Here is a 53,814-nt window from a genome sequence, read left to right as displayed (position 1 = left end):
CGGACAGGACGCACCGGGCGGCCACCTCCGGGTTGACCACGAGGTGGTCCTCGCCGTGCACGAAGTACGTCAGGTCGTTGGGCACCTCGAACAACGACAGGTTCCGAACCAGGTTTCCGCGCATCCCGCCTCCTCTCTGGGCTGGCACAGGCGCGGCCCGACGCGAATGGCCGCCGGACCCCGCCTGTGGAACGGTCAGTTCTCGGCCTGGCCCGATCCCGACCAGAGGCCGCACGCACAGAGCATCGCGGCGTCGAAGCCCTCCTTCGTGGCCTCCGGGGAGGTCCAGTCCTGGGAGTGCGCCACCACGTCGGGCAGGATCGCCGCGAGGCGGGTCTTCGTCGAGATGAGGACCTTGGTCTCCTCGGGAGTCAGGCTGGCGTAGAACTCTTCGAGAGCGGGCGCCATCGTGCCGCCGATGACGCCGGCCGCACGCAGGGACTCCAGGGCGTTGAAGGTCATGCTTCCACCTTTCGCTGTCGCGTTCGCTCGGGGACGCAACCGAGACTGCGCGCGGCGGACCCGTGAAACAACCCCACGAATGTGGGTTGTGCGGGAGCGACGAAGGGGACATACGCAACGCGGGCGGGCGCCTTGCGACTGCGGTCCGGGACGGCCTGAACGCGCCGCGCACGGGTGTTGACGCTCTCCGGACCTTGCCTCAGGCTCATACCACAGCCGTTGTGAAGCCCATGTGAAGCGGACGTGGAAATCGGGATCAATGGAGCGCCCACCCGGCGGCCGGCGGCCCGTCGGACGACCCGAGAGGTGCGATGAACCCCATCGGCTTAGGCACCGTGCACATATCGCTGTTGCCGGGCTTCGTATGCCGCACCGACCAGCGGGTGACCGATCTCAGCGACATCCAGCAACGGCTCGTCGCGGCCCTGGTGCTCGGTGACCGCCCGCTCAGGCGCGGCGACCTGGCGGCCCGGCTCTGGCCCGACGCCCCGGCCGACCGGGCGGGTGCCCGGCTGCGCCAGACCCTGTGGCGGCTGAATCAGGCCACTGCCGGCGGCCTGTTGCGGGCCTCGCACACCACCGTCGCCCTCACCGACCACGTCGAGGTGGACTACCGGTCGGCGGCCAGGCTGATCGCGGCGATGTCCGGTGCGGGCGGGGCCGCGGCCGCAGAGGACCACCTGCCGCAGGCGTGGAACGTACTGCGGCACCCGCTGCTGAACGACTGGGACGACGACTGGCTCGTACCGTTCCAGGAGAAGTGGAAGGTCCAGCGCGTCCAGACACTGGAACGGCTCGCCGAAAGGCTTCTCCAGCGCCGGCAGCACGCAGCCGTCCTCGAACTGGCCGACGCCGCGACCCAGGCCGACCCGCTGCGCGAGGGGCCCCGGCGGATCGCCGTGCAGTCGTGCCTGTTCGTCGGCGAGGTGGCCGACGCCCACCGCCGCTACCGCGGCTATCGGGAGCTGCTCTCCGCGGAGCTGGGCGTGGCGCCGAGCGAGGCCATCCCCCAGCTCCTCAGACAGGACCGCGAGCGGCAGCTCGCCCTCACGCCGGAGTCCTGACGACGGACTCCTGACGGCGGACTCCTGACGGCGGACTCCTGACGGCCGAGCCCTGACCGCCGAATCCTGACCGCCGAATCCTGACCGGGCGCCGCCGCACCGGCTCCGGTACGACGGCTCCCGCACCTCACGACGGTCAGTGCAGGTCCGCCCGGGCCGCGGTGTCGTCGATGAACCCGCCCGACTGGTGCTGCCACAGCTTCGCGTAGGCGCCGTCCGCGGCGAGCAGCTGGTGGTGGGTGCCCTGCTCGACGATCCGCCCGTGGTCCAGGACCACGAGCTGGTCCATGGTGGCGACCGTGCTCAGCCGGTGCGCGACCACGAGCGCCGTCCGCCCGGCCATCAGCCGCCACAGTGCGTCCTGGACCAGGATCTCGCTCTCGGAGTCCAGGGCACTGGTCGCCTCGTCGAGGAGCAGGACCGGCGCGTCGCGCAGGATGGCCCGGGCGAGGGCCACCCGTTGGCGCTGCCCGCCGGACAGCTTCACCCCGCGCTCGCCCACCATGGTGTCGAAGCCCTCCGCCAGCCCGTCGGCGAACTCCGTGACGTGCGCCGCCTCGGCCGCCCGCCGGATCTCCGCCTCGGTGGCCTCCGGGCGGGCGAAGGCGATGTTGTCGCGCAGCGTGCGGTGGAACATCGCCGGGTCCTGGGGGACGTAGGCGATCAGGCTGCGCAGGTCGGCCTGGCTCAGCCGGCTGATGTCCTGCCCGCCGATCAGGATGCGGCCCGCGTCGATGTCCGTCATCCGCAGCAGCAGCCGGGTGAGCGTGGTCTTGCCCCCTCCGGAGCGGCCGACGAGACCCAGCTTCGACCCCGCGGGCACGGCCAGCTCCAGGCCCTCGAAGAGCGGCTTCCCACCCTCGTGGCCGAAGAACACCCGGTCGAAGCGGACGTCGGCGACCGGCGGGCTGCGCAGCGGTTCCGGGTCCACCGGGTCGAGCACGGTCGGCGGTGTCAGCAGCAGTTCGGTGAACTGCGCCGCCTCCGTCATCGAGCTCTCCAGGCGGCGGTAGATCTGGTTGAACTCGAACATGATCCGCGTCGCCCCGGCGTAGTAGGTGAAGGCGACGATGACCGCCTCCACCCCGTGCGCTCCCCCGCCGAGCACGATGGCGAGCAGCAGCCCCAGCACGTTGGTCGCCACCGACAGGGGGGCGACCAACGTGTCGATGCGCAGGTTGCCGTAGTCCCACGAGCGCAAGGTGAGCCGCCTCGACTCCGCGACGCGGGTGCGGTGTTCGGCGGCCTCGCGCGATTCGGCGGCGAACGCGCGGACCGTGTCCATGTTCATCAGGCTGTCGGCCACGTGGCCGGACACCCGGGCGATCGCCTCCTCCCGCCGGGCGACGAGCACTTGGCGGCGGCGGATCAGGGGCACCACGCACAGCCCCGTGACCGCGATCATCACCAGCAGCCCGACGACGAGGAGCGGGTCGTACTGCCAGAGCACCACCGAGGCGAACAGCAGGGGCACGAAGCTGCCCATGACCGAGAACGTCAGCGTGTCGACGAACTCCTCGAAGCGGGAGGCGAAGCTCAGGACCCGCTTCGTGAGGGATCCGGCGAAGTTGTCGTGGAAGAACGCGGCGTCCTTGGCGAAGAGTTCGTCCATGCCGGTGACGTACAGCTGCTCGATGCCGCAGGCGTCGACGCGGTTCAGGCAGTGCAGCCCGATGCGCCAGAACGCCTCCGACAGCAGCAGGACTCCGGCGAAGCCGAAGACGTAGGGCATCGCCCAGCCGAGGCCGCCACCGGCCCCCTCGGCGGCTTCTCCTCCGCCCGCGATCCGGCCGACGAGCTTCGCGACGACCAGCGGTGCGACGTAGTGGAGGCCGATGTTGCCCAGTGCCGGGAGCAGCATCGCGGGCGCCGTCAGCCGGCGCAGGCGCAGCAGCTCCCGCCCGTAGTAGCGGAGCGCGAGGAGTACCGGACTCCTGCGCGGCGGACTCTCGTTCGGTGAACTTTCGTGTGATTCGGGCGATCCCATCCCAACCCTGCCTTCTCGGACCGTCAGGTCAGAAAGCGGAGTGTCCCGCACGGGCGCCCGCGCGGTCCACGGCTTTTCTCCCGATGGTCCAGATCCGGCCGAGCGCGCACGGAAACCGGCCGCCGTTCGCCTGGTGTACCCGCCGGCGTCACGCCAGGCTCCCTTACCGGAACCCCGGACGCGCTGTGCTGGGGTACTCAGTCACCCCTCGACGTGGAGGTCGTTCCCGCCATGGCAGAACTCAATCGCCGGCGTTTCCTGCAGCTCGCGGGCGGCACCACGGCCCTGACGATGCTGGGCGAGAGCATCGCCCGCGCCGCCGCCATCCCCGCGCAGGGGACCACCGGCTCCATAGCGGACGTCGAGCACATCGTCGTCCTCATGCAGGAGAACCGTTCCTTCGACCACTACTTCGGCGCCCTGCGCGGTGTCCGCGGCTTCGGCGATCCGCGCCCCGTGACCCTGCCCAGCGGCAAGTCCGTCTGGCACCAGTCCGACGGCACGAAGGAGACGCTGCCCTTCCGGCCGCCGTCCGAGGACCTCGGAATGGAGTTCCTCCAGGGCCTCAACCACGACTGGGCGGGCGGCCAGAGCGCCTTCAACAAGGGCAGGTACGACAACTGGGTGCCCGCCAAGACGGCCACCACGATGGCCCACCTGACCCGCGAGGACATCCCCTTCCACTACGCCCTCGCGGACGCCTTCACCATCTGCGACGCATACCACTGCTCCTTCATCGGCTCCACCGACCCCAACCGCTACTACCTCTGGTCGGGCCACACCGGCAACGACGGACAGGGCGGCGGCCCGGTCCTCAACAACGCCGAGGTCGGCTACGGCTGGACCACCTACCCGGAGCGCCTGGAGGCCGCCGGAGTCTCCTGGAAGGTCTACCAGGACGTCGGTGACGGCCTCGACGCCGAGGGATCCTGGGGCTGGATCGAGGACGCCTACCGCGGCAACTACGGCGACAACTCGCTGCTGTACTTCAACAGTTACCGCAACGCCCAGCCCGGCAGCGCCCTCCACGAGAAGGCCCGTACGGGCACCAACGCCAAGGCGGGCGAAGGCTACTTCGACAAGCTGCGCTCGGACGTGGTGAACGGCGCCCTCCCCCAGATCTCCTGGATCGCCGCCCCCGAGGCCTTCAGCGAGCACTCCAACTGGCCCTCGAATTACGGCGCCTGGTACATCTCCCAGGTCCTGGACGCGCTCACCGCCGACCCCGACGTATGGGCGAAGACCGCCCTGTTCATCACCTACGACGAGAACGACGGGTTCTTCGACCACGTCGTCCCGCCCTACGCCCCCGCGAGTCCCGCGCAGGGCCTGTCGACCACGCCCACCGCCCTGGACGTGTTCCCCGGCAAGGCCGGGTACGTGGCCGGACCCTACGGCCTGGGCCCGCGCGTGCCGATGCTCGTCGTCTCCCCCTGGAGCACCGGCGGCTACGCCTGCTCCGAGACCTTCGACCACACCTCGGTCATCCGCTTCATGGAGCAGCGCTTCGGCGTCCACGAGCCCAACATCTCGCCCTGGCGCCGCGCCGTCTGCGGCGACCTGACCTCCGCCTTCGACTTCACCCGCAGGCACACCGCCCCGGCCCCGCTGCCCGACACCGACGGCTGGTCCCCGCCGGACCGCGAACGCCACCCCGACTTCCGGGCCACCCCGCCGCCCCGCGGTTCCATGCCGCGCCAGGAGAAGGGCCTGCGCCGCACGCGCGCGCTCAAGTACGCCCCGTACGTGGACGGCGCCGCGCTGGTCTCCGAGGGCAGGTTCCGGCTGACGTTCAGCGGCGGCCCGGAGCTGGGCGCGCAGTTCTACGTCACCTCCGGCAACCGCACCGACGCCCCCTGGACCTACACCGCCGAGGCGGGCAAGTCGATCGCGGACACCTGGAACACGGCCTACTCGGCCGGGGCCACCGACCTGACCGTGCACGGCCCCAACGGCTTCCTGCGCGGCTTCCGCAACCCGGGCACCACTCCCGGCCCCGAGGTCACCGCCCGCCACAACGCGGCCACCGGGAACCTGGACCTCACCCTCACGAACGCCGGGCCCTCCACCGCCACGGTGACTCTCACCAACGCCTACGGCGGCGGCCCGAAGCGCGTCAAGGTCCCCAAGGGCGCCACCGTCAGGCACACCGTCTCCCTGAAGAACACCCGCCACTGGTACGACGTGACGGCCACCGCATCCGGCTCCCCGGCCTTCCTGCGCCGCTTCGCCGGCAAGGTGGAGACCGGCGCGGCGGGCCTCTCGGACCCGGCGATCCTGACGCAGCACTCCTCCTGAACGACAAGCGGCGCCGCCGGGTTCACCGGCGGCGCCGCACGTCCTGCTCGAGTCAGGCGGGTCAGAAGAGGTGGGTGACGCTGGTCGCCCAGCCGCTCGCGCCGACCAACTGGGGCTGCTTGAGGCCGGTGGGACCGCCCGGATAGAAGAGCAGGCAGCCGGTGGGGCAGGTGGTGGTGGCCGGCTTGCCCGCGCCGTCGACGTAGTTCACGACGCGCTTGGGGTCGGCCGGAGTGGTGGTCCACAGGTCGCCCTGCTCGTCACCCGCCTTGGGCTGGAACTGCTTGTACGGGATGACCTGGCCCTCGTCGGTGATCGTCTTGTTGACGACGGCGCCCTGGGCGTTGCCGTGGCTGACGATCAGCGGGCGGTCGGCGGGGCGCCAGCCCCCGGTGGCGTAGGTGGTGCGGGGAGCCAGGCCGAACTTGCCGTCCGCGCCGATCTTGCCGGCGTAGAGGTACAGGTTCCCGTCGATCTTGTTCCGGGCGAGGATGTCCTTGACCCCGTCGCCGTTCTGGTCGCCGATGCCGAGGATCTCGTAGTTCTTCCAGGTGGCGCCGCCGGTGTAGGCGGGGGCCTTGAAGTCGAAGGGCGCGGTCTGGTCCGGGCTTCCGTCCGGCTTCGTGCGGCCGGAGTAGATCCGCAGGCGGGCGCCGGTGCAGGCATCGTCCACGCATTCGACGGCGGCCAGGTCGTTGCCCTTCATGAAGCCGTCGGCAGCGCGCTGGTCCAGGTCGCCGGGGGCGATGATCTGCTGGAGGCGCCCCCAGCCCTTGGAACCGAGACCGGGAGGCGGGGACAGCTCCCTGCGGACCTCGGACAAGGGGGTGCCGAGCCCGTTACCGGGGTAGACGTAGAGCTTGTTGTCGCTCAAGCGGGCGATGACGTCTTCGAAGCCATCAGGTACGCCCGTGGGAGTGGTGAACCCCACGAAGTCTCCGCCGTGCGCGATCAGGGCGTCCTTCCAACCCGCGTCTCCGACCAGGCGCATCTGCACGCGGCCGGCTCCGTTGCCGGAGTAGAGGCGCAGGCCGCCGTCCGCTTCGGGTCCCAGCAGGTCGACGAAGCCGTCGCCGTTGAGGTCGCCGAGCAGGTCCTTGCGCGTCGGGTTCAGCGGAGTCTGCCCGGCCGGATAGATGAAGGATGCCGGGTACACACGCAGGACGGTGTCAGTGGTCTGCGTCCTGTTGCCTGCCTTGTCGAAGGCCTCGACTTCCAGGGTGTGCGTCGGCCAGAGCGCGAGGTCGACATCGACCGTGGCCTGCGTGGCGCCGTTGACGAGAGGAATCCAGCGGTTCCCGCCACAAGGAGTACTGGATACGGAGAGGGGGCGGCCTATGTCCCAACAGAACCCGGCGAGGTCGGTGGCCGGGTTCTTGAACGTCAGCCGCACCCGGGTGCGTACCCGCTGAGGGGGGAGGTCGGGCGTGTCCTCCTCGGTGACGGTGACGGGATCCATGGGCGGGTCCGCGTCGACGTTGAAGGCACAGCCGACGGTGAAGGCGCTGTAGGCGCCTTCCTCATCCCTGGCGCGGACCTTCCACTTGTAAGCGCCGGTGGGCAGGTCCGCGGCACGGACCACCGTGGTCGACGTGCCGCCGCTCGACACGGTGGTTGCCTGGGGAACGGGCACGGTCACGCCCGCGGCGGTGGTGACGACGAACTGAGCGGTAACGCTGCCGCCGTCGATGTCGCGCAGGTTCGCGATCAGCGCAAGGCCGCTGTTGCCCATCAAGCCATTGCAAGGGACGGGCCTGTTGCCCTCGCTCGAAGCGCCCCAGGCCCCTTCGAAGGCTCCCGCGCTAAGCACCTCGGGCTTGGTCTGGTCCGCTGCGGCCGCGCCCGGCGCGTTGAGGAGGTTTGCCGCGGTGAGCGGGAGGACGAGTGCGAAAAGGGCGGTGAGCGCGCGGGGCACTCGTCCACCGGCTCTGCGGCGAGTCATGGGATTTCTGCGTCTTTCTGAGAACGTCAAGGACGTGGATCACCGCAGAGTAGGGCACGCAATTCGCATGGGCATAGCAAATTCTGCGCTGATGACACCACGGCAACGGCAAACCCGAACCCAAATGATCCCTTTGAGGACGGTCTGGTCCAAGGGGGTTGGGTCCGGGCTTGCGTGTTCTTCTCGTTCCCGCGGTGCGTTTGCTGCACCAAACAGTCAGCCGCCGGTCTTGGCGGACTCCAGCAGCAGGACGTTGCCCAGGTAGCGCGGACCCGTGGCGTCCGAGGGGCGGTTGACGATGCCCGCGGGCGCGGTGACCATCACGCTCGAACCGCCACCGTCGAGGTTCAGCGCCTCCCGGGCACCCAGGTCCTTCATCAGCTTCGCGGCGTCGGCCACGCCCAGGCCCGAACTCCACTCGGCCCGGCGCCCGTCGACGACGGCCAGCAGCAGCCGCCCCTGCGCGTCGATGCCGAGCATGGTGCGCGGGTTGCCGCGGACCACCCAGTTGTAGGTGAAGGTCTGGTCGGCACCCTGCCGGATGATGCCGTCGGCGAGGGCGTTGACCGCGATCCGGCCGTCGCGGATCAGCGTCGGGCCGGTCTGGACGATCGTGGTGTCGGGGGTGAGCGGGACCTGGTGCCCGGCGCCGTCCAGCACGCGCTGGGCGATGCCCAGCCGGGCGCCGGTACGCGCGTGCGCGAGCAGCCAGTCGGCGCTCTCGCCGATGGCCTGGAGGGTGGAGCCGCCCGCGGGCGGCTTGGCACCGCGGGTGCGGTGCACCGCCGTCACCCGGTCGTCGCGGTCCAGGACCACCTCGGCGCCCGCTCCGGTCGGCGGGGTGCTCCACTCGGGGGTGAAGCGGACGATCTCGCTGTCGTCGGTGCACCTGACGTCGTGCTGCGGGTGCTGGGTGGGCAGGTCGCCGCCGACGCCCCCGCAGTTCCAGATCTCGCCGGGTATCCGGTTGATGCCGTCGACCTCGCGGGTGGAGCCGCCCGCGGCGACCGTGATCCGCGTGGTGTAGGTGTCGACGTCGAACGTCCGCCCGCCGCCCGTGATCCTGACCCCGCTGCGGCCCTGGGTCGCGGCGCTCAGCAGCCGGCCGTCCTTCACGTACAGCCCGAGCGACGCCTTGTCGGCGAACCACTGGGCGTTGACGCCCGCCAGTGCCCCGGCGGCGGCCGCCAGGTCGGGCAGCTTCTCGTGGACGTCGATGTTCGGTCCGAAGTCGCTGGCCAGACGGCCGGTGAACCGCTTGAAGTCCACCCGCAGGACGAAAACCCGCTGGAGGGCGTCGGCGTCCGTGCCGTCCTGCGCCGTGTACCGGGTGTCACCGGCGAACCCGGCCGCCTTGACCCGGGCGAGCACGGCGCTCGCCGCGCCCTGGTCGGCGTACCGCCCGATCCGCACGGTCCAGCCCAGCGTGCCGGCCGGGCGGTCGGCGAAGGCGGGGATGAGGACCCGTTCCACCCGGGGGTCGAACCCCTTGGCCCGCAGGGCACCGGCCACCTGGTCGGCCCGCGCCTTGGCCCCGAGGGCCGCGGTGGCCGAGCCGTACGGCCCGTCGGCGGTCAGGGGCTGGTTCACGTGGACGGTCCAGACGTCGTCGGCGTCGGTCCGGCCGAGGACCAGGGAGGTCTGGGTCACCCCCGGAGCGAGCACGACGGACCGCACCGACGTGGCGGACGGAAGCGTGAGGGGCCCGGCGTTCGTGACGTCCAGCAGACGCGGTGCCGGCGCCGGCTGTTCGGCGGCCCCGGATGCCGGCGCCGTGGCGAGGGCCGTGACCACGCAGAAGGCGAGGACGGCGGCGGACGAAACGGCTGCCGGCGATGTCTTGCGCATACGACGCTCCCTGGAGGTGAGGCGGTACGTCCTCTCAGTGCAGGGGCGTCATGTGGCGTGTGGCGCAACTCCGCTTGCTGCGCACGTGAATTCCGCGCAAGGGGCACGCGAAAAAGACCGAAGGGGCGTTTCGGATTTCTCCGAAACGACCCTTCGGTCTACGACTCTTTCGAGTCGGGACGACAGGATTTGAACCTGCGACCCCTTGACCCCCAGTCAAGTGCGCTACCAAGCTGCGCCACGTCCCGATGTGCTTCTGATCTGGGGTTTCCCCCGTCCCTGCGGCACATGCAGAACATTACCCCACGGCGAGGGGTGTGCATGCACCGGTTATCGGCGCGGGAGAGGATGGGGAGGTGAACGCACGGGATCGGGACGGTGAGGGGCGGGCGCGGAACGCTCGGCCCAGGGACGGGCTGGGGCGGCCGCTGCCCTACGGGACCCCGGGGGTGGAGCGGCAGCCCGAAGGGGTGGTGCGGGCGCCCGGGGAGACCGTGCGCGAGGCGCAGCGGCTGCTGGACGCGGGGATGCCCTTCCACGCGCACGAGGTGTTCGAGGACGCGTGGAAGTCCGGGCCCGCGGAGGCGGCCCCGCTGTGGCGGGCGCTGGCGCAGCTGGCGGTCGGGCTGACGCACGCCGCACGCGGGAACGCGGTCGGCGGGGCGCGGCTGCTGCGCCGCGGAGCCGCTGCCCTGGCCGGGCCGGCCGGAGCCGGGACCGGGGCCGTGACCGTGCCCGGGCCCCCGTACGGGATGGATCTCCCCGGGCTGGTCCGCTGGGCCCGGGAGCTGGCCGTACGGGTGGAGGCCGGTGCGGCCGTCGACGCGGCGGCCGAGGCACCGCACCTCACGGGTGGCCCCGGCCCGGCCTGATCCCGGTCCGACGCCCGGCCGGGGCCTACGCCGGCTGCAGGAGGTCCCAGCGGTTGCCGTAGAGGTCCTGGAAGACGGCGACCGAGCCGTACGCCTCGTGGCGCGGCTCCTCCAGGAAGCGGACGCCCTCGGCGGTCATCCGGGCGTGGTCGGCGGCGAAGTCGTCGGTGTAGAGGAAGAAGCCGACGCGGCCGCCCGTCTGGTCGCCGACGCGGGAGCGCTGGGCGTCGTCCTTGGCGCGGGCCAGCAGGAGGGCCGATTCCTTGGCGCCCGGCGGGCGCACCACGATCCAGCGGGAGCCGTCCGGCCGTGCGGTGTCCTCGACGAGGTCGAAGCCGAGGGCGCGGGTGTAGAAGTCGATGGCCTCGTCGTAGTCGTGGACCACGAGGGCGGTGAGGGCGAGGTGGGAGGGCATGTCCTCATTGTGCGCCGAGCAGGACCACTTCCAGGGTCCGGGGGCCGTGCACGCCCTCCACCCGGTCCAGCTCGATGTCGCTGGTGGCGGAGGGGCCCGAGATCCAGGTCAGGGGGCGGGTGGGGTCCAGCAGGGGAAGGGCCTGCGGAACGGAGTCCACCACCTGGCCGGGGACACGGACCACGCAGATGTGGTGGTCGGGGACGAGGGTGATCCGGCGCCGTCCCTGCTCGGGGCCGCCGTCGAGGACGATCGTGCCGGTCTCGGCGATCGCCAGGGCGCAGCCGGTCACCACGCTGTCCACGGAGTCCAGTTGGTGCGGGGTGGAGTCCGTGCGGTCGTGGACCCTGGTCGCGTCGACGGCCGCCGTCCAGTACGGGGGCAGCCCGGGCGGTACGAGCACCGAGGAGGCTCCGCGCTCGGCGAGGAGGCGGGCCAGCAGCACGGCGATGCCGTCCTCCCCGACCCGGTGCACCTTGGCCCGGTACTCCGTGAGGTTCGCCGCGAGCAGGTCGACGGTCTCGGCCGGGGTGCGGGCGCCGTGGAACGGGAGGTAGTCCCGGGGGATCGCGGTGTCCGGGCGCGGCTCGGGCAGGGCCCGGCGGATGCGGGCCAGGATCTGTTCCCTGCTGCTCACGGGCGTGCCTCCTTCTCGCGCGCCGCCCACCAGTCGCGGAACGAGCGCTCCGGGAGCTCCGGCAGCTCCCTGCTGTCGGTCCAGGCCCGCCCCGGGCCCGGCAGCCGGCGCGGGCGCAGCCGCCGGGCCCGGGCCAGCAGCCGCTCCCCCGCGCGCAGGGCGCCCGGGCGGTCGAGGAGGAGCCGGGCGGCCCGCATGGCGGCCCGTTCGGCGGTGTGGCCGTCGGCGGGGCGGAGGCGGACGCGGATGCCCTCGCGGGTCACCGGGCCGCCCTGGACCACGCGTTCGCGCAGGTGGACCAGGACCTCGGGGATGTCGATGGCGACCGGGCAGACCTCGTAGCAGGCTCCGCACAGGGTGGAGGCGTAGGGCAGGGTGGCGTCGATCTCGCTCCCGGTGCCGCGGAGCTGGGGGCTGAGGATGGCGCCGATCGGGCCGGGGTAGACGGAGCCGTAGGCGTGGCCGCCGGCGCGCTCGTACACGGGGCAGACGTTGAGGCAGGCGGAGCAGCGGATGCAGCGCAGGGCCTGGCGGCCCACCTCGTCGGCGAGGGTGTCGGTGCGGCCGTTGTCGAGGAGGACGAGGTGGAAGGCGGAGGGGCCGTCGCCGTCGGCTCCGTTCGAGGGCCCGAGCCCGGTCCACATGGTCGTGTACGGGTTCATCCGCTCGGCGGTCGAGGAGCGGGGCAGCGTCTGGAGGAAGATCTCCAGGTCGCGGAAGGTCGGGACCACCTTCTCGATGCCGACCACGGAGATCAGGGTCTCGGGCAGGGTCAGGCACATCCGGCCGTTGCCCTCGGACTCGAAGACGACCAGGGTGCCGGTCTCGGCGACCATGAAGTTGGCTCCGGACACGGCGACTTCGGCCCGCAGGAACTTCTCGCGCAGGTGCAGCCGGGCGGCTTCGGCGAGCTCGCGCGGGTCGTCGCCCAGCCCCTCGGGGGCCGGGCGGCCCCAGCGGCCCATCTCCGCGGCGAAGACGTCCCGGATCTCGCCGCGGTTGCGGTGGATGGCCGGGACCAGGATGTGGGAGGGCCGGTCGTGGCCGAGCTGGACGATGAGCTCGGCCAGGTCGGTCTCGTACGCGGCGATCCCGGCCGCCTCCAGGGCCTCGTTGAGGCCGATCTCCTGGGTGGCCATGGACTTGACCTTGACGACTTCCGTCGCCCCGGTGGCCCGGACCAGGTCAGTGACGATGCGGTTGGCCTCGTCGGCGTCGGCCGCCCAGTGGACGGTACCGCCCGCGGCGGTGACGGCGGCCTCCAGCTGGAGCAGGTACCGGTCGAGGTGCGCCAGGGTGTGGTCCTTGACGGCCTTGCCGGCCGCGCGCAGCCGGTCCCAGTCCTCCAGTTCGGCGACGGCGCGGGCCCGCTTGTCGCGGATGGTGTGCGTGGCGTGGCGGAGGTTGGCGCGCAGCACCTCGTCCCGTACGGCCTCGCGGGCCGCGTCGGGGAAGGCCGGCATGCCGAGGTAGGTGCCCGTCATACGAGTGGTTCCTCTTCCGTCGCGGCCAGGATCTCGGCGAGGTGCAGGGCCCGCAGCGGGGCTCCCTGCCGGCGCAGGATGCCGTCCAGGTGGGCGAGGCAGGAGTTGTCGGCGCCGCAGAGCACCTCGGCGCCGGTGGACAGCGCGTGGCCGGTCTTGTCGGTGCCCATCGCGGCCGAGACGTCCGGGTTCTTGACGGCGAAGGTCCCGCCGAAGCCGCAGCACTCCTCGGCGCCGGGCAGTTCGCGCAGCTCCAGGCCGCGTACGGCGGCCAGCAGCCGCCGGGGCCGGTCGCCGAGCCCGAGGCCGCGCAGGCCGTGGCAGGACGGATGGTAGGTGACGGTGTGCGGGAAGTACGCGCCCACGTCGGTCACCCCGAGGACGTCGACGAGGAACTCGGTGAGCTCGTACACGCGTGGTGCGAGGTCCTCGGCCAGCGCGGCCAGGGCGGGGCCCCGGCCCTCGGCCTCGGCCGCGCGCCCGATCCGGGGGTAGTGGGCGCGGACCATGGCGGCGCAGGAACCGGACGGGGTGACCACGTACGCGTAGCCCGCGAAGGCCTCGGCGGTGCGCCGGACCAGCGGTTCGGCCTCGCGCCGGTAGCCGGTGTTGTACTGCGGCTGCCCGCAGCAGCTCTGGGCGGCGGGGAAGTCCACGGTGACCCCGAGCCGCTCCAGGAGGCGGACGACGGCGATGCCCGTGCGCGGGTACAGCGCGTCGTTGACGCAGGTGACGAACAGGGCGACACGCATGACGGGCAGAATAGCCCGGTGAAGAAGTTTTCAGTGATCGGCATAGGCGCGGGCGACCCGGACCACCTGACCCTCCAGGCGGTCCGGGCGATCGGCGCGGCGGACGCATTCCTCATCCTGGAGAAGGGCGAGGAGAAGGCGGATCTGACCGGGCTGCGGCGCGCGATGCTCGACGCGCACGCCCGCCCCGGACACCGGCTGGTGGAGGGCCGCGATCCCGACCGCGACCGGACGCCCTCCGACTACACCCCCACCGTGGACGGCTGGCGCAGCGCGCGGGCCGAGCTCTTCGAGCGGTTCATCGCCGAGGACCTGGCGGAGGGCGAGACGGGCGCGTTCCTGGTGTGGGGCGATCCCTCGCTCTACGACTCCACGCTCGCGATCCTCGACGAGGTGCTGGAGAAGGGCCGGGTCGCCTTCGAGCACGAGGTGGTACCAGGCATCAGCAGCATCTCCTCGCTGCTGGCCCGCCACCGCACCACCCTGAACCGGGTGGGCCGCCCGGTCCAGATCACCACCGGGCGCCGGCTCGCGGAGGGCTGGCCCGAGGGTGTGGACGACGTGGTGGTGATGCTGGACGCCCGGCACGCCTTCACCGCCCACCTCGACCAGGACCTGTACATCTACTGGGGTGCGTACGTCGGCACCCCCGACGAGATCCTGGTCTCGGGAAAGCTGGCGGAGGTCTCCGGCCGGATCGAGGAGCTGCGGACCGAGGCCCGCGCCCGCAAGGGCTGGATCATGGACACGTACCTGCTCCGGCGGGACTAGCTAGCGGAGGTAGGCGGGGAACACCTCGGCGAGCCGCTCGTACTCCTCCGCCCGGTTGTAGATCTGCCCGCTCACCCGGATCCCGCCGCCGCCCGGCCAGGGCCAGATCAGGACCCGGATCCGCTGCTCGGCCGCGAGCCGCTCGCGCAGTTCGCGGGCGGCGTCGGGGGTCTGCGCCACCCCGGGCGGCAGCCGCAGCGTGCGCAGCGCGAGGCCCTCGGTGTACGGGAGGGGGGCAACTCCGGGGATCTCGGCGAGCAGGGCCGCGCCGTAGGCGGCCAGGGCGCTGTTGTGGGCCCGTACCTTGGCGGCGTCGAGCTCCTCCAGCAGGTCCAGCCCCTCCGGGGCGGCGAGCCAGCCGGTGTAGTCGTAGGTGGCGCGGTTCTCCACGGAGCGCGGGAAGCCGTAGTGGTCCTCCCAGGAGGGGACCGGCGGGCGGACCCGGCCGCGGTGCTGCGGGGCGACGGACAGCATCGCGGTGCCGGAGGGGGCGTAGGCCCACTTGTGGAGGTTGCCGAACCAGAAGTCGGCGCCCCCGCCCAGGGGGTCGGGGATCATCCCGGGGGCGTGGGCGCCGTCCACGATGGTGGTGACGCCCCGCTCGGCGAGTTCGGCGAGCAGCCGGGGGGAGGCGATGAGCCGGGCGGTGGGCGAGCTGATGTGGTCGAGCACGGCGACCCGGGTCCGCGGGGTGAGGCCGGCCAGCACGGTTTCCCGTACGGCGTCCTCGTCGGGGAGGTCGGTGCCCAGAGCCACGGTGGTGAGGGGGGCGCGCCGGGCGGCGGCCGCGACGACCGTGCCGTAGCCGTGGTCGGTGACCAGGATCTCGTCGCCGGCGGCGAACTCCACGGCGTCGAGGGCCACGTTGGCGGCCTCGGTGGCGTTGGACACGAAGGCGAGCCCGTCCGGATCGCCGCCGAGCCGGGCGGCGATCCGGGTGCGGGCACCGACGAGCCGGTCGGGGGCGCCGATGAAGAAGGCGTCGGGATCCGCGTGCGCCTGCGCCCGGAGGGCGGCCTGCGCCTCCTGGACGGGGACGGGCACCGCGCCGAACGACCCGTGGTTGAGGTGGGCGATCTCGTCGGACAGCCGGAACAGCTCCCGCCCGCCCGGGAATGCGGCGGGGCGGCGTATGGACCCGCCCGGGGCAGCCCCGGCCCGGCCGTCGGTGTCGGCGTGATCGGCGCGGGCGGTCCGCTCGGTCGGCTCTGCGGGCTGGGTCACGTGGGCTCTCCGTGGATGCGGCGCGGCTGTCGGCCCGATCATGCCTCGCCGCCCACCGGAGCGACAGCCCCTCCCCCGGCCATCGGCGCCGCGAAGGCGCGGCGGCACCGCAGGAGCAGCTCCCGTAGGGCGGGGCTGCGGGTGTCGCGCCAGACCAGGGACAGCAGAGCCGGGATCTCCACGTCCTCGATGGTTCGGGCGGTGAGGCGGTCCCGGTAGGAATCGGCCATCGAGGCGCTGAGGACGGCGACCCCGAGGCCGCGCGCCGCGAGGTCCGCCACGGCATCGGCGGCGCCGGCCTCCAGGGCGATCGCGGGCCGCAGCCCCTGTCCGGCGCAGGCCCGGTCGAGTACCGTGCGCAGCCCCGTGCCCGGGGGCATGCAGATGACGGGGTACCCGCCGAGGTCGCGCAGGGTCACCCGGTCCGCCGCGGCCAGCGGGTGCTCGGCCGGGACCACGACGACCAGCCGCTCGCTGATGAGGGTGAACGCCTCCAGCCCCTCGGGGGTGGTGGCGGCGGTTCCGACGAGGGCCAGGTCGACGGCGCCGGCGCGCACCGCCTGGACGAGGCGGTCGGAGTTGTCCTCCAGCAGGGCGATCTCCACGCCCGGGTGGGCCCGGTGGAAGGCGGCGAGGGCGTCGAAGAGGGGGGTGATGGTGCAGCCGACGACCATGCCGACGGTGAGGCGGCCCCGGATCAGGCCGGTCACCTCGCCCACCGCCTGGGCGAGGGCCCCGGTGGCGGCGAGGGCGGTGCGGGCGTGTTCCAGGGCGGCCTTGCCCGCGACGGTGAGGGTGGCGGTGCGGGAGGACCGGTCGAAGAGTTCGGCGCCCAGTTCCTCTTCGAGGCGGCGGATCTGGGCGCTGACACCGGACTGGCTGATGTGGACGCGTTCGGCCGCACGGGTGAAGTTCTGTTCCTCGGCCACCGCGACGAAGTATTCGAGCTGCCTCAGTTCCATGACTGGAGATTCTAGCTCCGAACAGAACCAGCTGTTGGACTTCTGATGCGACGGGCGTCAGGCTTGGAACACAGAGCACACCCCCGGTTCCAGCACAGGAGGCAGCGATGTCGGACTACGCGTCGTACGAGAAGGCCCTGCACCCCGAGGACATCACCCGGCTGTTCGTCGAGCGGTCCAACGCCGGCGACGCGGCCGGGGTGGCCGCGCTCTACGAGGAGGACGCCGTGATGGCCTTCCCGCCGGGCGAGCTGACGGTGGGCCGGGAGGCCATCCGCACCCTGTGGGAGCAGGTGCTCGTGAACCGGCCGCAGTTCGAGCCGGAGCCCCCGCTGCCGACGCTCGTGAGCGACGGCATCGCCCTCACCTCCACCCCGCCGAGCGACGGCACAGGGGCACGGGCCCAGGTCGTACGCCGCCAGCCCGACGGCAGCTGGCTGCGGCTGCTGGACCAGCCCGAGTTCGCCCCGGCCCCCGGCGGAGCCGCGTAGAGCGGTGCGTCGGGCGGGGTGCGTCAGGCGCGGTGCGTCAGGCGGCCGGCGGTCGCATGGCCTGGCGGAGCGTGGGGCGCGCGCCCAGGTCCGCGAGCCAGCCGTCCAGGTCGGCCATGGCGGGCGGGTCCAGGTGGGCCGGGTCCACCGTGGTGCGGAGCTGGTGGGGAACCCCCGAGGCGAGCAGGAGGCGCAGGCTGCGCTCCGCCGAGGCGGCCGCGTGGCCGATGCCGGTGACCCGCTCGTAGCGGCCGGGCGGGGCCTTCACGTCGAAGCCGACCCAGTCCAGCAGGCCCGCGTCGAGCAGCCGGGCCAGCCGCCGGGGGAAGGCGCCGCCGGTGTGGAGGCCGACCTCCAGGCCCAGCGCGCGGGCCTCCCGTACGGCCCGCGGCAGACCGCGCTGGAGCAGCGGTTCCCCGCCGGAGAAGACGATCCCGTCGAGCAGCCCCGTCCGGCGGGCGAGGTGGCCGAGCACCTCGTCCCAGGAGACGGCGGCGGGGGCCCGGGCGGGCAGCAGGCCGGGGTTGTGGCAGTAGCCGCACCGCCAGGGGCAGCCCTGACAGAAGACGGTGGTGACCAGCCGGCCGGGCCAGTCGCAGGTGGACAGCCGGGACCAGCCGCCGATGCGGATGACCTCGTCCGGCTGCGCGGCGGGTACCGGGGGCACGGCGGGCGCGGCGGGGCTCACACCGCCGCCTTGAAGTGGACGCGTTCGGCGTGTTCGCCCTTCTTGCCGATGTTGAAGGAGGACACGGGGCGGTGGTAGCCCATGACCCGTGTCCACACCTCGCACGCCGCCCCGCACGTGGGGCAGTGGGGCTGCTCGCCCGCCAGGTAGCCGTGGTCCGCGCAGATGGAGAAGGTCGGGGTCACCGTGAGGTACGGGAGCCGGAAGGTCTCCAGCGAGCGCCGGACCAGCTTGGCGCAGGCCTCGGCCGTCGGGATCCGCTCGGGGGTGTACAGGTGCAGGACGGTGCCGCCCGTGTACTTGCCCTGCAGTTCGTCCTGGCGCTCCAGTGCCTCGAAGGGGTCGTCGGTCCAGCCGACGGGCAGCTGCGAGGAGTTGGTGTAGTACGGGTTGGCGTCGGTCCCGGCCTGGAGGATGCCGGGGAAGCGGGCCCGGTCCTCCTTCGCGAAGCGGTACGTCGTGCCCTCGGCGGGGGTGGCCTCCAGGTTGTAGAGGTGGCCGGTGCTCTCCTGGAAGTCGACCATCCGGGCCCGGACCCGGTCCAGGAGGCGGACCGCGAGGGCGTGGCCCTCGGGGGTGGTGATGTCGTGGGCGTCCGCGCTGAAGTTGCGGATCATCTCGTTGATCCCGTTGACCCCGATGGTGGAGAAGTGGTTGCGCAGGGTCCCCAAGTACCGCTTGGTGTATGGGAAGAGGCCGCCGTCGATCAGGTCCTGGACGGTGATCCGCTTGATCTCCAGGCTGTCCTTGGCGAGTTCGCACAGCCGGTCCACCTCGGCCAGCAGCCCCGGTTCGTCTCCCGCGTAACGGTGCCCGAGCCGGGCACAGTTGAGGGTGACCACGCCGAGGGATCCGGTCTGCTCGGCGCTGCCGAAGAGGCCGTTGCCGCGCTTGAGGAGCTCGGTCAGGTCGAGCTGGAGCCGGCAGCACATGGAGCGGATCATGTGCGGTTCGAGCTCGGAGTTGATGAAGTTCTGGAAGTACGGGAGCCCGTACTTGGCGGTCATCGCGAAGAGCCGCTCGGCGTTCTCGCTCTCCCAGGGGAAGTCCCGGGTGATGTTGTAGGTCGGGATGGGGAAGGTGAACACCCGCCCGGTGGCGTCGCCTTCGGTCATCACCTCGATGTACGCCCGGTTGATCATGTCCATCTCGGCCTGGAGCTCGCCGTAGGTGAAACCGGTCTCCTCCCCCGCGACCACCGGGATCTGCTCGCGCAGGTCCTCGGGGCAGGTCCAGTCGAAGGTGAGGTTGGTGAAGGGGGTCTGGGTGCCCCAGCGCGAGGGCACGTTGAGGTTGTGCACGAGCTCTTGGACGCACTGCCTGACCTGGTCGTACGTCAGCGCGTCGAGGCGGACGTAGGGGGCGAGGTAGGTGTCGAAGGAGGAGAAGGCCTGGGCGCCCGCCCATTCGTTCTGCAGGGTGCCGAGGAAGTTCACGATCTGGCCGACGGCCGAGGACAGGTGCCGGGGCGGGGCGGAGTCGATCTGTCCGGGCACCCCGTTGAAGCCCTCGGTCAGCAGGGTGCGCAGGGACCAGCCGGCGCAGTAGCCGGAGAGCATGTCCAGGTCGTGGATGTGGAGGTCGCCCTCGCGGTGGGCGCGGGCCACGGCGGCGGGATAGACCTGTTCCAGCCAGTAGTTCGCGGTGACCTTGCCGGCGGCGTTGAGGATGAGTCCGCCGAGCGAATAGCCCTGGTTGGCGTTGGCGTTCACCCGCCAGTCCCGGCGGTCCAGGTATTCGGTCACGGTCTCTACGGCATCGACGACAGCAGTCACGGCAGCCCTCCCACGAGGCTCGGCACGGAAGAATGGCGGGCCCTTTCGAGAGCCCGTGCCGGCAGGTGTCGGACTCGTCCGCCGTGGCGGACTCACCGTTGCGGGGCAGTCCCGGATTCCCACCGGGTTCCCTGTTGCCTCGGTCGGGGAGAGGCCCCGCCGAACCGGCAAGACCAACACTACATATGGATGTGAGAGCCGAGAGCCACCACTACATATGGGGTGACGAAGGTCCCGGGCCAAGGGACTTCGGCCTCTAGGGCCCCGCTCCGGAGGCCCGTGGGCTCAGCTGCGGCCGCTGGTGGCCGCGTAGTACTGGAGATCTTGCACCTCCACCGTGCGGTCCACCCGGTAGGGCAGTTCCACCCGGGCCCCGGCCTTGCCGTCGCGCACCACGGAGGCCGAGCCGGTGCCCGGAGCCAGGGGCAGCAGCTCGGCGTGGACCCCGGCCGGGGCCGCACGGGTGTCTTCGGCCGCACCCACGGCCGTACGGATGCTCGCGGGCGCGGTCAGGAAGCTCAGCACCTCCACCGTGTCCCGGGCCGCGGCGCTGCCGCCCCGCAGCGACATCACGAGGGACTGGCTGCCGCTCGGGTCCGCGGCGGCGAACTGGGTGCGCGAGCTCAGGTAGAGGGTGTCGCGGACGATCTTCGGCCAGCCGCCGGTCTTGAACCGGGTGAGGTAGTAGGAGGAAAGGTCCAGGTAGGCATGGCCGTTGTGCAGGGAGGGCGCGAACTGGCTGCCCTCGCTGTAGTCGTTCCACGTGGTGAGCTGGACCCAGTCGGCGCCGTCCTCGATGGCGCGGTTCCATGTGGCGCGCAGGGTCGCGGTGTTGCCCGCCTCGTCGTAGATGCCCTGGTTGGGGCGGGCGTCCTGGACCGATACGGGCTGCATCCAGATCTTGCCCGCGGCGTGGGCGCGCCGCACGTCGCGGGTGGAGCCCTCCTGGCCGACGTAGCTGCGGCTGCCCCACTCGGAGAATCCGTAGCTGATGGGCCCGAACTCACCGCTGTGCGCGCCGAAGTCGAGGAAGAGCGGGACGAAGGCGGTACGGATGCCGTGCCGGGACTTCAGGACGTCCATGACCGTGGTCCACCAGGCGACGCTCTTCTCCTCCGCCTTGAACGGGGAGACCACCAGCCGTCCGTCGGGGAGCCGGTGGGCGGCCGGGGCGCTGCCGAGCTCGGCGAGGAGGCCGGCGAGCACGGCCGGGTCGTCGGTGCCGAGGGAGGTCATGTCCGGCATCAGCATGACCTTGAAGCCCGGATCCACCGAACGGGCCGCTTCCATCAGCAGGTTGCAGCGTTCCCGGTTCTTCCCGGTCAGGGAGAGCAGGTCGAGGGTGAATCCGTCGATGCCGGCGGCGCGGGCCGTACGGACCTCCTGCTGGAGGTTGGCGAGCTCCCAGTTCCCGGTCTTGGGCGGGACGGGCAGCGGGCGGTCGCGGAGCAGGCCGCCGTAGCGCTCGTGCTTGCCGTTCTCGCCGTCCGGGGTCAGGTAGTTGCGGGTGTAGTAGTCGGCGTCGGCGCCGACGTTGTCCAGGGAGAGCGGGTACGGGGTGAAGTAGTGGGCGAAGACCAGCTTCTTGCCGGCGGCGCCGGAGCGCAGGGCGGCCGGCTGCGGCAGGTCGAAGGGCAGGGCTCCGGCGGAGCGCGCTCCGCCCTCCGCACCCGAGCCCTGGGCCGTGGGGTCCGGGGCCGGCCCGTCCGTGCCCTGCGGGGTGGCGGTGCCGGTTGCGGCGGGGCCGCTGGTCGCGGGTGCGGGGCCGTCGTCGGGGGTGCCGGGGAGGATGCCGCCCGGTACGGGTGCCGGGCGGGCCCCCCGCGCGTCGGTGACAGTGCCGGGGTCCCAGGCGAGGCCCGTCGCGGCGCAGACGCCCACGAGGAGGAAGGCGGACAGGAGGAGGCTCAGCAGAGGCCTTCGGCGCCGGAAGCCCGCACGGCGCCGGTGCGACGCGGGTCTCGCGCCCCGCCCTGCCCGACGCCGGTCTGCGCTCATCCTGACCCCTCCCCCGAACGATGCCGTGCCGGGCCCGAACATCGGGCCGCACAGCAGCAGTACAGCGGATTCCGGTCTCCCGGACAACCGTTCCCCGGGGTCCGGGGCGGCCGCGCGGGCCGTACGGGCCGCGACGATGCGGATCTCGCCGTTCGGGTCGGGGCGAGTGCCGTGCGCGGTTGGACAAAGGGACGTGACCTGTACAACTGCTGCGATCATCGGGCGCCGCGGGCTTTTCACCGGAATAGGGAATTCCCCTGGCCTTTCACGAAAACTGGCGCATAATCGTCTCCATGCGGCTTGAAACAACCCTCTTGCCGCAGGTCACGCATGCAGGGGGGCATCGTGCCGATGAGGGATTCCAGGGGCGCCGGCACACTCCCGGCGACCTCCGCGGAGCTGTCCCGTCTTTTCACCGCCGTGCGGCGGGGCAAAGTGGTGACCGTCACCGGACGGTTCCGCGAGCCCCGGAGCCAGCTGGTGCGGGAGATAGGGCAACGGCTCTCGTCCAATTTCTACGACGGCGTCGCCGTGGTGTCCATGGACCGGCGGTTCGCGGTCCGCGACCTGACGGCCGCGCTGGGCTGCGTACCGGGGATGCCGTTCCTGCCGTGCGGGACGTCGAACGCGGCGTCCTGGCTGGCGGAGCGCGACATGCTGCTCGTCCTAGACGGCTGCGAGCACCTCGCGTCGGAGGCACTGGACTGCCTGCGCGAGCTGCTCGCCGTGGCTCCCGGACTGCGGGTCCTGGCCGCCGGGCTCGACCCGCTGGCCTTCCCACCGGACCACGTGCACCGGCTCTGACCGGGCACGCGAACGGGTCCGCCCCGGCCGGCGACTGCCGGCCGGGGCGGACCCGTGGAAGCGGTGGACCTCAGCACTGACGGACCTGAGCCCGGTCGGGCCTCGATCCGGTCGGGCCTCGATCCGGTCGGGCCTCAGCCCAGGAGCGCGAGCGCCTCGTTCAGCGTCGCGGACGGCCGCATGATCGCCGAAGCCTTGGCGGCGTCGGGCTGGTAGTAGCCGCCGATCTCCGCCGGGGCGCCCTGTACGGCGATGAGCTCGCCGACGATCTTCTCCTCGGACTCGGCCAGCGACTTCGCCAGCGGGTCGAAGGCCGCGGCCAGCTTCGGGTCCTCGGTCTGGCGCGACAGCTCCTGCGCCCAGTACAGGGCGAGGTAGAAGTGGCTGCCGCGGTTGTCGATGCCGCCCAGCTTGCGGCTCGGCGACTTGTCCTCGTTGAGGAAGGTGCCGGTCGCCCGGTCCAGGGTGTCGGCCAGCACCTGGGCGCGGGCGTTGCCGGTGGTGGTGGCGAGGTGCTCGAAGGAGACGGCCAGCGCGAGGAACTCACCGAGGGAGTCCCAGCGCAGGTAGTTCTCCTTGACGAGCTGCTGGACGTGCTTCGGGGCGGAGCCGCCGGCGCCGGTCTCGAAGAGGCCGCCGCCGTTCATGAGCGGGACGACCGACAGCATCTTGGCGCTGGTGCCCAGCTCCAGGATCGGGAACAGGTCGGTCAGGTAGTCGCGCAGGACGTTGCCGGTCACCGAGATGGTGTCCTCGCCGCGGCGGATGCGCTCCAGGGAGTACGCGGTGGCCTTGACCGGGGACAGGATCTTGATGGTCAGACCCTCGGTGTCGTGGTCGGCGAGGTACGTGTTGACCTTGGCGATCAGCTGCGCGTCGTGCGCGCGGCCCTCGTCGAGCCAGAAAACGGCCGGGACGCCGGTGGCGCGGGCGCGGGTGACGGCGAGCTTGACCCAGTCCTGGATCGGCGCGTCCTTGGTCTGGCAGGCGCGGAAGATGTCGCCGGCGGCGACCTCCTGCTCGATGACCGTGGCGCCCGAGGCGTCGACGACGCGGACGGTGCCGGCGGTGGCCAGCTCGAAGGTCTTGTCGTGGCTGCCGTACTCCTCGGCCTTCTGGGCCATGAGGCCGACGTTCGGCACCGAGCCCATCGTGGACGGGTCGTACGCGCCGTGCTTGCGGCAGTCGTCGATGACGGCCTGGTAGACACCGGCGTAGCTGCTGTCCGGGAGGACGGCGAGCGTGTCGGCCTCGGCGCCGTCCGGGCCCCACATGTGGCCGGAGGTGCGGATCATGGCCGGCATGGAGGCGTCGACGATGACGTCGGACGGCACGTGCAGGTTGGTGATGCCCTTGTCGGAGTCCACCATCGCGAGGGCCGGGCCCTCGGCGATCTCGGCGTCGAAGGAGGCCTTGATCGCGTCGGCCTCGGGCAGCGCGCCCAGGCCGTTCAGGATGGTGCCGAGGCCGTCGTTCGGGGACAGGCCGGCGGCCGCCAGGGTCTCGCCGTAGCGGGCGAAGGTCTTCGGGAAGAAGGCGCGGACCACGTGGCCGAAGATGATCGGGTCGGAGACCTTCATCATCGTGGCCTTGAGGTGCACGGAGAACAGGACGCCCTCGGCCTTGGCACGCTCGATCTGGTCGTTGAGGAAGGTGCGCAGCGCGTCGACGTGCAGGACGGACGCGTCCACGACCTCGCCGGCCAGCACCGGTACGGAGTCGCGCAGCACCGTGACGGTGCCGTCGGCGTCGACGTGCTCGATGCGCAGCGTGCCGGCCTCGGAGATCACGGCGGACTTCTCGGTGGAGCGGAAGTCGTTCTCGCCCATGGTGGCGACGTTCGTCTTCGAGTCGGCCGTCCAGGCGCCCATGCGGTGCGGGTGCGCCTTGGCGTAGTTCTTGACCGAGGCGGGGGCGCGGCGGTCGGAGTTGCCCTCGCGCAGGACCGGGTTGACGGCGCTGCCCTTGATCTTGTCGTAACGGGCGCGGTTCTCGCGCTCCTCGTCGCTCTTCGGGTCGTCCGGGTAGTCCGGAAGGGCGTAGCCCTGGCCCTGGAGCTCGGCGACCGCGGCCTTGAGCTGCGGGATCGACGCCGAGACGTTGGGCAGCTTGATGATGTTGGCCTCGGGCGTCTTCGCCAGCTCGCCGAGCTCGGCGAGGGCGTCCGCGATCCGCTGGCCCTCTTCCAGGTACTCGGGGAAGCTGGCGATGATGCGGCCTGCCAGGGAGATGTCACGGGTCTCGACATTCACACCGGCCGTCGACGCGTACGCCTGGATCACAGGCAGGAAGGAATACGTCGCGAGGGCCGGGGCCTCGTCAGTGTGCGTGTAGATGATGGTCGAGTCAGTCACCGGATGCTCCGCTCCACAGTCTGCGTCTCTCGTCTGCAACATTGCTCGACATCAAGATATCTCGTGATCGGGCCGGTCTGGACAGCCCCCCGGCGCAAGCCCGTACGAGACGCGCGTCACGCTGGGTGGCCGGCGCGGCCCGGGCGCCCGGAAACGCCGAGAGCGCCGCCACCGGCTGATTCCAGCCAGGGGCGACGCTCGGGCACTACCGGTTACGGGCTGCTCAGGCGTGGACGGCCTTCGGGCTCGGGCCGTACTGGTTCGGGTTGGGCTGGCCCTCGGTGGCGAGGAGCACGAGCAGCCAGATGCCGCCGACGAGCGGGATCAGCGCGATGAGGATCCACCAGCCGGACTTACCGCCGTCGTGCAGGCGGCGGACGGTGAGGCCCAGGTTCGGGAGGAAGGTGGCCAGCGCGTAGAGCGCGTAGAGCAGCGGCGAGGTGCCTATGACGCTGTCGAGGATGGCGACGATGATCAGCGCCGCGATGTTGAAGAGGAAGAACATCCAGTACTCCTGGCGGCGTGCGCGGCCGGAGAAGTCGACGTACTTCTTCAGAACGTCGGTGTAGTAGTGCATGAGTCCCCCCAAGAGACGGTGGTACGGCCGGTCCCCGATGGAGCGAGCCGGGGCAGAACTTATGCCCCGCTTACGTCGCGGTCAAGCCAGTTGGCGAGGCATCAAAAGCGTTACTTTTCGCCGCTCCGCAACCCAAACACACTGGTACCGGGCGCCACTTGGGACCCACCGCCCCCAGCCGCTCACCCCGCGTGACGAAATGGGCTGACGGAAGTCTTCCGGCAAGGCGCGGGACACCCCGCCCACCCCCGAAGTTCCGCAACGTCCCGGTCGTGCGTGTGCTCGTCACCGGCGGATCCGGGGTCATCGGCTCCCACATCGTTACCACTCTGCGTCCTCGCGGGCACGATCCCGTCCTCCCGGACCTCGTCCCGCCCTTGGACGGGGGCGAGTTCGTACGGTCGATGCGCAACGGCGCCGCACCCACCCGCCGCCCACCCACCCACCGGGCTCAGGCCGGCACCGGCAGGGTCACCTCGAACCGGCACCCTCCGGGAACGTTCCGCACCGCCGCCCGCCCCGCGTGGGCCTCCACGATGCCCCGTACGATCGCCAGTCCCAGTCCCGCCCCCGCCGGGGGCGCCGGCACCGAGGCCACCCCCGCCGGAGGGGTCCGTGCCGGAGTGCCCCGCCAGCCCGTGTCGAAGACCCGCGGCAGGTCCTCCGCCGGGATGCCCCCGCAGCCGTCCGTCACGGAGACGACCACCGCTCCCCCGTCGGCCCGTACGGAGGCGGCGATCGCCACGGTCCCGTCGGCCGGGGTGTGCCGGATCGCGTTGATCAGCAGGTTGGCCAGGACCCGGGTCATCTCCTTGCCGTCCACCTCCACCGGCACCCGGTCCACCGCTCCGCCGTCGAGCCGCACCCCGCGCTCCCGTGCCAGCGGGTGGACCCCGGACAGCGCGTCGCCGATCAGGTCGTACACCGACATCCGGCTCGGGCTCAGCGCCAGCGCCCCCGCGTGGATGCGGGACAGTTCGAAGAGGTCCCCGACCATGGAGTTCAACCGGTCCACCTCGGTGCGGATCTGCCGGTGGTACCGCGCCGGATCCTCCGCCATGCCGTCCTCCAGCGCCTCGGACATGGCTCGCAGACCCGCCAGCGGGGTCCGCAGATCGTGCGAGATCCAGGCCACCAGCTCCCGCCGCGAGGTCTCCAGCGCCCGCTCCCGTTCCCGGGACACCGCCAGCTTCCCGCTGGTCGCCGCCAGCTCCCGCGACAGCGAGGCCAGTTCCGCCGTTGCCAGGCCGGGCGGCGCGGCGAAACTGCCGCCGTCGCCGAAGTCCCGTGCGGCCAGGGAGAGTTCGCGGCTGCGGGCCACCACCCAGCGTCCCAGCAGCAGCGCCACGGCCAGCGAGACCACCGCCGCCATCGCCACGACCAGGGTGACCACCCCGAGGTCGTGCCGGGAGAGGAACATGGCCTGGGCCACGGCGAGCGTCCCGGCCAGCATCGCGGTGACCGTCACGGCGGCGATCACCGCCAGGGACACCGCCACCGACCGGTGCCGCACCAGCCTCAGCACGAGCGCGCCGCACGCCCCCGCGCAGACGGCCCCGCCGAACGCGAACAGCGCGATGAGCAGTATGTCCTTCATGCCGCGGCCGCCTCTCCCGGTTCGAAGCGGTAGCCGACGCCCCACACCGTCTGGATCAGCCGGGGCCGGCCCGGGTCCTCCTCGACCTTGGCGCGCAGGCGGCGTACGTGCACCGTCACCGTCGACAGGTCGCCGAAGTCCCAGCCCCACACCTCGCGCATGAGCTCCTCGCGTCCGTGCGCCTGCCCGGGATGCCGGAGGAAGTGCGCGAGCAGATCGAACTCCCTTACGGTGAGGGCCAGTTCGCGGCCGTCCTTCGCGGCCCGGTGGGTGGTCGGATCGAGGGTGATCCCGGCGGCCGTGAGCGGCGGCGCCTCTCCCCCGCCGGGCTCCGGCGCCGGCCCGGCCGCCGCGCGGCGCAGTACGGAGGAGACCCGCAGGACCAGCTCGCGCGGGCTGAACGGTTTCGTGACGTAGTCGTCGGCGCCGCGCTCCAGTCCCGCGATCCGGTCGTCCTCGTCGCCCCGCGCGGTCAGCATGATCACGGGCACCGGGCCGGCCGCGCGGAGTCTGCGGCACACCTCCAGCCCGTCCAGGCCCGGCAGCATGAGGTCCAGTACGACCAGGTCCGGCCGGAACGCGGCGGCGCGGGCGAGCGCCGCCGGGCCGTCCGCGACGCTCTCCACCGTGTAGCCGGCGCGCCTCAGGTAACCGGTGACGACCTCCGCCACCGTCGGGTCGTCGTCGACGACCAGGACCCGTGCGGGCACCGCTTCCGGACCGTCCGTGCCTGCCTCTGCGCCATCGCTGCTGCTGCTCACGCCGTCACCGCTCATGCGTCCAGCCTCCCACCCACGGTCGCCGGCCCGGGCCCCGGAACGCGTCCACAGGGGCGACGTCCGCGTTTCGTAAGGAGTCCCCGGCCCTTTTGCGGAGCCCCGGTTCCTACGGTGAGAAGGTGAGCGAAACCGTGACGGTAGACGTCGTACTCCCCTGTCTCAACGAGGCCGAGGCCCTGCCCTGGGTACTGGCCCGCATCCCGGAGGGCTGGCGGGCCCTGGTCGTGGACAACGGTTCCACCGACGGCTCCGCCGAGCTCGCGCGGTCCCTCGGCGCGACCGTGGTCAGCGAGTCCCGGCGCGGTTTCGGCGCCGCCTGCCACGCCGGGCTGCTCGCCGCCGAGGCGGACGTCGTCTGCTTCTGCGACTGCGACGCCTCGCTGGACCCCGGGCTGCTGGCCGGCTTCGTGGCGGAGGTCGCCGCGGGCGGGGCCGATCTGGTGCTCGGCCGTCGCCGTCCGCAGGGCCGCGGCGCCTGGCCCGCACACGCCCGGGCCGGGAACCTGGCGCTGGCCCGGCTGCTGCGCCGCCGGACCGGACTGCGGCTGCGCGACCTGGGCCCGATGCGGGCCGCGCGCCGGGCGGACCTGCTCGCGCTGGACCTGTCCGACCGGCGCTCCGGCTACCCGCTCCAGATGGTGGTCCGGGCCGCGGACGCGGGCTGGCGGATCCGGGAGGTGGACGTGCCGTACCTGCCGCGCTCGGGGAAATCGAAGGTGACGGGCACCTGGCGGGGCACGTGGCAGGCGGTGCGCGACATGAGCCGGGTCCTGGCGGAGCCGGCCGGCGGCCCGGCCGTCGACGGCCGTACGGCCGGCCGGGCCGGTGCGGGCGCGTCCTCGGGCGGTGCGCGATGAGCTCCACCACCCTGCTGGTGATCGCGAAGGAGCCGGTTCCGGGCCGGGTCAAGACCCGGCTGACCCCGCCGTTCGCCCCGGCCGAGGCGGCCGCGCTCGCCGAGGCCGCGCTCGCCGACACCCTCGCCGCCGTGGCCGCGGCCCCCGCGCGGCGCCGGGTCCTGGTGCTGGACGGCCGGCCCGGACCGTGGCTGCCGCCCGGCTTCGAGGTGGTCCCGCAGTGCGCCGGGAGCCTGGACCTGCGGCTCGCCGCCGCGTTCGGGGCGTGCAGCGGGCCCGCGCTGCTGATCGGCATGGACACCCCGCAGGTCACCCCGGAGCTGCTGGACGTCGACTGGTCGCAGTACGGGGCCTGGTTCGGGCCCGCCGTCGACGGCGGGTTCTGGGCGCTGGGACTGGCCGTCCCGGACCCCGCGCTGCTGCGCGGGGTACCGATGTCGGTCCCCGAGACCGGCGCGGTCCAGTACGAACGGCTGCGCGCGGCCGGGCTGCGCACCGGCCGGCTGCCCGTCCTGCGGGACGTCGACACCGCCGAGGACGCCCGCCTGGTCGCCGCCGAGGCCCCGGCGGGCGCCTTCGCCGCGCGGCTGGCGGACCTCACGGGCCACCTCACCCGGCCGGTCCTGCGATGAGGACGCTCACCCCGGGCGGGTCCCGGTCGGGCGGTCCGGTCACCGCCTGGTCGGCCGATCCGTACACGGTGGCCCTGCGCCGCGGCCGGGGGCCGCTCTACCTGCGGCGGGGCGACGGGTGGCTGCTCCCGCTGGACGTGGAGCGCTGGTGCGAGGCTCCGGACGGCGCCGACCGGACGGTCCTGGGCCGCTGCCGGGGCGCCGTCCTCGACATCGGCTGCGGCCCCGGCCGGCTGGTCTCCGCGCTCGCCGCCCGCGGGCACCGGGCCCTGGGCATCGACGTCAGTCCGGAGGCGGTGGCCCGGACTGCCCGCTCGGGCGGCACCGCCCTGCACCGGTCGGTCTTCGACGCCCTCCCCGGCGAGGGCCGCTGGGACACGGCGCTGCTCATCGACGGGAACATCGGCATCGGCGGCGACCCCGCCGCGCTGCTGCGCCGGACGGCCGAGGTGCTCGCGGTGACCGGCTCGCTGATCGTGGAGTGCGCGCAGGCGGAGGCCGGGGCCGACGTGGACGAACGCTGCGAGGTCCGGGTGGCCGACGGCCGCGGCGGCCTCGGGGCGCCGTTCCCCTGGGCCCGCGTCGGCCCGGCGGCCCTGGCCCGGCACGCGGCGGCCGCGGGCTGGACCCCGGCCGGCCACTGGACGGTGGCGGGCCGGGCCTTCACCGTCCTGGCGCGGGGAGCGCAGGCCCCGTAGACCGCTTTCCGTACGGACGTCAGTGCAGGCCTCCGTACGCGGCCATGACGATCTCCATGCCGCGGTCGTCTCCCCGCCGTTCCCGGTCGGCCATCTGGTTCATGACGTAGGCCACCGTCATCCGTGCCTCGGGGTCGCTCACCACCAGTGAGCCGCCCCAGCCTCCCCAGCCGAAGGCGTTGCCGAACTTCCCGAAGCCCGTCGTCCAGGACATCGGTGTCCCCAGCACGCGGTCCGGTCCGCTGAACACCTCCTGCCAGGCGGGTTCGCAGCCCCGGGGGGACAGCAGTCGCACCCCGCCGGCCGTTCCGCGGTTGGCCAGGACGGACTGGACCAGGGCGACGGAGCGGGCGTTGCCGTAGCCGTTCACCGCGGGGATCTGCGCCCGGCGCCAGGCCGGTGCGTTGACGTCCCGGACCCGGACGGCGAGGCCGGTGTGCTCCGCGGGTGCGCCGTCCGGGCCGGGCGGCGGGCCCGCGGCGTACGCGTCGGTCAGGGACGGCGGCGGGATCAGCGGTGCGAGGCGGTGGTCGTGCTCCGCGGGGAGCCCGAGGTGGAAGTCCGCGCCGAGCGGCCCGGCCACCTCCTGCGCGAAGAACGCGCCGATGCCGAGGCCGGTGACGCGGCGCACGAGTTCACCGATGAGGAACCCGAAGGTGAGCGCGTGGTAGCCGGCGGCCGTGCCCGGTTCCCATGCGGGCGCCCGCGCGGCCAGCCCGGCCGTCACGGCCTCCCCGTCGTACAGCTCCTCCACCGTCCGCAGCCCGGGCAGGTCCGGCAGCCCCGCGGTGTGCGACAGTACGTGCCGCACCAGCACGCCCTCCTTGCCGGCCGCCGCGAACTCGGGCCAGTACGCGCAGACCGGCGCGGACAGGTCGAGCAGGCCCCGGTCGGCCAGGATCAGTGCGCACAGGGCCGTCATGTTCTTGGTCGTCGAATTCACACAGGCGAGGGTGGACTCGTCCCAGCCGGTGGAACGGTCCGCATCGGCGTACCCGCCCCAGAGGTCGGCCACCGGCTCGCCGTCGATCCAGACGGCTGCCGAGGCGCCCACGTCCCGCTGCGCGAGCAAGCCCGCGAGTGCCTCGCGGACCGCGCCGAACCGCGGCTCGCAGTATCCCTTAATGTCGTTCATGGACGTAAGCCTCGGGCAGCGCCCCGGTCGGCGGCCCGACACTTCCCGCACCGGATGTGTCGGGTGGGAACGGAAGGACGGACGGCGTGCTGGAGCGGCTGAACCAGGCGTTGGACCACCTGGAGTCCCGCCTCGACCAGGAGATCGACATGGCCGAGGTGGCCCGGATCGCCGCGGTGTCGGAGTACCACTTCCGCCGGCTGTTCTCCGCGCTCGCCGGGATGCCCCTCCCGGTCTACGTGCGGCGCCGGCGGATGACCCTCGCCGGGGCCGAGGTACTGGCCGGGGAGCTGACGCTGCTCGACGTGGCGGTGCGGTACGGGTACGGCTCGGGCGAGGCGTTCGCCCGGGCGTTCCGGTCGGTGCACGGGATCGGGCCGGGCGAGGCCCGGCGCACGGGCGCGGTGCTGACGGCGCAGCCCCGCATGTCCTTCCGCGTCGTCGTCGAGGGCAGCACGGCCATGCGGTACCGGATCGTCGAGAAGGAACCGTTCCGGGTGCTCGGCCGCAAGGCGCGGGTGCCGCTCGTGCACGAGGGGGCCAACGCGGCCGCCACGGCCCACGTGGAGGGGCTGGACGAGCGGACGGTGCGGCGGATGAAGGAGCTGGCCGGCCCGGAGCCGACGGGTGTCCTGTCCGCGGTGGTGTATCTGACCGACAGCCGGGAGGAGGGCGCCGAGGCGGACTACTGGGTCGGCGTGGTGTCCGGTCCGGAGACCGTCGCGGGGGACCTCGACGCCCTCGACGTGCCGGCCGGGACCTGGGCGGTCTTCGACAGCCACGGGCCCTATCCGAGCGCCCTCCAGGCCCTGTGGCGGGACGTGTTCACCCAGTGGTTCCCCTCGAACCCGTACACCAGCCGGCCGGGTCCGGAGCTCCTGCTCACACGGCCGGTGGAGATCGGCGCGGAGACCGGCTCCCAGCTGTGGATCCCGGTCGAGCGGGGCGGCGGCCGCTGACGCCGCCCCGCTCGCGGAACCTGCCGGGCCTGCCGCCAACGGCGGGGCCACCGCGGCGGGCGGCGGCCCGGGGAGGGAGGGGAGTTCGCCCCGGACCGCCGCCTCGTGCTCCGTGGAGCGGTCAGCCGATGTGGAAGGGGTCCCCGTAGACCTTCCAGTCCAGGGGGGTGTTGAGGTTGAGGTTGCCCTTCTTGAGCCACACCCGCTGGGCCGTGTCGACCCGGCTGGTGTCGCTGTGCGCCTCCTCCTGCTTCATCGCCCAGACCCGGGCGTCGAGGAAGGCGTTGAGCCACGTGGTCTCGTTGCCGCCCTGCGCCGGGGGCTTGGCCTTGGTGAGGGCGCGCTTGCGGATGTTGCGGAAGCTGGTGGAGTCGGAGCCGTCGCCGTGCATGACGATGGCGTCGTAGTAGGTGAACTGGCCGAGCACGCCGACGCCGTCGGCCTTGCCCTGGTTCACCGCCGGGTTGAAGTAGACCCGGTCGCGCTCGTGGTCCTGGGCCTTCTTGAAGTCGGAGTCGGCGGCCGCCTTCGCCCAGTCCTTGGTGAAGTTGGGGTCCAGGCCGGCGTGCGAATCGCTGCCGTCGACGTTGCGCAGGGCGGGCAGGTACTTGGCGAGCACGTTACCCGGCTTGATCTGCGTGTAGTACTCGACGAGTTCGAGCATGTCGTGGGTGCCGGAACAGAAGCCGATGATGCCGGCGGTGTAGCCGCGGCCGTCGTCTATGTCCTCGATGTACTTGTACTGCGCCTTCCAGTTCAGCGAGGAGTTCTCGGCGCTGGAGACGATCTGCATGGCGATGTCCTTCTTCACCGGGTCGTCGAGTCCGACGGCGGCGGCCGACACCTGCGCGGAATCCGCTGCCGCGGTGGGGGCGGCGGCGGTCGCGTGGGCGGTGACGGGCACGGCGAGAAGGGCAGCGCCGAGCAGGGTACTTACGGCCAGTCGCTTGCGGTGGGGGGTGAACACAGTGCCTCCATAAGGGAGTTGATGCTCGGGCGACTTCGTTAGGAAACTTTACTACCAGAAGTCCCGGCACCTCAAGGCCCTGGAGCACCCCACTCCGGCCGGACGGGTTTCCCCCTCCCCGCCCCTGGCATATGAGAGGCTGCGCGGGGCATGCTTACGCAGATGCGGCCGAATTCGACCGCTGGAAGCTCATATGCACGATCACCGGCACGCGCGGGGTACCCGCGCGGCACCCGCAGGGCGAGCGCGCGGCCCGGCGCACGCACGGCACGGAACGCGAGCACGACGCAGGAAAGGGAGGCGCCGATGGCCGTCCTCGTCATCGGAGACGCACCCACCGCCGCCATCGAGGCGGCCGGGCTGCTGATCCACCCGTGCCGGCCCGAAGCCGACGAGCCCCTGCCGGCCACCCTCAGCGGGATCGACGCCCTGATCCTCTCCCCCGGCGCCACGCCCGCCGCCCTCCCCCTCGTCGGGCCGGCGCTGGCCGCCGAGGTTCCCGTCCTCGCCCTGGGCGAGGGAGCCCGGCTGCTCACGGAGGCGGCGGGTACGGACGGCACCGGTGGCGGCGGCACCGACCCGCTGCTCGGCGGCGGCTGCGCGCCGCACGGGTTCCGCGTGGGCGCCAGCGCCTGGGGGCTGCCCGTCCCCGACGAGGCCGACTGCGAACTGCTGCGCCGCTTCGCCGAACTGGTCGCCGGGCGGGCCGAAACCACCGCCACCCGGACCTTCTTCACACCCCGGGCCGCCGCCTGGGAGGAGCGGTTCGCCTACCAGACCCCGGCATACGAGGCCGCGGTCGCCCGGATGCGGCTGCGCCCCGGGCAGCGCGCGCTCGACCTGGGCTGCGGCAGCGGCCGCGCCCTGCCCGCGCTGCGGGCCCTGGTCGGGGACACCGGCACGGTGATCGGGATCGACGTCACGCACGCCATGCTCACGGCCGCCGCCCGCGCGGGCCACGGCGGCCCGGCGCGGCTGCTGCTCGCCGACTGCGGGCGGCTCCCGCTGCCGGCCGGCGCCGTCCACGGCATCTTCGCCGCCGGGCTGCTGGACCACCTGCCGCACCAGGCCGCCGCCCTGCACGAGTGGGCCCGCGTCACGGCACCCGGCGGGGAGCTGCTGCTCTTCCACCCCTCCGGCCGGGCCGAGCGCGCGGCCCGCCACGGGCGCGCCGTCAGCCCGGACGACCCCCTGGCCGAACCGAACCTCCGCCCGGCCCTCGAAGCGGCGGGCTGGCACGTGGCCGCGTACGAGGACGCCCCGACCCACTTCCTGACCCGCGCCATCCGCTGACCGGGCGGGGGGCCGCTCCGGGGACCGCGCCCCGGTCCGCTCCGGAGGGCTTGGCTCAGCCTTGGGAGCCTTCGCAGCCACCGGAGCCGCCGGAGCCGCCGGCCGGGTGGGCCGCCAGGCGGGCCAGGAGGCCCCGCTTCGCTTCCGGCCACTCCGGCCGCGTGATCCCGTACACCGCCGTATCGCGGATCCAGCCGTCCCGCATGACCATGTGGTGGCGCAGCACACCCTCGGGCTTCGCGCCGATCCGGGTGATCGCCGCCCGCGACTTCGCGTTCCGCACGTCCGTGAGGAGCTCGACCCGGTTCATCCCCATCGTCTCGAAGGCGTGCGTCAGCATCAGCAGTTTCGCCTCCGTGTTGGCGCCGCTGCGCTGCCGGGACGCGGCGAGGAAGGTCCAGCCGATCTCCAGCCGCCGGTTCGCGGTGTTGATCATCATCAGCCGGGTGGCCCCGATGACCCGGCCCGTCACCGCGTCCACGGTCGCGTACGGGATCTGCTTGCCCGACGCCCGGGCCTCGACCGCGTCCTCGACGAAGCCCCGCATCTCGTCGGGGTGCGGGACGAGGGTCACCGCGAGCTCCCAGAGGCTGCCGTCGCGGACGGCCTCGCACAGCCCGTCGTGGTGCCGGAGCTCCAGCGGTTCGAGCCGCACCCGCTCCCCGGCCAGTACCGCCTGCGCCGCCGGCGCCGCCGCCTGTGCCGCCGCTTCCGCCGCGACCGCTTGCGCCGACACCGCGCTCACCGCTGCCTGCTGCATGACCGACCTGCCCGTTCCTCGTGGTTGCGCGCGAACACGAGGACCTTACCGGGCATAACAGGGCATCCCCGCACGGTTTTTGCCTTGGCCCGGCCCGGGTGCGGTCAGAGCCAGCCGTTGCGCCGGAAGCCCCGGTGGATGACGAAGCACGCGACGGCCATCACGCAGAGCACGAGGGGGTACCCGTAGGTCCAGTGCAGTTCGGGCATGTGCTCGAAGTTCATGCCGTAGACCCCGCAGACCATCGTGGGAACGGCGACGATCGCCGCCCACGCGGTGATCTTGCGCATGTCCTCGTTCTGGGCGACGGTCACCTGCGCGAGATGGGCTTGGAGTATCGAGTCCAGGAGGGCGTCGTACGCGGCGATCTGGTCGGTGGCACGGGTCAAGTGGTCGGCCACGTCCCGGAAGTACGTGCGCATCTCCGGCGGGATGACCGGTATCGGCTGCGTGCTCAGCTGCTGGAGCGGGCGGGCCAGCGGGGCCACCGCCCTGCGCAGTTCCAGCAGTTCGCGCTTGAGCTGGTAGATCCGGCCCGCGTCCCCGCGGCCGCCGTACTCGCTGAAGACCATGGTCTCGACGTCGTCTATGTCGTTCTGCACCGCGTCCGTGACGGCCACGTACTCGTCGACCACGTGGTCGGCCAGGGCGTGCAGGACGGCGACCGGCCCCTTGGCCACCTGCTCGGGCAGCGCCTCCAGTTCCTCGCGGACCGATCCGAGCGTGCCCCGGCCGCCGTGCCGGATGGTGATGACGAAGTCGCTGCCGGCGAAGGCCATGAGCTCGCCCGTCTCCACCACCTCGCTGGTCGCGGTCAGTTCCTCGTGCTCGACGTACCGCACCGTCTTGAACACGGCGAAGAGGGTCTCGTCGTAGCGCTCGATCTTGGGCCGCTGGTGGGCCCGGACCGCATCCCCGACGGCGAGCGGGTGCAGGCCGAGCAGCTCGGCGAGCCCGGCGAACTCCTCCTGCGAGGGCTCGTGCAGTCCGATCCAGACGAAGCCCTCGCCCGTCTTGCGGACCCGGCGCAGGGCCTCGCCCACATCGGCGTGGCCGTGGCCGTCCTGGCGGACCCCGTCCCGGTAGACGATGCAGTTGACGACGGCGCTGCCGAGCGGGGAGCGGGCCGGGTGACTGAGGTCGACGGCCCGCCGGTAACTGCGGCGCACGGCCCGGCGCAGGTTGCTGAGCATGGACAACGGACGTACTCCCCTTCGGCGGATCAGCGGCCAGTGTGCCACCGGTGCGCACACCCCCCGACCACCTGCCCTCAGGCCCGGTCGATGAAGACGCTCGTGGACTTCACCCGCGCCGTCGCCCGCGCTCCCACCACCAGGCCGAGTTCCTCCACGGCCTCCCGGGTCAGCAGCGACACGACGCGGTGCGGTCCGGCCTGGATCTCCACCTGGGCGTCGACGGTGCCCAGTTTCACGCCCGTCACGATGCCGGGGAAGGCATTGCGCGCCGAGGTGTACGGGGTCCCCTCGTCGTCGCCACCCTCCTGCGCGACCTCCACGCAGAACGCGGCGAGGTCGGGCCCGTCGACCATCCGCCGGGTGCCGTCCCGGCGCGTCGGGAACCTCTCCGCATCGGCCCACCGCCGGGCCGTGTCCACGCTGACGCCGAGCAACCGCGCAGCCTGGCCGATCGTGTAGGACTCCATGCCCGCAGCCTAAGCCCTCGCCCGACCGGTCCTCGCAGGCCAGGTGGCCCGGCACCGGGGGCCGTGGACCCCCGCGCAGGGCCGGCCTAGCGGAGCGCTCCCGCAGCCGCCCGCGCGACCGCCTCGGCGACCAGCGACAGCGCGGGCGAGTCCAGCTTCCACTGCTGCCAGTACAACGGGATCTCCAGGCTCCGTCCCGGCGCGATCACCACCAGCTCACCCGCTTCCAGCAACGGGCCGGCCTGCACCAGCGGCAGCATCGCCCAGCCCAGTCCGGCGACCGCCGCGTCGCAGAACCCCTCCGACGTCGGCACGTGATGGCGCACGGCGGACGCCCTGGCCGCCGCGTCCTGCGTGACCACCCGCACGAACTCGTCCTGGAGCCGGTCCAGCCGGTCGAAGACGACGACCGGCGCGACCCGCAGGTCCCGCTCCACCGCGCCCCGCAGGTGCCGCGCCGCGAACTGCGGGCTCGCCACCGGCAGGTACCGCACGATCCCCAGCCGGCGCACCGTGCACCCCGCCACGGCCACGGGCTGCGAGGTGACCGCCGCCATCACGCGCCCGTCCCGCAGCAGTTCGGTCGCGTGCGCCTCGTCCTCCCGGTGCAGTTCGAAGCAGACCGGCGGGTCCTGGGGCACCCCGGTCAGGGCGGGCAGGAACCAGGTGGCCAGGGAGTCCGCGTTGACCGCGATCGGCAGCCGGACCGGGCCCAGGCCCTCGGCCATGCCCAGCTCGGCCCGCGCGTCGCGCTCCAGCCGGACGAGCTGGCGCGCGAAGCGGACCAGGACCTCCCCCGACTCGGTCGCCCGCACCGGCTTGGTCCGCATCAGCAGCACCCGCCCGGTCCGCTGCTCCAGCGCCTTGACCCGCTGGCTGACGGCGGACGGGGTCACGTGCAGGGCGGCGGCCGCCGCGTCGAAGGTGCCCTCGTCGATCACCGAGAGGAGGGTCCGCACCTGGTCCACAGGCAGCTCATCCATCACAGCAGCTAATGGTAGGTAAGAATCTTTAGCTGTACTCCGCGCCGCGCCGCTGCCTACCGTCGAAGCCATGACACACGGCATCATCACGGCGGCCCTCGCGGGCTTCGGCACCGGCCTTTCCCTCATCGTCGCCATCGGCGCCCAGAACGCCTTCGTGCTGCGTCAGGGCGTGCGCCGCCAGTCGGTCCTCGCCGTGGTCGCCATCTGCGCCCTCTCGGACGCGGCCCTGATCACCCTCGGCGTGGCCGGGGTCGGCGCGTTCGTCACCGCCTGGCCGCCCGCCCTCACCCTCGTCGGACTCGTCGGCGGCGCCTTCCTGATCGGCTACGGGGCCCTGGCCGCCCGCCGGGTGCTGCGCCCCGACCCGGGCGCCGCCCTCACCGCGGACGCCACCGGCCGGAGCGCCGGCTCCGCCGCCACCCGGCGCGCCGTGCTGACCTGCCTGGCCATGACCTGGCTCAACCCGCACGTGTACCTCGACACCGTGCTGCTGCTCGGATCCGTCGCCGCCGGCCGGGGCGACCTGCGCTGGGCCTTCGGCGCGGGGGCCGTCCTGGCGAGCCTCGTCTGGTTCGGCGCGCTCGGCTACGGCGCCCGGCTGCTCAGCGGCCCGCTCGGCCGGCCCTCCGCCTGGCGGGCGGTGGACGGGCTCGTCGCCGCGACCATGGTCACGATGGGCGGTCTGCTCCTCGCCCGGGCCTGAATCCCTCTTCCCCGAAGGCCGGGGCCGTCCCGGCCCCCGCCGGGCCCGCGCCGAAGTCCCCGGGCACGGCACGGCGCAGCCGCCTCAGCCAGGCACCCGGCAGTACGGGCCCCGGCACGGTCAGCACCGGGCACACCGCGCGTCCGCGCAGCCGGCGCCCCACCGGGCCCCTGTGGCGGCGGCCGGGCCGGGCTCCCACGACGAGCAGGTCGTCGGGGCGTCCGGCCAGCTCACACAGGGTCCGGCCGGGGTCGCCCCGCAGCACGTGGCGACGTACGACGGGCACGCCCGCCGGGTCCCCGCCGAAGGCCTCCTCGAACGCCCGGTCGAGGGTCGCGGCGGCCTCCGCCTCCCACAGTGCGGCCCACGTCCGGTCGGGGAACCGGGCGAACAGCCCTTCGCCCTCGGGCGGTGACCAGACCACTGCGGCCACCAGTTCCCGACCTCCGAGCCGCGCCTCCCGGGCCCCCGCCCGCAGGGCTGCGAGGCTGCCGAGGGAGCCGCTCACCCCGACCACCACGCGGCTCATCGACTCGGTTCCCGCACGGCCCCGACCAGCCCGTGGACCCACTCGCGCAGGACCGGGAGAACGGGCAGCCCGGCTCCGGACCGCCGCTCGTGGTGCTGCTGGAGGGCCCGCTCGGCGCGGTCGCTGAGGAGGGTGTACTCGCTGGACATGAAGGTCTCCTTCCACCGGGCACCAGACCAATTCCCGTGCGCCGGCTTCCAGTCTGGAGACCGATTGGCCTGCCCAGCAGAGCCAATTCCGCGCATCTGGTCTGCCACCGCCTCCCGAGTTCCACCCCATGGACACGCCCCGAGTGGGTACGGATGACCTTGCCCGCCGCCCCGTACGCCTTCTCGTACGCGTACCCCTTGCCCCGCACCTCCAGGAGCCACCCCCCGTGCCGGATCAGCCCCCGCCCCCGAACCCGCCGCCGCCCTCCGAGTCCCCGTCCCCGCCTCCGTCCCCGTACACCGATTCGGTCCGGGCCTACTACGCCGCCCAGCCCTCGCCCCTGGTCGCCGCCACCGGGATCGTGCTGGATCCGCGCGGGCGGGTCCTCGTCCTGACCACCTCGTACAAGGCGGAGCCCGAGCTCCCGGGCGGGGGCGTGGAGGACACCGAGACCCCGGAGGAGGGGCTGGCCCGGGAGCTGAAGGAGGAGCTGGACCTGAGCGTGCCGGTCGGGCGGCTGCTCGCCGTGGACTCCCGCCCGCCGGGGCCCCTCGGCCGCTCCCTCGTCGTGCACGTCCACCTCGTCGGCCCGCTCACGTCCGAGGAGGCCTCCTCGCTCTCCTTCCCGGACGGGGAGATCACCGAGGCGCGCTGGCTCACCCCCGAGGAGGCCTACGCGGCCCTGGAAACGCGGCGGGAATCCCGGCTCCGCGCCGCCCTGGCCGCCCTGCACTCCGGCTCCTTCGCGCACCTGGTCAACGGGGTGCCGCAGCCCGGCTCCCCGGCCGGCTTCGACCCCGCGCGCCGGGCCGAGCTGGAACACGCGGGCGCCTACGACACCGCCGGCCACCGCGCCGCCCGCCCCAAGGCCCTGACCGCGGCGAGCGTGCTGTTCACGGACTCCGCGGGCGGGGTCCTGCTGGTGCGGCCCGCGTACGGCGATCCGGACCACTGGAACCTGCCCGGCGGCGGCATCGACAGCGACCTCGGCGAGATCCCGCGCGCCGCGGCCCGCCGCGAGGTCCTCGAAGAGCTCGGCCTCGACCTCGCCCCGGGCCCGCTGCTCGCCGTCAACTGGTCCCACCGGCCCGGCTATCCGGCCCGGGTCCGCTTCCTGTACGACGGCGGCACCCTGGACCCCGCCGCCCTGGCCCGGATCCGGCTGCCCGCGACGGAGCTCCTCGCCTGGCGTGCGGTCCCCCCACCCGACCTGCGCCGCTACACCAAGCCGTCCCTCCGCCGCCAGATCGAGGCCTGCCTCACCGCCCGCACCACCCCGGGCGGCCCCCTCGAACTACACGCCGGCCGACCGGTGGAAGCAACGCCCTAGGGGATCCAACCTGCGGGACCGAGCCGGGGGTTGTCGGCTCCCCTCGGGCGGGAAAGATGGGTGTCAGCCCCCATGGACGAGGCGATTCCCGTCACACATGGCGGCGCGCCCTGCCCCTGGCACTCGTGCTGCCGGCCCTGGCCACGAGCCTCTTGCGGGGCTTCGGCATACCTGCCGTCGCCGACGCCGTCGCCTTTCCCCTCAACCTGGCAGCGATCGTCCTGTCCGTCCGGGAGATCCGGGCGGACCGCCGCAGGACGAGCGCCCCGGGATCCGCCCGCTGAACACGGCCACCGCCCGGGAAGGAGCGGCCCGCCCGCCGGCTACTTCGGCTCGGTGGCGAGCTGGATCAGGTTGCCGCAGGTGTCGTCGAAGACGGCGGTGGTGACGGGGCCCATCTCCAGCGGCTCCTGGGTGAAGCGGACGCCGAGGGCGCGCAGGCGCTCGTACTCCGCCCGGACATCGTCGACGGCGAACTGGGCGAGCGGGATGCCGTCCTCGACCAGCGCGTCCCGGTAGGTCTTGGCGGCCGGGTGGCCGGCGGGCTCCAGGAGGAGTTCGGTGCCGCCGGGCTCGTCGGCCGAGACCACCGTCAGCCACCGGTCCTCCCCGCCCAGCGGGACGTCGTGCTTCTTCACGAACCCGAGGATCTCGGTGTAGAAGTGCAGGGCCTTGGCCTGGTCGTCTACGAAGACGCTGGTCAGGTGGATCTTCACGGGGTGCTCTCTTCCGGTCCGGACGGGTCGGGCATGCGCCAGCGCTCGGCTATGTGCCGGAGCGGGGCCGTGTTCAGGTCGTGGAACTTGTACCGGCCCTCCCGCCTGGTCTCGACGAGTCCGGCGGCCTCCAGCACGGCGAGGTGCTGGGAGACGCCCTGGCGCGAGATGCCGAGCTCGTGCTTCATGGTCAGCCGCGAGCAGATCTCGAACAGTGTCTGCCCGGACTTCTCCGCGAGCTCGTCGAGGATGGTGCGGCGGGTCGGGTCGGCCAGAGCTCTGAAGAGTTCGTCGGCCACCCCCACAGCATAGGCAAGTATCCACTTGCCTACCAACCCGGCAGGGTTTTCCGGCTCCGCCCGAATCCTTTCCGCCGCCCGGGTCGCACCGCGGCGACCCGGACGCTAGGGGGTGTCTTGTCGATCGGGCCGGATCAGGGAGCGGGGTCTGGTGCCGTGGATCGCAAGGCGGAGGAGGGAGTCGACGCGAATGGGGTCTCCCCTGCTCGAGCGGAGCCGAGAGCTTGGGGAAGTCGGCGAGTGACGACAACGCGGCGAGGCGCGGTGCCAGGCCCCGCGAGCCCGGCCTGATCGGCAAGACACCCCCTAGGGCCTGATGTTCTGGTTCAGGTGGAAGAGGTTGCCCGGGTCGTACGTGCCCTTGACCGCGACCAAGCGGTCGTAGTTGCCGCGGTAGTTGGCGCGGATGCGGTCCTGGTCGTCGTCCGCCATGAAGTTGACGTAGCCGCCCTCCTCCGAGTGCGGGGCGGTCGCCTCGTAGTAGTCGCGGACCCAGGCGGTGTTGGCCTCGTTGTCGGCGGGGTCCGGCCACATGCCCGCGATGACGGTGGCGAAGGAGGCGTCCCGGTAGGCGAAGGCCGTTGCGTCCGGGGCGACGCGGTGACAGGCGCCGTTGATCGGGTAGATGTGGACCGTCGAGTTCACGGCCGGCACCCGGGGCCCGTGCACCAGGTGCGCCTCGATCGCCTCGTCACTCAGCTCCGTCACGAAGTTGGCCTTCCAGTAGTGCTGCAGGCCGGGCGGCACCAGCGCGTCGAAGGCGCTGTTCAGGGCGGGGTACGGCATGACGCCGACGTGCTCCGCGACCACCGGGGCGAAGTCGTGGAGGGGCTGGAGGGCGCGCTCGCCCTCCTCCGTCGGGCCCGCCCAGCACGAGACGATCAGGAGGAAGGTGTCGCCGTGCCGGTCCTCCGGGATGAACGGCAGCGGCGGGGCGATCTGGAAGGCCGGGAACGCGCCCAGCTGCTCCGGCGCGTCGGCGATGAAGTCCCGGTAGGCGCGCAGCACGGCGCCGGCGCTGTCCAGTTCGAAGAGCATCGGCCCGCCGTAGACGTCCTTGACGGGGCTGAGCCGGAATTCGAGGGAAGTCACCGCGCCGAAGTTGCCCCCGCCGCCGCGCAGCGCCCAGAAGAGGTCCTCGTGCTCCTGCTCGTTCGCCACGACGAGCTGTCCGTCCGCCGTCACCACATCGGCCGAGATCAGGTTGTCGCAGCTCAGGCCCAGTCCGCGGTCGAGGTAGCCGATGCCGCCGCCCAGGGTGAGGCCGCCGACACCGGTGGTGGAGATGATCCCGCCGGTGGTCGCCAGGCCGAAGGGGTAGGTGGCCGCGTTGAAGTCGCCCCAGGTCGCACCGCCCTCGGCGCGCGCCGTACGGCGCACGGGGTCCACGCGGACGCCGCGCATCGCGGACAGGTCGGCGACCACGCCGTCGTCGCAGGTGCCGAAGCCGGGCACGCTGTGCCCGCCGCCCCGGACGGCCAGGTCGAGGCCGTTCTCGCGGGCGAAGTCGACGGCCGCCATGGCGTCTGCGGCATTGGCGCAGCGCACGACGACGGCCGGCCTTCTGTCGATCATGGCGTTGTAGACCGTGCGGGCTTCGTCGTAGTTCTCGTCCCCCGGGGTGACGACGGTGCCGCGCACCCGTTCTCTCAGCTGGTCCACAGTGAGGTTGCCCATGGCCATCGCTCCTCTTGCCCCGGCTGGGGACGCTGTGACCTCCATCGGGCCCGGGGCCGCCCGCCAGTGGATAGGCCCTCAATTCACGCTACGCCGAATGGGTGAGGCGGCAATCCGCCACCGCCGAGGCACGCATCACCCAAAACCGCACCTAGGAGCCCACTGGTCGAATCGACAAGCATTTGCTAGCTGATTTACTAACACGCCCTCGCGGATGCAAGATGTCACCGAGAGGTTGCCGGGGTGCGAATGAGCTGAGGGAGCCGGGGATGACAGCGGGCTCGGAGCAGGTGGGTGGCGCGCGCCAGTGGCTGCGCGGCCTTGAGGTCTTCGCCGGAACGCTGCCGGAGTTCGATCCGGAGCGGGCACCGGAGGATCCGGTGCGGCTCTTCCTCTCCTGGCTGGTGGAGGCGGTGGCGGACGGGGTGCGCGATCCCCACGCGATGACGCTGTCGACGGTGGACTCCGCCGGCGACCCGGACGCGCGCGTGCTGATCCTCAAGGGCGTGGGACCCGCGGGGTGGCAGTTCTCCGGGCACGCCTTCAGCCCCAAGGGCGGGCAGCTCGTCTGCCACCCGAGGGCGGCGCTGACCTTCTACTGGCCGGAACACGGCCGCCAGGTCAGGATCCGCGGGCCCGTGACGCCCGGCTCCGCCGAGGACAACGCGGCCGACTTCCTCGCCCGCTCCCCCGCGGCCAGGGCCGAGTCCCTGCTGGGCCGCCAGAGCCAGTACCTGATGGACCCCACAGAACGCGCGCACGCCCTGGAGAAGACCCTGGCCCTGATCGAGCGCGAGCCCTCGCTCGTGGACTCGGCCTGGACCCTCTACACCCTGGCACCGGCCGAAGTGGAGTTCTGGCAGGCCGCGAAGAGCCGTCTCCACACCCGGCTGCGCTACGAACGTGCCGCCGCCGGCTGGGAACGGTTCCGCCTCTGGTCGTAGCGGCACCGCACCCGCCCCCTCCCGCCGGCACCCCCGGCGGGAGGCGGGCGCATCCCCCTGTTCCTGCTCACAAGGCGAGGTAAGGACCCATGACCACACGGACCCACGACGGCAGCGCCGGCGACGTCGACTACGGCGCCATCGGAGCCGGATACGCCTCCTACCGCCAACCCGACACGCGCATCGCCCGGTTCATCGCCGAGGCCCTCGACGGTGCGCGGGACGTGCTCAACGTCGGCGCCGGCGCCGGGTCCTACGAGAGTGCCGCCCGTTCGGTGACCGCCGTCGAACCGTCGGAGGCGATGCGCGCCCAGCGACCCGCCCGGCTCGCGCGCGCCGTCGACGCCGTCGCGGAGCACCTGCCCTTCGCCGACGGCGAGTTCGATGCGGCGATGACCCTGTTCAGCGTGCACCAGTGGAGCGACGTCACGGCCGGCCTGCGCGAGATGCGGCGCGTCACCCGAGGCCCGGTGGTCGTCCTGACCTGCGACCCGAAGCTCGTACGCGACTTCTGGCTGTACGAGTACGCCCCCGAGGTCCTCGACACGGAAGCCCGCCGCTTCCCGCCCATCGAGGACATGGCCGCGGCGCTCGGCGGTACGGGCACCATCCAGACGGTCCCGATCCCGCTGGACTGCACCGACGGCTTCAACGAGGCCTACTACGGCCGCCCCGAGATGCTCCTCGATCCCGCCGTCCGCCAGGCCTGCTCGGCATGGAGCTTCATCGACGACGGCGTCCGCGAACGCTTCGACGAACGGCTCCGACGGGATCTCGAGTCCGGGGCGTGGGACGAGCGCTTCGGTGGCCTGCGCGCGCAGCCCACGTACGAGGGCTCGCTCGTCATCGTGCGCGCGAATCCGTGACGCCGAACGACAACGAGAACCAGAACAGGGACGTGAACGGGAACGTGAACCTGAACGCGAACGGCACCACGGGAGCACCCGACCGCATGGACGAGCAGCTGCGCGCCCTGGGCCTCGTCGAGGCCCAGCGCAAGGCCGAGCGCCTCTTCGCCGAGGTCGGGGCCCGGGGGCTGGTCGCCCCCGGAGCCGGTGAGCGGGAGGTCAGCGACCGGATCCGGGACCTCGCGAACGAGCTGTTCGGGACGACCAAGCACTGGCACAAGCGGATCGTCCGCTCAGGCCCGCACACGCTGTTCCCGTACCGGGAGAACCCGCCGGACCGGATCATCGGCGAGGACGACATCGCCTTCGCCGACTTCGGGCCGGTCTTCGAGGAGTACGAGGCGGACTTCGGCCGCACCTTCGTCTTCGGCGGCGACCCGGCCAAGCACCGGCTCCGCGCGGACCTCGCCACCGTGTTCGCGGCCGGACGGAGCGCCTTCCGCGCGGACCCGAGGATCACCGGGCGGCAGCTGTACGCCGCGGTGGAGCAGCATTCGCTCAAGGCGGGCTGGAGCCTGGGCGGTTGGCACGCCGGACACCTCGTCGGCGAGTTCCCCCACGAGAGCATCGACGGGGCGAAGACCGCGTCGTACATCACCCCGGACAACGACCACCCGCTCCGGCGCACCGACCGGGCGGGGTGGCGCTGTCACTGGATCCTGGAGGTCCATCTCATCGACGAGGCGCGGGGGTTCGGCGGTTTCCACGAACAGCTGCTGGACCTGGCCTGACGACTACGGACGCGATCGCCCGCTGCCGAACACCGAACACCGATCGTCAACCGGGCTACCGGCTGAGCGACTTGAGCGCAGCCGCGTCGTACGGCTTCAGCTCGTCGAAGCGGTTGCCGAGGACCTTCGCCGCCCACTGCGGGTCCTGGAGCAGCGCCCGGCCGACGGCGACCATGTCGAACTCCTCGCGCTCCATGCGGTCCAGGAGGTTGTCGATGTCTCCGAGCGCCGCGCCCTCGCCGGCGAAGGCGCGGAGGAAGTCGCCGTCGAGGCCGACCGAGCCGACGGTGATGGTGGGCCGTCCGGTGAGCTTCTTGGTCCAGCCCGCCAGGTTCAGGTCCGAGCCCTCGAACTCCGGGGTCCAGTAGCGCCGGGTGGAGGCGTGGAAGACGTCGACACCGGCCGCCGCGAGCGGCGTCAGGATGGCCTCCAGTTCCTCCGGGGTCTGCGCGAGGCGCCCGTCGTAGGCCTCCTGCTTCCACTGGGAGTAGCGGAAGATCACCGGGAAGTCGGCCGCGACGCGTTCGCGGACCGCGGCCACGATCTCGGTGGCGAACTTCGTGCGGGCCACCGCGTCGCCACCGTAGGCATCGGTGCGGCGGTTGGTCCGCTCCCACAGGAACTGGTCGATCAAGTAGCCGTGGGCTCCGTGCAGTTCGACACCGTCGAAGCCGATCCGCTCGGCCTCCGCCGCCGCGTCGGCGAACGCGCCGATGACGTCGTCGAGATCGGCGCGGGTCATCGCCTTGCCGGTCCCCTCGGTGCCGTCGACGCGGATGCCGGAGGGGCCCACGGCGGGGGCCTCGGCGTACGGCGCCTCGCCCTGAGTGCGCACCATGCCTATGTGCCACAGCTGGGGCACGATCGTGCCGCCCGCCTCGTGCACGGCCGCGGCGACCTTCGCCCACCCGGCCAGCTGGTGCTCGCCGTGGAACCGCGGCACCCGGTCGCTCTGTCCGGCGGAGTCGTGACCGACGTAGGTGCCCTCCGTGACGATCAGGCCCACACCTGCGGCGGCCCGGCTGGCGTAGTACGCCTGCACGTCCTCGCCGGGTACGCCGTCCGGGGAGAACATCCGGGTCATCGGCGCCATCGCGATGCGGTTGGGGACGGTCAGGCCGTTCAGCTTGACGGGCCGGGACAGGATCTCGGCGGCACGGGAGGCGGTGGACGTGGTGTCGGTCATGCGGGTCCTCCGGGTTGAGCTGCGGCTCGTCGGGTGACGACGAGAAGTGCATAGTACACAGGCTATGTATCATGCATATTGCAGCGTCGGCGACAATGGGGCGCCGGGAGGGGCCGGAAGGATCGGGAGGCGCGGTGCTGGAGAAACTGGAGCGGGAGCTGATGCTCCTCGCGCGACACCAGGTGCTGGCCCGGCGCGAGCGCGACCCGGAGCGCCTGGAACGCTCCGCCTATCTGCTGCTCAGCCGCATCGACACCCAAGGCCCCATGTCCATCGGGCAGTTGTCGGAGGCCTTCGGACTCGACACCTCGACCGTGAACCGCCAGACGGCCGCGCTCCTGCGCTGCGGACTGGCCGAGCGCGTCCCGGACCCCGAAGGCGGCATGGCCCGCAAGCTGCGCATCACGCAGGAGGGCGGGCGCCGGCTCACCGAGGACCGTGAGATCAACCAGTCCTGCCTGGCCCGCGTGGTCGCCGACTGGTCCCCCGAGGAGGTGGGGCAGCTGGAAGACGCCCTGCTCCGCCTCAACCGCAGCGCCGAGGCCCTCGAAGGACGGCACTGGCCGCGCACGGAGTGCCCGGGCGCCTAGACACCCCCTAGGCCTCCTGGTAGGAGTGGCGCTGCTCCTTCCACGGGTCGCCGATGGTGTGGAAACCGCGCTCCTCCCAGAAGCCGCGGCGGTCCTGCGTCATGTACTCGATGGCGCGCAGCCACTTGGGGCCCTTGTAGCCGTACAGGTGCGGGACGACGAGGCGCAGCGGGAACCCGTGCTCGACGGTGAGCGGCTCCCCGTTGTGGTGGGTGGCCAGCAGGGTGCGGTCGGATGCGAAGTCGGCGAGGCGGAGGTTGGCGCTGTAGCCGTACTCCGCCCAGGCCATCACGTGCGTCACCTGCGGGGCGGGCGGGGCCAGCTCCAGCAGGGCGGCGGCCGGTACGCCGAAGAACTCGTGACCGGTGGAGCTCGGGCCGGAGGCGCAGTGCATGTCCGTCTCGATCGTGATGCCGGACAGGGCGGACACCTCGTCGAAGGTCCAGCTGTACTTCTCCCCGGTGGCGGTGGCGCCGAACACCTGGAGGTTCCACCGTTCCGGGCGGAACTTGGGGACCGGGCCGTAGTGCGAGACGGGCCAGCCCTTCGCCAGTTTCTGGCCGGGCGGAAGTTGTCCCGTACCCACGATGTGGCCCCCCTCTGCCGTCGACCGGCGCGATGACGGCCCGTGCCGCCTCCCGATCGAAGTCTGCCAGCTCCGGCCGCTCACGCACCGAGGGCCCCGCACCGGCCGGTGCGGGGCCCTCGCAGGTGATGCGGGGGGGGCGATCAGACGGAGAGGGAGATCTCGGTCGACTTGATCAGCGCGACGACGGAGGTGCCGGCCGCGAGGCCGAGGGCCTCGACGGCGTCCTTGGTGATCGCGGCGGTGAGCTCGCCGCCCTCGACGGAGACCTTGACGGAGCCCATGGCGCCGCCGGTGGCGACGTCGGTGACGGTGCCCGCGATCTGGTTGCGGATGGAGATGCCCTCGACCGGACCGGTCGCGAGGGAGACCTCGGTGGACTTCACGAGCGCCTTGACGGCGGTGCCCTCGGCGAAGCCGAGGTCCTTGACGGCGTCGGTGGTGATCGCGGCGGTGATGTCCTGACCGCCGGCCAGACGGACCTTCACCGTGGACATGGCCTCGCCGGCCGTCACGGAGGTGATGGTGCCGGGAATCTGGTTGCGGATGCTCAGGCTCATGAAAATAACGCCTCACTCTGAATCGGTGGGGAAAACGACCTGACGGCCGCCACGTCGATCACGTTAGCCGCGTGAATCCCACGCTGCTCGACGCCCCTCTCATCCGCCAGGCGAACGGCCCCCGCCGCCTGGTATTTTCACCCGGGGAGAACGTCCCGACAATTCGGGACGTTCGGCCCCACCCGTTCGGGGGCATTCTCCTCGCCCCTTCTCATCTGCATTTGATATCCGGAGCCAAGAACGAATTGCAGATGCCCGCCTTTCCGGCCTTCCATGCTGCATATGCAGCACCACACCGAGCCCCCGCCGGGGCCCTGGCACGACCCCGAACGCACGAAAGGCCGCCTTCTCATTTCTGAGAAGACGACCTCCGACCTGCATGAAGCAAAGTCGGGACGACAGGATTTGAACCTGCGACCCCTTGACCCCCAGTCAAGTGCGCTACCAAGCTGCGCCACGTCCCGATACGCGTTGACCTGGGCTTTCCCCTGGTTGAACGCGCAGGAGAACGATACCGCACTTCGGGAGGTGCTCGCGCGCACCTTTCGCGCGAGGGTGGCGCGAGGGCAGCGCGAAGGCCCGCCCGGTGGTGGTTGACCTCAAGTGGCCTTGAGGTTGCACGATCGATCCATGACACGGACAGCAGCCGGGGAAGCCGGGTTCCGCCACGCAGACCTGGGCGAGCTCATGGCCCTGATGACCGGGGCCGAGAAGCACGGTCCCGCCGCCACCTCCACGCTCGACGCGCTGTGGGTGCTCTACGACCGGGTGCTACGGGTCGGCCCCGGCAGCGCCGCGGATCCGGGGCGGGACCGGTTCCTGCTGTCGAAGGGGCACGGGCCCATGGCGTACTACGCCGTCCTCGCCGCCAAGGGCTTCTTCCCCGTCGACTGGCTCAGCGGGTTCGGCGCGTACGACTCGCCCCTCGGGCACCACCCGGACCGCACCTTGATCCCCGGAGTGGAGATCGGCAGCGGCTCGCTCGGGCACGGGCTGCCGCTCGCCGTCGGGAGCGCCCTCGGACTGCGGGCCCAGGGGCTCACCGACCCGGCGGTGTGGGCGCTCATCGGGGACGCCGAGCTGGACGAGGGCAGTAACCACGAGGCGATCGCGTACGCCGGCTCGGCCGGTCTGGAGCGGTTGCACACGATCGTGATCGACAACGACTCCGCGACCCACGGATGGCGGGGCGGCATCGCCTCCCGGTTCGAGGCCGCCGGCTGGTCGGCGGTCACCGTGGACGGCCGGGACCACGCGGCCCTGCACACGGCGTACACCGCACCTCATCCGGGCCGCCCGCACGCCGTGGTCGCCCGGGTCGAGAAGAAGCACTGAGGGGGAGACATGGACACCATGCGCGAACGGTTCGTTTCCATCACATCGCGTGCGCTCGACGAGGATCCCCGGCTGGCCGTCGTGCTGGCCGAGATCACCATGGACGGCTTCCGGCCCGCCCAGGACCGCCATCCGGCCGGGTGATCAACGTGGGCATCCGCGAGCAGCTGCTGATCGGCGTGGGCGGCGGTCTGGCCCTCACGGGGCTGCGCCCGGTGGTGCACACCTTCGCCAGCTTCCTCGTGGAGCGGCCCTTCGAGCAGGTCAAGCTCGACTTCGGGCACCAGGGCACGGGCGGGGTGCTCGTCAGTGTCAGTGCCGGCTACGACTGGCCGGCCGGCGGGTTCACCCACATGGCGCCGGGGGACGTCGCCCTGCTGGACACCCTGGACGGCTGGACCGTGCACGTCCCGGGCCACCCGGACGAGGCCGAGGCGCTGCTGCGTCACGCCTACGCCGCCGGGGACGACAAGGTCTACGTCCGGCTCTCCGCCCAGTCGAACGGCGCGGCCCGCCCGGTGCCGGGCCTGGGCTTCCAGACCGCACGGGAGGGCCGCGCGGGCGTGGTCGTCGCCGTCGGGCCCCTGCTCGACAACGTCCTCGCCGCGACCGAGGGCATGGACGTGAGCGTGTTGTACGCGCCGACCGTGCGGCCCTTCGACGACGCGGCTCTGCGCGCCGCCGTCGGGCACGGCCCGGCCGACGTGGTGCTGGTCGAGCCCTACCTCGCCGGCACCTCCACGGCCGCCGCGAGCCAGGCGCTCGAAGCGGTCCCGCACCGGGTGCTCGGCCTCGGCGTCGGCCGGGCCGAGCTGCGCCGCTACGGCACGATCGACGAGCACACGGCGGCCCACGGACTCGACCCGGCCGCGCTGCGCGCCCGGATCGCGGCCTTCACTCCGCGGTGACGGGCCCCTGGGCCCCGCGGCGGTCCAATTCCGGATGGGCCGCCACCAGGCGTCTGGGAGCCGCCTGGAGCCAGGAATCGGTCAGGATCGAGCGCAGCTCCGCCGCGTCCTCCACCGCCGCCAGCCGGACCCGGAGCCACGCGTAGTTGTCGTCGTGCCCCGGTCGTACGAAGAACTTCTCCGGCTCCGCCGCGATCAGTTCCTCGCGGTCCTCCCGGGGGCACTTCACCCCGATCGAGGTGTCGTCGTCGGCGAGGGCCGCGAAGACCTTCCCGTTCTTCCCGGTCGCTCCGCCGCCCACCCTGAAGGTGGGCATGCCCCAGGCGAGCTTCTCGCTGCTGTCCGGGAGCGAGAGCGCGATCCTCCGGACGTCCTCCGCCGTCGTGGCCATCCCCCGGCTCCTTCCGGTCCCTGCGGGCGGCTCCGGTCCGTTCCGGCGCCGTCCTCGTTCCGACCGTAGACCCGGGCACTGACATTCACCCCCGGGCCGCGCGGTCCTCCCGGTCGTGCACCAGCTCCACCAGCTCCGCCGCCAGCGCCTTCACCCTCGCGAGCCCGGCCAGTCCCCACCGCCTCGGCACCACGTCCACCGCGCACACCGTCCCCAGGACGATCCCGCGCCGGTCGGTCAGCGGCGCGCCGGCGTAGGACCGCACCCCGCTCTCGTCCACGACGGCATTGCCCGCGAAGCGCGCGAAGTCCCGTACGTCTTCCAGCACCAGCGCGCGCCGCCGGACCACCACGTGGGGGCAGTACCCGTGGTCCCGGGGCAGGGCCCGGGCCGGATAGCCGCTCGCCGGTGCGTCGGCCGCGTGGTGCAGGCCGGCGAAGAACTGCCGTTCCTCGCTGATGAAGTTGACGCCCGCGTACGGAGCCGCGAGCTCGTCCGCGACCCGCCGCGCGAAGGTGTCCAGCTCACCGTCCGCCCGTTCTCCCAGACCCAGTTCACGCAGTCGCAGCACGCGAGCGGGTGCCTCCCGGTCCACCGGTGTGAGCAGCAGGTGTCCGGTCGATTCGTAGTAGGTCATGGTGTCTCCCCCACATCACGTCACTCCGCGCGCCGCGCGGACCTCATGGACTGCATGAACTGCATGAACTGGCTGAACTGGCTTATCTGCATGGGCTGATGGGCTGCGTGCACGTCATCGGTTTCACGGACTTCACCGGCTCCGCGGCCGGAGCAAGTGGTGGACCAACGCTGCCAGTACCCCCGTTCCGGAGCTGGGCAGGCGTGCGTCGCAGCGCACGACGGGCACCTCCGGGCCGAGCCCGATGGCGTCCCGTACCTCGTCGGGGGCGTAGCGGTGCCCGCCGGCGAACTCGTTGACGGCGACGACGAAGCCGATCCCCCGCCGCTCGAAGAAGTCCACGGCGGGGAAGCAGTCGGCGAGGCGTCGGGTGTCGGCGAGCACCACCGCCCCCAGGGCGCCCGCGCACAACTCCTCCCACAGGAACCAGAAGCGCTGCTGGCCGGGGGTGCCGAAGAGGTAGAGCACGTGCCGCTCGTCCAGGGTGATCCGGCCGAAGTCCAGCGCCACGGTCGTGGTCGTCTTCGCCTCGACCCCGTCGAGCGGGTCGGCGGCCTCGCTCAGCCCGCTCAGCAGCTCCTCCGTGCTCAGCGGCTCGATCTCGCTCACCGCGCCCACGAAGGTGGTCTTGCCCGCCCCGAACCCGCCCGCGACCAGGACCTTCAAGGTCGCGGAGGATCCGCGGGCGGCCGCCTCAGAGCCGTTTGCGCAGGCCATCGAGCACCGCCCGGAGCAGGGACTGTTCGTCGTCGGCGAAGGAGCCGCCGGTGGGGAAGCACGGCGCCCGAACCGTGACGGCCCCGTGTTCCATCAGATCGCCGAGGACGACCTTGACCACGACGGCCGGCAGCCGCAGGTGTCCCGCCACCTCGGCGACGGTGACCGCCGCCGCCCCGGCGCAGAGCCGCAGCGCGAGGGCGTGCTCGGCGCCGAGCGGCGCCCGGGGGCGCACCCCGGTCGCCGTCACCAGCGACAGCAGGTCGAGCGCGACGGACGGCCGGGTCCGGCCGCCGCTCGCGGTGTACGGGCGGATGACCCGGCCCGCCGAATCGTCCAGCCACGGCGCATCGCGCGTTCCCCCCGGTGCTGTTGCCCCCCTCGCGCGGGCCCTCATCGCTCCACGTCGGCGGCGGGCCGCCTCGGCGGGGCCGCCAGGTACGGGCGGACGCTCTTGACCAGCATGGCCATCTCGTAGCCGAGCACGCCCGCGTCGGCCTCCCGGTCGGCCAGTACGGCCAGGCAGGTGCCGGAGCCGGCCGCCGAGACGAAGACCAGGGCGCTGTCGAGCTCGACCACCACCTGCCGGACCTCGGCGCCCTCCGCGAACCGGGATCCGGCGCTGCGGCCCAGCGCGTACAGCCCGGAGGCGAGGGCCGCCAGGTGGTCGGCGCTGTCGGCGTCGAGCCCGTGCACGCAGGTGACGAGCCCGTCGGCGGTCAGCAGGACCGCGCTGCGCGTGTAGGGCACGCGCTGGACCAGGCCGCTGAGCAGCCAGTCGAGGTCCGAGAGCCGACTGGTCGTGGTCGCCACTTCGCCGCCCATGGGGGTGCGCTCCTTCGCTGTCGGGTGAGAGGCCGGGGTCACGTCTGGTGCTCCGACTGGGCGAGGCCGAAGCCCCGTTGGAAGGCGGCCATCAGGCCTGGGTCGTGTACGGGCCGCTCCGCGCCCTCGGCGCCGACCGGGCGGGGCACGGGCGCCTCACGCAGTTGGGGCGCGAGGTGTTCCTGGGCCCGCCGGCGGGGCAGCGGCGGGCGGTCTCCGCCGTCCCTGGCGGCCGGCACGGCGGAGAGCGGCGGCGCGACCGGCACCGCCGACGCGGTCACGGTCTGCGCCGGTGGCGGTGCCGGTGCCGGTGCCGGTGCCGCCACCGTGGCCGCCGTGACCACCGGCGGGGCCGCGGAGT

The 53,814-nt window shown here is 72.5% G+C and carries 56 protein-coding genes, 2 tRNA genes, 1 pseudogene and 1 riboswitch (2 of these 60 cut by a window edge); of the genes and pseudogenes, 19 read left to right on the top strand and 40 right to left on the bottom strand.

Annotation, left to right across the window (positions count from 1 at the left end; translation table 11 throughout):
- Together stsB and ACIA8F_RS08235 are read right to left on the bottom strand one after the other, a co-directional pair.
- A protein-coding gene (gene stsB, locus ACIA8F_RS08240; RefSeq protein WP_399377447.1) for a StsB family radical SAM/SPASM domain sactipeptide maturase crosses the window boundary here: on the bottom strand, window positions 1-124 show its start. 1,376 nt of this gene lie to the left of the window's left edge; the window shows 124 of its 1,500 coding nt (coding positions 1-124); it begins with the start codon at window positions 122-124; its stop codon lies beyond the left edge, outside the window.
- A 71-nt stretch (window positions 125-195) separates the two neighbouring features.
- Window positions 196-462 carry a StsA-related sactipeptide RiPP gene (locus tag ACIA8F_RS08235; protein ID WP_250741964.1) on the bottom strand — a complete coding sequence of 89 codons (267 nt, stop codon included), beginning with the start codon at window positions 460-462 and terminating at the stop codon, window positions 196-198.
- A gap of 383 nt (window positions 463-845) precedes the next feature.
- Here ACIA8F_RS08235 and ACIA8F_RS08230 point away from each other — a divergent pair, with 383 nt between their 5' ends.
- Window positions 846-1,526 (top strand): BTAD domain-containing putative transcriptional regulator, encoded by a 681-nt coding sequence (locus ACIA8F_RS08230; RefSeq protein WP_399377446.1) that lies wholly within the window; start codon window positions 846-848, stop codon window positions 1,524-1,526.
- A gap of 136 nt (window positions 1,527-1,662) precedes the next feature.
- Here the strand turns inward: ACIA8F_RS08230 and ACIA8F_RS08225 are convergent, their stop codons facing one another.
- Window positions 1,663-3,513, bottom strand: a complete 1,851-nt coding sequence (locus ACIA8F_RS08225) for an ABC transporter ATP-binding protein (protein ID WP_399377445.1) — start codon at window positions 3,511-3,513, stop codon at window positions 1,663-1,665.
- 231 nt (window positions 3,514-3,744) lie between these two features.
- Between ACIA8F_RS08225 and ACIA8F_RS08220 the strand changes: the two genes are divergently transcribed.
- A complete protein-coding gene (locus ACIA8F_RS08220; RefSeq protein WP_399377444.1) occupies window positions 3,745-5,811 on the top strand; it encodes a phosphocholine-specific phospholipase C in 2,067 nt (688 codons plus the stop codon).
- Between the two features lie 61 nt (window positions 5,812-5,872).
- On the opposite strand, the gene ACIA8F_RS08215 is transcribed toward ACIA8F_RS08220, so the two are convergent.
- The 3 genes from ACIA8F_RS08215 to ACIA8F_RS08205 form a co-directional block, all read right to left on the bottom strand.
- A complete protein-coding gene (locus ACIA8F_RS08215) occupies window positions 5,873-7,543 on the bottom strand; it encodes a hypothetical protein (protein WP_399377443.1) in 1,671 nt (556 codons plus the stop codon).
- A 426-nt stretch (window positions 7,544-7,969) separates the two neighbouring features.
- Complete coding sequence (locus ACIA8F_RS08210) at window positions 7,970-9,601, bottom strand: phosphodiester glycosidase family protein (protein WP_399377442.1); 1,632 nt, start codon at window positions 9,599-9,601, stop codon at window positions 7,970-7,972.
- Between the two features lie 174 nt (window positions 9,602-9,775).
- Window positions 9,776-9,849 (bottom strand) — tRNA-Pro (locus ACIA8F_RS08205).
- A 108-nt stretch (window positions 9,850-9,957) separates the two neighbouring features.
- Here ACIA8F_RS08205 and ACIA8F_RS08200 point away from each other — a divergent pair.
- Entirely contained in the window at window positions 9,958-10,473 is a 516-nt protein-coding gene (locus ACIA8F_RS08200) for a DUF309 domain-containing protein (RefSeq protein WP_399377441.1), read from the top strand.
- A gap of 25 nt (window positions 10,474-10,498) precedes the next feature.
- On the opposite strand, the gene ACIA8F_RS08195 is transcribed toward ACIA8F_RS08200, so the two are convergent.
- The 4 genes from ACIA8F_RS08195 to ACIA8F_RS08180 are packed head-to-tail and all read right to left on the bottom strand — an operon-like array spanning window position 10,499 to window position 13,761.
- Window positions 10,499-10,888, bottom strand: coding sequence for a VOC family protein (locus ACIA8F_RS08195; protein ID WP_399377440.1), 390 nt, complete (start codon window positions 10,886-10,888; stop codon window positions 10,499-10,501).
- Window positions 10,889-10,892: 4 nt separating this feature from the next.
- The gene (locus ACIA8F_RS08190) at window positions 10,893-11,525 is read right to left on the bottom strand and encodes a lactate utilization protein C (protein ID WP_399377439.1); all 633 of its coding nucleotides are present in this window, start codon (window positions 11,523-11,525) and stop codon (window positions 10,893-10,895) included.
- Entirely contained in the window at window positions 11,522-13,009 is a 1,488-nt protein-coding gene (locus ACIA8F_RS08185) for a lactate utilization protein B (protein ID WP_399377438.1), read from the bottom strand. Before ACIA8F_RS08185 ends, ACIA8F_RS08190 begins: the two co-directional genes overlap by 4 nt.
- Entirely contained in the window at window positions 13,006-13,761 is a 756-nt protein-coding gene (locus tag ACIA8F_RS08180; protein WP_399377437.1) for a (Fe-S)-binding protein, read from the bottom strand. Before ACIA8F_RS08180 ends, ACIA8F_RS08185 begins: the two co-directional genes overlap by 4 nt.
- An 18-nt stretch (window positions 13,762-13,779) precedes the next feature.
- Between ACIA8F_RS08180 and cobF the strand changes: the two genes are divergently transcribed.
- A complete protein-coding gene (cobF, locus tag ACIA8F_RS08175) occupies window positions 13,780-14,532 on the top strand; it encodes a precorrin-6A synthase (deacetylating) (protein ID WP_399377436.1) in 753 nt (250 codons plus the stop codon).
- On the opposite strand, the gene ACIA8F_RS08170 is transcribed toward cobF, so the two are convergent.
- Entirely contained in the window at window positions 14,533-15,756 is a 1,224-nt protein-coding gene (locus tag ACIA8F_RS08170; protein ID WP_399377435.1) for an aminotransferase class V-fold PLP-dependent enzyme, read from the bottom strand. It lies immediately after the preceding gene.
- A gap of 38 nt (window positions 15,757-15,794) precedes the next feature.
- A complete protein-coding gene (locus ACIA8F_RS08165; RefSeq protein ID WP_399377434.1) occupies window positions 15,795-16,718 on the bottom strand; it encodes a LysR family transcriptional regulator in 924 nt (307 codons plus the stop codon).
- Window positions 16,719-16,825: 107 nt separating this feature from the next.
- Here ACIA8F_RS08165 and ACIA8F_RS08160 point away from each other — a divergent pair, with 107 nt between their 5' ends.
- Window positions 16,826-17,209: a YybH family protein gene (locus ACIA8F_RS08160; protein ID WP_399377433.1), complete on the top strand. Its 384-nt coding sequence runs from the start codon at window positions 16,826-16,828 to the stop codon at window positions 17,207-17,209.
- A 37-nt stretch (window positions 17,210-17,246) separates the two neighbouring features.
- Here ACIA8F_RS08160 and ACIA8F_RS08155 read toward each other — a convergent pair whose 3' ends face one another.
- From ACIA8F_RS08155 to ACIA8F_RS08145, 3 genes are all read right to left on the bottom strand, one after another.
- Complete coding sequence (locus ACIA8F_RS08155) at window positions 17,247-17,897, bottom strand: anaerobic ribonucleoside-triphosphate reductase activating protein (protein WP_399377432.1); 651 nt, start codon at window positions 17,895-17,897, stop codon at window positions 17,247-17,249.
- Window positions 17,894-19,672, bottom strand: coding sequence for a ribonucleoside triphosphate reductase (locus ACIA8F_RS08150; protein ID WP_399377431.1), 1,779 nt, complete (start codon window positions 19,670-19,672; stop codon window positions 17,894-17,896). The genes ACIA8F_RS08155 and ACIA8F_RS08150 overlap by 4 nt, the downstream gene beginning before the upstream one ends.
- A gap of 42 nt (window positions 19,673-19,714) precedes the next feature.
- Window positions 19,715-19,856, bottom strand: a riboswitch (cobalamin riboswitch).
- A gap of 101 nt (window positions 19,857-19,957) precedes the next feature.
- On the bottom strand, window positions 19,958-21,670 hold the full coding sequence (locus tag ACIA8F_RS08145) for an endo-1,3-alpha-glucanase family glycosylhydrolase (RefSeq protein ID WP_399377430.1): 1,713 nt from the start codon (window positions 21,668-21,670) through the stop codon (window positions 19,958-19,960).
- A 351-nt stretch (window positions 21,671-22,021) separates the two neighbouring features.
- On the opposite strand from ACIA8F_RS08145, the gene ACIA8F_RS08140 reads away from it, so the two are divergent.
- Window positions 22,022-22,474, top strand: a complete 453-nt coding sequence (locus ACIA8F_RS08140) for a hypothetical protein (protein ID WP_399377429.1) — start codon at window positions 22,022-22,024, stop codon at window positions 22,472-22,474.
- 134 nt (window positions 22,475-22,608) lie between these two features.
- Here the strand turns inward: ACIA8F_RS08140 and ACIA8F_RS08135 are convergent, their stop codons facing one another.
- From ACIA8F_RS08135 to ACIA8F_RS08120, 4 genes are all read right to left on the bottom strand, one after another.
- Window positions 22,609-24,828, bottom strand: coding sequence for an NADP-dependent isocitrate dehydrogenase (locus tag ACIA8F_RS08135; RefSeq protein WP_399377428.1), 2,220 nt, complete (start codon window positions 24,826-24,828; stop codon window positions 22,609-22,611).
- Between the two features lie 223 nt (window positions 24,829-25,051).
- Window positions 25,052-25,405 carry a DUF805 domain-containing protein gene (locus ACIA8F_RS08130; RefSeq protein WP_399377671.1) on the bottom strand — a complete coding sequence of 118 codons (354 nt, stop codon included), beginning with the start codon at window positions 25,403-25,405 and terminating at the stop codon, window positions 25,052-25,054.
- Between the two features lie 451 nt (window positions 25,406-25,856).
- Entirely contained in the window at window positions 25,857-27,002 is a 1,146-nt protein-coding gene (locus ACIA8F_RS08125) for a sensor histidine kinase (protein WP_399377427.1), read from the bottom strand.
- Complete coding sequence (locus ACIA8F_RS08120; protein WP_399377426.1) at window positions 26,999-27,778, bottom strand: response regulator; 780 nt, start codon at window positions 27,776-27,778, stop codon at window positions 26,999-27,001. The genes ACIA8F_RS08125 and ACIA8F_RS08120 overlap by 4 nt, the downstream gene beginning before the upstream one ends.
- A 134-nt stretch (window positions 27,779-27,912) precedes the next feature.
- Between ACIA8F_RS08120 and ACIA8F_RS08115 the strand changes: the two genes are divergently transcribed.
- Genes ACIA8F_RS08115 through ACIA8F_RS08105 form a run of 3 tightly spaced genes read left to right on the top strand, consistent with a single transcriptional unit; the run spans window position 27,913 to window position 29,968 of the window.
- Entirely contained in the window at window positions 27,913-28,638 is a 726-nt protein-coding gene (locus ACIA8F_RS08115; RefSeq protein WP_399377425.1) for a glycosyltransferase family 2 protein, read from the top strand.
- A complete protein-coding gene (locus ACIA8F_RS08110; RefSeq protein ID WP_399377424.1) occupies window positions 28,635-29,270 on the top strand; it encodes a DUF2064 domain-containing protein in 636 nt (211 codons plus the stop codon). The genes ACIA8F_RS08115 and ACIA8F_RS08110 overlap by 4 nt, the downstream gene beginning before the upstream one ends.
- Window positions 29,267-29,968, top strand: a complete 702-nt coding sequence (locus ACIA8F_RS08105; protein WP_399377423.1) for a class I SAM-dependent methyltransferase — start codon at window positions 29,267-29,269, stop codon at window positions 29,966-29,968. The genes ACIA8F_RS08110 and ACIA8F_RS08105 overlap by 4 nt, the downstream gene beginning before the upstream one ends.
- 19 nt (window positions 29,969-29,987) lie before the next feature.
- On the opposite strand, the gene ACIA8F_RS08100 is transcribed toward ACIA8F_RS08105, so the two are convergent.
- A complete protein-coding gene (locus ACIA8F_RS08100) occupies window positions 29,988-31,103 on the bottom strand; it encodes a serine hydrolase domain-containing protein (protein WP_399377422.1) in 1,116 nt (371 codons plus the stop codon).
- Between the two features lie 86 nt (window positions 31,104-31,189).
- Between ACIA8F_RS08100 and ACIA8F_RS08095 the strand changes: the two genes are divergently transcribed.
- Window positions 31,190-32,062, top strand: a complete 873-nt coding sequence (locus ACIA8F_RS08095; protein WP_399377421.1) for a GyrI-like domain-containing protein — start codon at window positions 31,190-31,192, stop codon at window positions 32,060-32,062.
- A 121-nt stretch (window positions 32,063-32,183) separates the two neighbouring features.
- Here ACIA8F_RS08095 and ACIA8F_RS08090 read toward each other — a convergent pair whose 3' ends face one another.
- On the bottom strand, window positions 32,184-33,029 hold the full coding sequence (locus ACIA8F_RS08090) for a chitosanase (RefSeq protein WP_399377420.1): 846 nt from the start codon (window positions 33,027-33,029) through the stop codon (window positions 32,184-32,186).
- Between the two features lie 306 nt (window positions 33,030-33,335).
- On the opposite strand from ACIA8F_RS08090, the gene ACIA8F_RS08085 reads away from it, so the two are divergent.
- On the top strand, window positions 33,336-34,322 hold the full coding sequence (locus ACIA8F_RS08085) for a class I SAM-dependent methyltransferase (protein ID WP_399377419.1): 987 nt from the start codon (window positions 33,336-33,338) through the stop codon (window positions 34,320-34,322).
- Between the two features lie 55 nt (window positions 34,323-34,377).
- Here ACIA8F_RS08085 and ACIA8F_RS08080 read toward each other — a convergent pair whose 3' ends face one another.
- From ACIA8F_RS08080 to ACIA8F_RS08065, 4 genes are all read right to left on the bottom strand, one after another.
- On the bottom strand, window positions 34,378-35,082 hold the full coding sequence (locus ACIA8F_RS08080; RefSeq protein ID WP_399377418.1) for a GNAT family N-acetyltransferase: 705 nt from the start codon (window positions 35,080-35,082) through the stop codon (window positions 34,378-34,380).
- Between the two features lie 104 nt (window positions 35,083-35,186).
- Window positions 35,187-36,275, bottom strand: a complete 1,089-nt coding sequence (corA, locus tag ACIA8F_RS08075) for a magnesium/cobalt transporter CorA (protein ID WP_399377670.1) — start codon at window positions 36,273-36,275, stop codon at window positions 35,187-35,189.
- A gap of 77 nt (window positions 36,276-36,352) precedes the next feature.
- On the bottom strand, window positions 36,353-36,745 hold the full coding sequence (locus tag ACIA8F_RS08070) for a molybdopterin-binding protein (protein ID WP_399377417.1): 393 nt from the start codon (window positions 36,743-36,745) through the stop codon (window positions 36,353-36,355).
- Between the two features lie 86 nt (window positions 36,746-36,831).
- A complete protein-coding gene (locus ACIA8F_RS08065) occupies window positions 36,832-37,728 on the bottom strand; it encodes a LysR family transcriptional regulator ArgP (protein WP_399377416.1) in 897 nt (298 codons plus the stop codon).
- A 70-nt stretch (window positions 37,729-37,798) separates the two neighbouring features.
- On the opposite strand from ACIA8F_RS08065, the gene ACIA8F_RS08060 reads away from it, so the two are divergent.
- Window positions 37,799-38,434, top strand: coding sequence for a LysE/ArgO family amino acid transporter (locus ACIA8F_RS08060; protein ID WP_399377415.1), 636 nt, complete (start codon window positions 37,799-37,801; stop codon window positions 38,432-38,434).
- On the opposite strand, the gene ACIA8F_RS08055 is transcribed toward ACIA8F_RS08060, so the two are convergent.
- Together ACIA8F_RS08055 and ACIA8F_RS08050 are read right to left on the bottom strand one after the other, a co-directional pair.
- Entirely contained in the window at window positions 38,400-38,963 is a 564-nt protein-coding gene (locus ACIA8F_RS08055) for a universal stress protein (protein WP_399377414.1), read from the bottom strand. The genes ACIA8F_RS08060 and ACIA8F_RS08055 overlap by 35 nt on opposite strands.
- Complete coding sequence (locus ACIA8F_RS08050) at window positions 38,960-39,112, bottom strand: hypothetical protein (RefSeq protein WP_399377413.1); 153 nt, start codon at window positions 39,110-39,112, stop codon at window positions 38,960-38,962. Before ACIA8F_RS08050 ends, ACIA8F_RS08055 begins: the two co-directional genes overlap by 4 nt.
- A gap of 227 nt (window positions 39,113-39,339) precedes the next feature.
- Between ACIA8F_RS08050 and ACIA8F_RS08045 the strand changes: the two genes are divergently transcribed.
- Window positions 39,340-40,443: an NUDIX domain-containing protein gene (locus tag ACIA8F_RS08045; protein WP_399377412.1), complete on the top strand. Its 1,104-nt coding sequence runs from the start codon at window positions 39,340-39,342 to the stop codon at window positions 40,441-40,443.
- Between the two features lie 323 nt (window positions 40,444-40,766).
- On the opposite strand, the gene ACIA8F_RS08040 is transcribed toward ACIA8F_RS08045, so the two are convergent.
- From ACIA8F_RS08040 to ACIA8F_RS08030, 3 genes are all read right to left on the bottom strand, one after another.
- The gene (locus tag ACIA8F_RS08040) at window positions 40,767-41,159 is read right to left on the bottom strand and encodes a VOC family protein (RefSeq protein WP_399377411.1); all 393 of its coding nucleotides are present in this window, start codon (window positions 41,157-41,159) and stop codon (window positions 40,767-40,769) included.
- The gene (locus tag ACIA8F_RS08035; protein ID WP_399377410.1) at window positions 41,156-41,458 is read right to left on the bottom strand and encodes an ArsR/SmtB family transcription factor; all 303 of its coding nucleotides are present in this window, start codon (window positions 41,456-41,458) and stop codon (window positions 41,156-41,158) included. Before ACIA8F_RS08035 ends, ACIA8F_RS08040 begins: the two co-directional genes overlap by 4 nt.
- 306 nt (window positions 41,459-41,764) lie before the next feature.
- The gene (locus tag ACIA8F_RS08030; RefSeq protein ID WP_399377409.1) at window positions 41,765-43,141 is read right to left on the bottom strand and encodes an FAD-binding oxidoreductase; all 1,377 of its coding nucleotides are present in this window, start codon (window positions 43,139-43,141) and stop codon (window positions 41,765-41,767) included.
- A 263-nt stretch (window positions 43,142-43,404) separates the two neighbouring features.
- Between ACIA8F_RS08030 and ACIA8F_RS08025 the strand changes: the two genes are divergently transcribed.
- The 3 genes from ACIA8F_RS08025 to ACIA8F_RS08015 all read left to right on the top strand — a co-directional run bounded on the left by ACIA8F_RS08025 (window position 43,405) and on the right by ACIA8F_RS08015 (window position 45,718).
- The gene (locus ACIA8F_RS08025; RefSeq protein WP_399377408.1) at window positions 43,405-44,079 is read left to right on the top strand and encodes a pyridoxal 5'-phosphate synthase; all 675 of its coding nucleotides are present in this window, start codon (window positions 43,405-43,407) and stop codon (window positions 44,077-44,079) included.
- A gap of 89 nt (window positions 44,080-44,168) precedes the next feature.
- On the top strand, window positions 44,169-44,945 hold the full coding sequence (locus ACIA8F_RS08020) for a class I SAM-dependent methyltransferase (protein WP_399377407.1): 777 nt from the start codon (window positions 44,169-44,171) through the stop codon (window positions 44,943-44,945).
- A gap of 86 nt (window positions 44,946-45,031) precedes the next feature.
- A complete protein-coding gene (locus tag ACIA8F_RS08015; protein ID WP_399377669.1) occupies window positions 45,032-45,718 on the top strand; it encodes a M24 family metallopeptidase in 687 nt (228 codons plus the stop codon).
- Between the two features lie 55 nt (window positions 45,719-45,773).
- Here the strand turns inward: ACIA8F_RS08015 and ACIA8F_RS08010 are convergent, their stop codons facing one another.
- Window positions 45,774-46,904 carry an NADH:flavin oxidoreductase gene (locus ACIA8F_RS08010; protein ID WP_399377406.1) on the bottom strand — a complete coding sequence of 377 codons (1,131 nt, stop codon included), beginning with the start codon at window positions 46,902-46,904 and terminating at the stop codon, window positions 45,774-45,776.
- Window positions 46,905-46,999: 95 nt separating this feature from the next.
- On the opposite strand from ACIA8F_RS08010, the gene ACIA8F_RS08005 reads away from it, so the two are divergent.
- Window positions 47,000-47,494 (top strand): MarR family winged helix-turn-helix transcriptional regulator, encoded by a 495-nt coding sequence (locus tag ACIA8F_RS08005; RefSeq protein ID WP_399377668.1) that lies wholly within the window; start codon window positions 47,000-47,002, stop codon window positions 47,492-47,494.
- 7 nt (window positions 47,495-47,501) lie between these two features.
- Here the strand turns inward: ACIA8F_RS08005 and ACIA8F_RS08000 are convergent, their stop codons facing one another.
- The 3 genes from ACIA8F_RS08000 to ACIA8F_RS07990 all read right to left on the bottom strand — a co-directional run bounded on the left by ACIA8F_RS08000 (window position 47,502) and on the right by ACIA8F_RS07990 (window position 49,104).
- Entirely contained in the window at window positions 47,502-48,080 is a 579-nt protein-coding gene (locus ACIA8F_RS08000; protein WP_399377405.1) for a molybdopterin-dependent oxidoreductase, read from the bottom strand.
- Window positions 48,081-48,223: 143 nt separating this feature from the next.
- Window positions 48,224-48,640, bottom strand: coding sequence for a molybdopterin-binding protein (locus tag ACIA8F_RS07995; protein WP_399377404.1), 417 nt, complete (start codon window positions 48,638-48,640; stop codon window positions 48,224-48,226).
- 390 nt (window positions 48,641-49,030) lie between these two features.
- A tRNA-Pro gene (locus ACIA8F_RS07990) sits at window positions 49,031-49,104 on the bottom strand.
- 166 nt (window positions 49,105-49,270) lie between these two features.
- Between ACIA8F_RS07990 and ACIA8F_RS07985 the strand changes: the two genes are divergently transcribed.
- Window positions 49,271-49,975 (top strand): transketolase, encoded by a 705-nt coding sequence (locus ACIA8F_RS07985; protein ID WP_399377403.1) that lies wholly within the window; start codon window positions 49,271-49,273, stop codon window positions 49,973-49,975.
- Between the two features lie 9 nt (window positions 49,976-49,984).
- Window positions 49,985-50,883 (top strand): annotated as a pseudogene (locus tag ACIA8F_RS07980) (transketolase family protein).
- On the opposite strand, the gene ACIA8F_RS07975 reads toward ACIA8F_RS07980, so the two are convergent.
- The 6 genes from ACIA8F_RS07975 to ACIA8F_RS07950 all read right to left on the bottom strand — a co-directional run.
- Window positions 50,870-51,274, bottom strand: coding sequence for an MmcQ/YjbR family DNA-binding protein (locus ACIA8F_RS07975; RefSeq protein WP_399377402.1), 405 nt, complete (start codon window positions 51,272-51,274; stop codon window positions 50,870-50,872). The pseudogene ACIA8F_RS07980 and the gene ACIA8F_RS07975 sit on opposite strands and share 14 nt — an antisense overlap.
- Before the next feature lie 85 nt (window positions 51,275-51,359).
- Window positions 51,360-51,911, bottom strand: coding sequence for a GAF domain-containing protein (locus ACIA8F_RS07970; protein ID WP_399377401.1), 552 nt, complete (start codon window positions 51,909-51,911; stop codon window positions 51,360-51,362).
- 132 nt (window positions 51,912-52,043) lie between these two features.
- Complete coding sequence (locus ACIA8F_RS07965) at window positions 52,044-52,628, bottom strand: GTP-binding protein (protein WP_399377400.1); 585 nt, start codon at window positions 52,626-52,628, stop codon at window positions 52,044-52,046.
- Window positions 52,606-53,025: a DUF742 domain-containing protein gene (locus ACIA8F_RS07960; protein ID WP_399377399.1), complete on the bottom strand. Its 420-nt coding sequence runs from the start codon at window positions 53,023-53,025 to the stop codon at window positions 52,606-52,608. Before ACIA8F_RS07960 ends, ACIA8F_RS07965 begins: the two co-directional genes overlap by 23 nt.
- Window positions 53,022-53,453, bottom strand: coding sequence for a roadblock/LC7 domain-containing protein (locus ACIA8F_RS07955; protein WP_274550476.1), 432 nt, complete (start codon window positions 53,451-53,453; stop codon window positions 53,022-53,024). Before ACIA8F_RS07955 ends, ACIA8F_RS07960 begins: the two co-directional genes overlap by 4 nt.
- Window positions 53,454-53,491: 38 nt before the next feature.
- Window positions 53,492-53,814 carry the 3' portion of a sensor histidine kinase gene (locus ACIA8F_RS07950; protein WP_399377398.1) on the bottom strand. Its footprint extends 1,312 nt past the window's final position, so 323 of the gene's 1,635 nt are visible here — the last part of the coding sequence; its start codon lies beyond the right edge, outside the window; it ends in the stop codon at window positions 53,492-53,494.

Origin of the sequence: Streptomyces sp. NPDC051563 (genome assembly GCF_044454225.1) — a bacterium.
GTDB lineage: Bacteria > Actinomycetota > Actinomycetes > Streptomycetales > Streptomycetaceae > Streptomyces.
Note: the sequence above shows the minus strand (reverse complement) of the source record. Positions and strands in the feature narration are given on the sequence as shown.

Excerpts from the sequence above, each read along its gene's own strand:
- ACIA8F_RS08030 (WP_399377409.1), bottom strand. The coding sequence starts at position 43,141 with ATGGCCATGGGCAACCTCACTGTGGACCAGCTGAGAGAACGGGTGCGC.
- ACIA8F_RS08195 (WP_399377440.1), bottom strand. The coding sequence starts at position 10,888 with ATGCCCTCCCACCTCGCCCTCACCGCCCTCGTGGTCCACGACTACGAC.
- ACIA8F_RS08220 (WP_399377444.1), top strand. The coding sequence starts at position 3,745 with ATGGCAGAACTCAATCGCCGGCGTTTCCTGCAGCTCGCGGGCGGCACC.
- ACIA8F_RS08020 (WP_399377407.1), top strand. The coding sequence starts at position 44,169 with ATGACCACACGGACCCACGACGGCAGCGCCGGCGACGTCGACTACGGC.
- ACIA8F_RS08125 (WP_399377427.1), bottom strand. The coding sequence starts at position 27,002 with ATGAAGGACATACTGCTCATCGCGCTGTTCGCGTTCGGCGGGGCCGTC.
- ACIA8F_RS07970 (WP_399377401.1), bottom strand. The coding sequence starts at position 51,911 with ATGACCTACTACGAATCGACCGGACACCTGCTGCTCACACCGGTGGAC.
- ACIA8F_RS08120 (WP_399377426.1), bottom strand. The coding sequence starts at position 27,778 with ATGAGCGGTGACGGCGTGAGCAGCAGCAGCGATGGCGCAGAGGCAGGC.
- ACIA8F_RS08185 (WP_399377438.1), bottom strand. The coding sequence starts at position 13,009 with ATGACGGGCACCTACCTCGGCATGCCGGCCTTCCCCGACGCGGCCCGC.
- ACIA8F_RS07960 (WP_399377399.1), bottom strand. The coding sequence starts at position 53,025 with ATGAGGGCCCGCGCGAGGGGGGCAACAGCACCGGGGGGAACGCGCGAT.
- ACIA8F_RS08165 (WP_399377434.1), bottom strand. The coding sequence starts at position 16,718 with ATGGAACTGAGGCAGCTCGAATACTTCGTCGCGGTGGCCGAGGAACAG.
- corA (WP_399377670.1), bottom strand. The coding sequence starts at position 36,275 with ATGCTCAGCAACCTGCGCCGGGCCGTGCGCCGCAGTTACCGGCGGGCC.
- ACIA8F_RS08025 (WP_399377408.1), top strand. The coding sequence starts at position 43,405 with ATGACAGCGGGCTCGGAGCAGGTGGGTGGCGCGCGCCAGTGGCTGCGC.
- ACIA8F_RS08210 (WP_399377442.1), bottom strand. The coding sequence starts at position 9,601 with ATGCGCAAGACATCGCCGGCAGCCGTTTCGTCCGCCGCCGTCCTCGCC.
- ACIA8F_RS08065 (WP_399377416.1), bottom strand. The coding sequence starts at position 37,728 with ATGGATGAGCTGCCTGTGGACCAGGTGCGGACCCTCCTCTCGGTGATC.
- ACIA8F_RS08145 (WP_399377430.1), bottom strand. The coding sequence starts at position 21,670 with ATGAGCGCAGACCGGCGTCGGGCAGGGCGGGGCGCGAGACCCGCGTCG.
- ACIA8F_RS08060 (WP_399377415.1), top strand. The coding sequence starts at position 37,799 with ATGACACACGGCATCATCACGGCGGCCCTCGCGGGCTTCGGCACCGGC.
- ACIA8F_RS07985 (WP_399377403.1), top strand. The coding sequence starts at position 49,271 with ATGACACGGACAGCAGCCGGGGAAGCCGGGTTCCGCCACGCAGACCTG.
- ACIA8F_RS08130 (WP_399377671.1), bottom strand. The coding sequence starts at position 25,405 with ATGCACTACTACACCGACGTTCTGAAGAAGTACGTCGACTTCTCCGGC.
- ACIA8F_RS08160 (WP_399377433.1), top strand. The coding sequence starts at position 16,826 with ATGTCGGACTACGCGTCGTACGAGAAGGCCCTGCACCCCGAGGACATC.
- ACIA8F_RS08050 (WP_399377413.1), bottom strand. The coding sequence starts at position 39,112 with ATGTCCAGCGAGTACACCCTCCTCAGCGACCGCGCCGAGCGGGCCCTC.
- ACIA8F_RS07965 (WP_399377400.1), bottom strand. The coding sequence starts at position 52,628 with ATGGCCTGCGCAAACGGCTCTGAGGCGGCCGCCCGCGGATCCTCCGCG.
- ACIA8F_RS08110 (WP_399377424.1), top strand. The coding sequence starts at position 28,635 with ATGAGCTCCACCACCCTGCTGGTGATCGCGAAGGAGCCGGTTCCGGGC.
- ACIA8F_RS08010 (WP_399377406.1), bottom strand. The coding sequence starts at position 46,904 with ATGACCGACACCACGTCCACCGCCTCCCGTGCCGCCGAGATCCTGTCC.
- ACIA8F_RS07975 (WP_399377402.1), bottom strand. The coding sequence starts at position 51,274 with ATGGCCACGACGGCGGAGGACGTCCGGAGGATCGCGCTCTCGCTCCCG.
- ACIA8F_RS08235 (WP_250741964.1), bottom strand. The coding sequence starts at position 462 with ATGACCTTCAACGCCCTGGAGTCCCTGCGTGCGGCCGGCGTCATCGGC.
- ACIA8F_RS08105 (WP_399377423.1), top strand. The coding sequence starts at position 29,267 with ATGAGGACGCTCACCCCGGGCGGGTCCCGGTCGGGCGGTCCGGTCACC.
- ACIA8F_RS08180 (WP_399377437.1), bottom strand. The coding sequence starts at position 13,761 with ATGCGTGTCGCCCTGTTCGTCACCTGCGTCAACGACGCGCTGTACCCG.
- ACIA8F_RS08100 (WP_399377422.1), bottom strand. The coding sequence starts at position 31,103 with ATGAACGACATTAAGGGATACTGCGAGCCGCGGTTCGGCGCGGTCCGC.
- ACIA8F_RS08055 (WP_399377414.1), bottom strand. The coding sequence starts at position 38,963 with ATGAGCCGCGTGGTGGTCGGGGTGAGCGGCTCCCTCGGCAGCCTCGCA.
- ACIA8F_RS07995 (WP_399377404.1), bottom strand. The coding sequence starts at position 48,640 with ATGAGCCTGAGCATCCGCAACCAGATTCCCGGCACCATCACCTCCGTG.
- ACIA8F_RS08215 (WP_399377443.1), bottom strand. The coding sequence starts at position 7,543 with ATGGGCAACAGCGGCCTTGCGCTGATCGCGAACCTGCGCGACATCGAC.
- ACIA8F_RS08085 (WP_399377419.1), top strand. The coding sequence starts at position 33,336 with ATGGCCGTCCTCGTCATCGGAGACGCACCCACCGCCGCCATCGAGGCG.
- ACIA8F_RS08080 (WP_399377418.1), bottom strand. The coding sequence starts at position 35,082 with ATGCAGCAGGCAGCGGTGAGCGCGGTGTCGGCGCAAGCGGTCGCGGCG.
- ACIA8F_RS08140 (WP_399377429.1), top strand. The coding sequence starts at position 22,022 with ATGAGGGATTCCAGGGGCGCCGGCACACTCCCGGCGACCTCCGCGGAG.
- ACIA8F_RS08005 (WP_399377668.1), top strand. The coding sequence starts at position 47,000 with ATGGGGCGCCGGGAGGGGCCGGAAGGATCGGGAGGCGCGGTGCTGGAG.
- ACIA8F_RS08225 (WP_399377445.1), bottom strand. The coding sequence starts at position 3,513 with ATGGGATCGCCCGAATCACACGAAAGTTCACCGAACGAGAGTCCGCCG.
- ACIA8F_RS07955 (WP_274550476.1), bottom strand. The coding sequence starts at position 53,453 with ATGGGCGGCGAAGTGGCGACCACGACCAGTCGGCTCTCGGACCTCGAC.
- ACIA8F_RS08070 (WP_399377417.1), bottom strand. The coding sequence starts at position 36,745 with ATGGAGTCCTACACGATCGGCCAGGCTGCGCGGTTGCTCGGCGTCAGC.
- ACIA8F_RS08015 (WP_399377669.1), top strand. The coding sequence starts at position 45,032 with ATGGACGAGCAGCTGCGCGCCCTGGGCCTCGTCGAGGCCCAGCGCAAG.